At 42.4% G+C, this 57,671-nt stretch carries 56 protein-coding genes and 1 tRNA gene; 17 read left to right on the top strand and 40 right to left on the bottom strand.

Annotation, left to right across the window (positions count from 1 at the left end; translation table 11 throughout):
• Position 1 precedes the first annotated feature (1 nt).
• The 3 genes from AC3EBE_RS22185 (at position 2) to AC3EBE_RS22175 (ending at position 4,201) form a co-directional block, all read left to right on the top strand.
• The gene (locus tag AC3EBE_RS22185) at positions 2-1,264 is read left to right on the top strand and encodes an L-lactate MFS transporter (protein WP_488597194.1); all 1,263 of its coding nucleotides are present in this window, start codon (positions 2-4) and stop codon (positions 1,262-1,264) included.
• 78 nt (positions 1,265-1,342) lie between these two features.
• A complete protein-coding gene (locus AC3EBE_RS22180) occupies positions 1,343-1,702 on the top strand; it encodes a Na-translocating system protein MpsC family protein (protein ID WP_488597193.1) in 360 nt (119 codons plus the stop codon).
• A gap of 138 nt (positions 1,703-1,840) precedes the next feature.
• Positions 1,841-4,201: an FdhF/YdeP family oxidoreductase gene (locus tag AC3EBE_RS22175; RefSeq protein ID WP_488597192.1), complete on the top strand. Its 2,361-nt coding sequence runs from the start codon at positions 1,841-1,843 to the stop codon at positions 4,199-4,201.
• Between the two features lie 192 nt (positions 4,202-4,393).
• Here the strand turns inward: AC3EBE_RS22175 and AC3EBE_RS22170 are convergent, their stop codons facing one another.
• Positions 4,394-4,624, bottom strand: a complete 231-nt coding sequence (locus tag AC3EBE_RS22170) for a hypothetical protein (protein WP_488597191.1) — start codon at positions 4,622-4,624, stop codon at positions 4,394-4,396.
• A 211-nt stretch (positions 4,625-4,835) separates the two neighbouring features.
• On the opposite strand from AC3EBE_RS22170, the gene AC3EBE_RS22165 reads away from it, so the two are divergent.
• Positions 4,836-5,423, top strand: coding sequence for a hypothetical protein (locus AC3EBE_RS22165; RefSeq protein WP_488597190.1), 588 nt, complete (start codon positions 4,836-4,838; stop codon positions 5,421-5,423).
• A gap of 200 nt (positions 5,424-5,623) precedes the next feature.
• Here the strand turns inward: AC3EBE_RS22165 and AC3EBE_RS22160 are convergent, their stop codons facing one another.
• The 10 genes from AC3EBE_RS22160 to ystJ all read right to left on the bottom strand — a co-directional run bounded on the left by AC3EBE_RS22160 (position 5,624) and on the right by ystJ (position 18,905).
• Positions 5,624-7,408 (bottom strand): L-lactate permease, encoded by a 1,785-nt coding sequence (locus AC3EBE_RS22160; RefSeq protein WP_488597189.1) that lies wholly within the window; start codon positions 7,406-7,408, stop codon positions 5,624-5,626.
• A 395-nt stretch (positions 7,409-7,803) separates the two neighbouring features.
• Positions 7,804-8,586, bottom strand: coding sequence for an IclR family transcriptional regulator (locus AC3EBE_RS22155; protein WP_488597188.1), 783 nt, complete (start codon positions 8,584-8,586; stop codon positions 7,804-7,806).
• 55 nt (positions 8,587-8,641) lie between these two features.
• A complete protein-coding gene (locus tag AC3EBE_RS22150) occupies positions 8,642-9,424 on the bottom strand; it encodes a fumarylacetoacetate hydrolase family protein (protein WP_488597187.1) in 783 nt (260 codons plus the stop codon).
• Between the two features lie 142 nt (positions 9,425-9,566).
• The gene (locus tag AC3EBE_RS22145) at positions 9,567-11,747 is read right to left on the bottom strand and encodes a malate synthase G (protein WP_488597186.1); all 2,181 of its coding nucleotides are present in this window, start codon (positions 11,745-11,747) and stop codon (positions 9,567-9,569) included.
• Between the two features lie 162 nt (positions 11,748-11,909).
• On the bottom strand, positions 11,910-13,376 hold the full coding sequence (locus AC3EBE_RS22140; RefSeq protein WP_488597236.1) for an FAD-linked oxidase C-terminal domain-containing protein: 1,467 nt from the start codon (positions 13,374-13,376) through the stop codon (positions 11,910-11,912).
• On the bottom strand, positions 13,376-14,734 hold the full coding sequence (locus AC3EBE_RS22135) for a (Fe-S)-binding protein (protein ID WP_488597185.1): 1,359 nt from the start codon (positions 14,732-14,734) through the stop codon (positions 13,376-13,378). Before AC3EBE_RS22135 ends, AC3EBE_RS22140 begins: the two co-directional genes overlap by 1 nt.
• Before the next feature lie 2 nt (positions 14,735-14,736).
• The gene (locus AC3EBE_RS22130) at positions 14,737-16,062 is read right to left on the bottom strand and encodes an FAD-binding oxidoreductase (protein ID WP_488597184.1); all 1,326 of its coding nucleotides are present in this window, start codon (positions 16,060-16,062) and stop codon (positions 14,737-14,739) included.
• Positions 16,063-16,109: 47 nt separating this feature from the next.
• Positions 16,110-16,802, bottom strand: a complete 693-nt coding sequence (locus tag AC3EBE_RS22125; protein ID WP_488597183.1) for a FadR/GntR family transcriptional regulator — start codon at positions 16,800-16,802, stop codon at positions 16,110-16,112.
• Between the two features lie 389 nt (positions 16,803-17,191).
• Positions 17,192-17,614, bottom strand: a complete 423-nt coding sequence (locus tag AC3EBE_RS22120) for a hypothetical protein (protein WP_488597182.1) — start codon at positions 17,612-17,614, stop codon at positions 17,192-17,194.
• A gap of 85 nt (positions 17,615-17,699) precedes the next feature.
• The gene (gene ystJ, locus AC3EBE_RS22115; protein ID WP_488597235.1) at positions 17,700-18,905 is read right to left on the bottom strand and encodes an NADP-dependent malic enzyme; all 1,206 of its coding nucleotides are present in this window, start codon (positions 18,903-18,905) and stop codon (positions 17,700-17,702) included.
• Positions 18,906-19,249: 344 nt separating this feature from the next.
• Between ystJ and AC3EBE_RS22110 the strand changes: the two genes are divergently transcribed.
• Complete coding sequence (locus AC3EBE_RS22110) at positions 19,250-20,137, top strand: LysR family transcriptional regulator (protein ID WP_488597181.1); 888 nt, start codon at positions 19,250-19,252, stop codon at positions 20,135-20,137.
• Between the two features lie 226 nt (positions 20,138-20,363).
• On the opposite strand, the gene AC3EBE_RS22105 is transcribed toward AC3EBE_RS22110, so the two are convergent.
• The 4 genes from AC3EBE_RS22105 to AC3EBE_RS22090 all read right to left on the bottom strand — a co-directional run bounded on the left by AC3EBE_RS22105 (position 20,364) and on the right by AC3EBE_RS22090 (position 23,032).
• Complete coding sequence (locus tag AC3EBE_RS22105; RefSeq protein ID WP_488597234.1) at positions 20,364-21,491, bottom strand: DUF2515 domain-containing protein; 1,128 nt, start codon at positions 21,489-21,491, stop codon at positions 20,364-20,366.
• 245 nt (positions 21,492-21,736) lie between these two features.
• Positions 21,737-21,809: transfer RNA gene (locus tag AC3EBE_RS22100), tRNA-Val, on the bottom strand.
• Positions 21,810-21,930: 121 nt separating this feature from the next.
• Entirely contained in the window at positions 21,931-22,401 is a 471-nt protein-coding gene (locus tag AC3EBE_RS22095; protein ID WP_488597180.1) for a DinB family protein, read from the bottom strand.
• Complete coding sequence (locus AC3EBE_RS22090) at positions 22,379-23,032, bottom strand: NUDIX hydrolase (protein ID WP_488597179.1); 654 nt, start codon at positions 23,030-23,032, stop codon at positions 22,379-22,381. Before AC3EBE_RS22090 ends, AC3EBE_RS22095 begins: the two co-directional genes overlap by 23 nt.
• Positions 23,033-23,227: 195 nt before the next feature.
• On the opposite strand from AC3EBE_RS22090, the gene AC3EBE_RS22085 reads away from it, so the two are divergent.
• A complete protein-coding gene (locus AC3EBE_RS22085) occupies positions 23,228-23,449 on the top strand; it encodes a hypothetical protein (RefSeq protein ID WP_488597178.1) in 222 nt (73 codons plus the stop codon).
• A gap of 125 nt (positions 23,450-23,574) precedes the next feature.
• Here the strand turns inward: AC3EBE_RS22085 and AC3EBE_RS22080 are convergent, their stop codons facing one another.
• From AC3EBE_RS22080 to AC3EBE_RS22070, 3 genes are all read right to left on the bottom strand, one after another.
• Entirely contained in the window at positions 23,575-25,515 is a 1,941-nt protein-coding gene (locus AC3EBE_RS22080; protein ID WP_488597233.1) for a TRAP transporter permease, read from the bottom strand.
• 4 nt (positions 25,516-25,519) lie between these two features.
• Complete coding sequence (locus AC3EBE_RS22075; RefSeq protein ID WP_488597177.1) at positions 25,520-26,053, bottom strand: DUF1850 domain-containing protein; 534 nt, start codon at positions 26,051-26,053, stop codon at positions 25,520-25,522.
• A 178-nt stretch (positions 26,054-26,231) separates the two neighbouring features.
• A complete protein-coding gene (locus AC3EBE_RS22070; protein ID WP_488597176.1) occupies positions 26,232-27,227 on the bottom strand; it encodes a TAXI family TRAP transporter solute-binding subunit in 996 nt (331 codons plus the stop codon).
• 228 nt (positions 27,228-27,455) lie between these two features.
• On the opposite strand from AC3EBE_RS22070, the gene AC3EBE_RS22065 reads away from it, so the two are divergent.
• From AC3EBE_RS22065 to AC3EBE_RS22055, 3 genes are all read left to right on the top strand, one after another.
• Positions 27,456-28,169 (top strand): alpha/beta hydrolase, encoded by a 714-nt coding sequence (locus AC3EBE_RS22065; protein WP_488597175.1) that lies wholly within the window; start codon positions 27,456-27,458, stop codon positions 28,167-28,169.
• Between the two features lie 379 nt (positions 28,170-28,548).
• The gene (locus AC3EBE_RS22060; RefSeq protein ID WP_488597174.1) at positions 28,549-29,058 is read left to right on the top strand and encodes a YjcG family protein; all 510 of its coding nucleotides are present in this window, start codon (positions 28,549-28,551) and stop codon (positions 29,056-29,058) included.
• Positions 29,059-29,064: 6 nt separating this feature from the next.
• Entirely contained in the window at positions 29,065-29,487 is a 423-nt protein-coding gene (locus tag AC3EBE_RS22055; RefSeq protein WP_488597173.1) for a GNAT family N-acetyltransferase, read from the top strand.
• Positions 29,488-29,579: 92 nt separating this feature from the next.
• On the opposite strand, the gene AC3EBE_RS22050 is transcribed toward AC3EBE_RS22055, so the two are convergent.
• On the bottom strand, positions 29,580-29,909 hold the full coding sequence (locus tag AC3EBE_RS22050) for a hypothetical protein (protein ID WP_488597172.1): 330 nt from the start codon (positions 29,907-29,909) through the stop codon (positions 29,580-29,582).
• 162 nt (positions 29,910-30,071) lie between these two features.
• Between AC3EBE_RS22050 and AC3EBE_RS22045 the strand changes: the two genes are divergently transcribed.
• Positions 30,072-32,393, top strand: a complete 2,322-nt coding sequence (locus AC3EBE_RS22045) for a UvrD-helicase domain-containing protein (RefSeq protein ID WP_488597171.1) — start codon at positions 30,072-30,074, stop codon at positions 32,391-32,393.
• Between the two features lie 26 nt (positions 32,394-32,419).
• Here AC3EBE_RS22045 and spoVIF read toward each other — a convergent pair whose 3' ends face one another.
• The 8 genes from spoVIF to AC3EBE_RS22005 all read right to left on the bottom strand — a co-directional run bounded on the left by spoVIF (position 32,420) and on the right by AC3EBE_RS22005 (position 37,147).
• A complete protein-coding gene (gene spoVIF, locus AC3EBE_RS22040; RefSeq protein ID WP_475097080.1) occupies positions 32,420-32,674 on the bottom strand; it encodes a sporulation-specific transcription regulator SpoVIF in 255 nt (84 codons plus the stop codon).
• Positions 32,675-32,857: 183 nt separating this feature from the next.
• The gene (locus tag AC3EBE_RS22035) at positions 32,858-32,980 is read right to left on the bottom strand and encodes a YjcZ family sporulation protein (protein WP_488597170.1); all 123 of its coding nucleotides are present in this window, start codon (positions 32,978-32,980) and stop codon (positions 32,858-32,860) included.
• Between the two features lie 87 nt (positions 32,981-33,067).
• The gene (locus tag AC3EBE_RS22030) at positions 33,068-33,784 is read right to left on the bottom strand and encodes a DUF421 domain-containing protein (RefSeq protein ID WP_488597169.1); all 717 of its coding nucleotides are present in this window, start codon (positions 33,782-33,784) and stop codon (positions 33,068-33,070) included.
• Positions 33,785-33,819: 35 nt separating this feature from the next.
• Positions 33,820-34,176 carry a stage V sporulation protein AE gene (gene spoVAE / locus AC3EBE_RS22025; protein ID WP_488597168.1) on the bottom strand — a complete coding sequence of 119 codons (357 nt, stop codon included), beginning with the start codon at positions 34,174-34,176 and terminating at the stop codon, positions 33,820-33,822.
• A gap of 14 nt (positions 34,177-34,190) precedes the next feature.
• Positions 34,191-35,204: a stage V sporulation protein AD gene (gene spoVAD / locus AC3EBE_RS22020; protein WP_488597167.1), complete on the bottom strand. Its 1,014-nt coding sequence runs from the start codon at positions 35,202-35,204 to the stop codon at positions 34,191-34,193.
• Complete coding sequence (gene spoVAC / locus AC3EBE_RS22015) at positions 35,205-35,684, bottom strand: stage V sporulation protein AC (protein ID WP_488597166.1); 480 nt, start codon at positions 35,682-35,684, stop codon at positions 35,205-35,207. It lies immediately after the preceding gene.
• 15 nt (positions 35,685-35,699) lie between these two features.
• On the bottom strand, positions 35,700-36,185 hold the full coding sequence (locus AC3EBE_RS22010) for a YhcN/YlaJ family sporulation lipoprotein (RefSeq protein ID WP_488597165.1): 486 nt from the start codon (positions 36,183-36,185) through the stop codon (positions 35,700-35,702).
• 614 nt (positions 36,186-36,799) lie between these two features.
• Positions 36,800-37,147: a DUF1360 domain-containing protein gene (locus AC3EBE_RS22005; RefSeq protein ID WP_488597164.1), complete on the bottom strand. Its 348-nt coding sequence runs from the start codon at positions 37,145-37,147 to the stop codon at positions 36,800-36,802.
• A gap of 200 nt (positions 37,148-37,347) precedes the next feature.
• Here AC3EBE_RS22005 and AC3EBE_RS22000 point away from each other — a divergent pair, with 200 nt between their 5' ends.
• Positions 37,348-37,854, top strand: a complete 507-nt coding sequence (locus tag AC3EBE_RS22000) for a CotY/CotZ family spore coat protein (RefSeq protein ID WP_488597163.1) — start codon at positions 37,348-37,350, stop codon at positions 37,852-37,854.
• 50 nt (positions 37,855-37,904) lie between these two features.
• On the opposite strand, the gene AC3EBE_RS21995 is transcribed toward AC3EBE_RS22000, so the two are convergent.
• The 4 genes from AC3EBE_RS21995 to mgtE all read right to left on the bottom strand — a co-directional run bounded on the left by AC3EBE_RS21995 (position 37,905) and on the right by mgtE (position 42,641).
• Positions 37,905-38,396, bottom strand: a complete 492-nt coding sequence (locus tag AC3EBE_RS21995) for a CotO family spore coat protein (RefSeq protein ID WP_488597162.1) — start codon at positions 38,394-38,396, stop codon at positions 37,905-37,907.
• Positions 38,397-38,543: 147 nt separating this feature from the next.
• Entirely contained in the window at positions 38,544-39,311 is a 768-nt protein-coding gene (gene fabI / locus AC3EBE_RS21990) for an enoyl-ACP reductase FabI (RefSeq protein WP_488597161.1), read from the bottom strand.
• Between the two features lie 131 nt (positions 39,312-39,442).
• The gene (locus AC3EBE_RS21985) at positions 39,443-41,302 is read right to left on the bottom strand and encodes a monovalent cation:proton antiporter family protein (RefSeq protein ID WP_488597160.1); all 1,860 of its coding nucleotides are present in this window, start codon (positions 41,300-41,302) and stop codon (positions 39,443-39,445) included.
• A gap of 13 nt (positions 41,303-41,315) precedes the next feature.
• On the bottom strand, positions 41,316-42,641 hold the full coding sequence (gene mgtE / locus AC3EBE_RS21980) for a magnesium transporter (RefSeq protein ID WP_488597232.1): 1,326 nt from the start codon (positions 42,639-42,641) through the stop codon (positions 41,316-41,318).
• A gap of 504 nt (positions 42,642-43,145) precedes the next feature.
• On the opposite strand from mgtE, the gene prpE reads away from it, so the two are divergent.
• Positions 43,146-43,883, top strand: a complete 738-nt coding sequence (gene prpE, locus AC3EBE_RS21975; RefSeq protein WP_488597159.1) for a bis(5'-nucleosyl)-tetraphosphatase PrpE — start codon at positions 43,146-43,148, stop codon at positions 43,881-43,883.
• A 162-nt stretch (positions 43,884-44,045) separates the two neighbouring features.
• On the opposite strand, the gene AC3EBE_RS21970 is transcribed toward prpE, so the two are convergent.
• The 5 genes from AC3EBE_RS21970 to AC3EBE_RS21950 form a co-directional block, all read right to left on the bottom strand.
• A complete protein-coding gene (locus AC3EBE_RS21970; protein WP_488597158.1) occupies positions 44,046-45,053 on the bottom strand; it encodes a CAP domain-containing protein in 1,008 nt (335 codons plus the stop codon).
• Positions 45,054-45,194: 141 nt separating this feature from the next.
• A complete protein-coding gene (locus tag AC3EBE_RS21965) occupies positions 45,195-46,097 on the bottom strand; it encodes an RluA family pseudouridine synthase (protein WP_488597157.1) in 903 nt (300 codons plus the stop codon).
• Positions 46,098-46,141: 44 nt separating this feature from the next.
• Positions 46,142-46,942: an NAD kinase gene (locus tag AC3EBE_RS21960; protein ID WP_488597156.1), complete on the bottom strand. Its 801-nt coding sequence runs from the start codon at positions 46,940-46,942 to the stop codon at positions 46,142-46,144.
• A gap of 33 nt (positions 46,943-46,975) precedes the next feature.
• Positions 46,976-47,614 carry a GTP diphosphokinase gene (gene yjbM, locus AC3EBE_RS21955; RefSeq protein ID WP_488597155.1) on the bottom strand — a complete coding sequence of 213 codons (639 nt, stop codon included), beginning with the start codon at positions 47,612-47,614 and terminating at the stop codon, positions 46,976-46,978.
• 35 nt (positions 47,615-47,649) lie between these two features.
• A complete protein-coding gene (locus AC3EBE_RS21950) occupies positions 47,650-48,033 on the bottom strand; it encodes a UPF0738 family protein (RefSeq protein WP_488597154.1) in 384 nt (127 codons plus the stop codon).
• A gap of 120 nt (positions 48,034-48,153) precedes the next feature.
• Between AC3EBE_RS21950 and AC3EBE_RS21945 the strand changes: the two genes are divergently transcribed.
• The 5 genes from AC3EBE_RS21945 (at position 48,154) to AC3EBE_RS21925 (ending at position 51,424) form a co-directional block, all read left to right on the top strand.
• A complete protein-coding gene (locus tag AC3EBE_RS21945; RefSeq protein ID WP_488597153.1) occupies positions 48,154-48,738 on the top strand; it encodes a CYTH domain-containing protein in 585 nt (194 codons plus the stop codon).
• Between the two features lie 24 nt (positions 48,739-48,762).
• Entirely contained in the window at positions 48,763-49,407 is a 645-nt protein-coding gene (locus tag AC3EBE_RS21940) for a lytic transglycosylase domain-containing protein (RefSeq protein ID WP_488597152.1), read from the top strand.
• A 190-nt stretch (positions 49,408-49,597) separates the two neighbouring features.
• Positions 49,598-49,999 (top strand): globin domain-containing protein, encoded by a 402-nt coding sequence (locus tag AC3EBE_RS21935; protein ID WP_488597151.1) that lies wholly within the window; start codon positions 49,598-49,600, stop codon positions 49,997-49,999.
• Complete coding sequence (locus tag AC3EBE_RS21930; protein WP_488597150.1) at positions 49,996-50,883, top strand: ClpXP adapter SpxH family protein; 888 nt, start codon at positions 49,996-49,998, stop codon at positions 50,881-50,883. Before AC3EBE_RS21935 ends, AC3EBE_RS21930 begins: the two co-directional genes overlap by 4 nt.
• 364 nt (positions 50,884-51,247) lie before the next feature.
• A complete protein-coding gene (locus AC3EBE_RS21925) occupies positions 51,248-51,424 on the top strand; it encodes a hypothetical protein (RefSeq protein WP_488597149.1) in 177 nt (58 codons plus the stop codon).
• Positions 51,425-51,471: 47 nt separating this feature from the next.
• Here the strand turns inward: AC3EBE_RS21925 and pepF are convergent, their stop codons facing one another.
• The 4 genes from pepF to mecA form a co-directional block, all read right to left on the bottom strand.
• On the bottom strand, positions 51,472-53,289 hold the full coding sequence (pepF, locus tag AC3EBE_RS21920; protein ID WP_488597148.1) for an oligoendopeptidase F: 1,818 nt from the start codon (positions 53,287-53,289) through the stop codon (positions 51,472-51,474).
• A gap of 140 nt (positions 53,290-53,429) precedes the next feature.
• Positions 53,430-54,665 (bottom strand): competence protein CoiA, encoded by a 1,236-nt coding sequence (locus tag AC3EBE_RS21915; protein WP_488597147.1) that lies wholly within the window; start codon positions 54,663-54,665, stop codon positions 53,430-53,432.
• Between the two features lie 172 nt (positions 54,666-54,837).
• Positions 54,838-56,349: a cardiolipin synthase gene (gene cls / locus AC3EBE_RS21910; protein WP_488597146.1), complete on the bottom strand. Its 1,512-nt coding sequence runs from the start codon at positions 56,347-56,349 to the stop codon at positions 54,838-54,840.
• Positions 56,350-56,519: 170 nt separating this feature from the next.
• Complete coding sequence (gene mecA, locus AC3EBE_RS21905) at positions 56,520-57,188, bottom strand: adaptor protein MecA (protein ID WP_488597145.1); 669 nt, start codon at positions 57,186-57,188, stop codon at positions 56,520-56,522.
• Positions 57,189-57,671: the final 483 nt, after the last annotated feature.

Genomic DNA, 57,671 nt, shown 5'->3' with positions numbered 1-57,671 from the left:
GATGAAAAACACAAAAAACCGATGGCTAATAGCCGCATCGGCTGTGGGAATTCATATTTCCATAGGGTCGGTATATGCCTGGAGCAACTTCACGAATCCATTGATCGAGGAATTCGGCTGGACTTCAAAGCAAGTACAATTTACTTTTAGCCTTGCAATCCTGTTCCTGGGACTGTCGGCAGCATTTCTTGGACATTTCGTCGAGAAGCACGGCCCCAGAAAAGCAGGACTGCTGGCAGCAGTATTTTTTGGAGCAGGGATTTTAGGCTCTGGTTTGGCTGTTAATCTTGGTTCATTGCCATTATTGTATATTACATACGGGGTTTTAGGAGGCATTGGCCTTGGGGTAGGCTATATTGCTCCTGTATCGACTTTGGTAAAATGGTTTCCTGACAGGCGCGGTCTCGCAACTGGACTTGCGATCATGGGATTCGGCTTTGCTGCCGCAATTGCCAGCCCAATTATGGATACACTCATAAAGTCTGTTGGAACAGCAAATACATTTTATACTTTAGGCATTGCCTATTTCATTATCATGACGCTATCATCCCTATACCTTGAAAAACCGCCAGCTGATTGGGCACCAAAAGGCTTCAAGGAAAAAGCTCAATCTGGAAAAATAAAAATCAAACAGGATCTTGCCCAGCTTACTGCCAACGAAGCGATTAAAACCCCTAGATTTTACTACCTATGGGTCATGCTTTTCATCAACGTAACCTGCGGGATCGCGATCCTATCCGCAGCAAAGCCTTTAGCAGAAGAAAGTATTGGACTTACGACTGTAGAAGCAGCTGCGCTTGTAGGAGTTATGGGCCTATTTAATGGTTTCGGCCGCATCGCCTGGGCTTCAATATCTGACTACATCGGCCGTCCAAATACCTACACGATTTTCTTTGCGACTCAAATCATCCTATTTACGCTGCTGCCGCATACGAAGGAAGCTTTTCTTTTCCAGGTTATGCTGGCGATCGTTTACACCATGTACGGCGGAGGTTTCTCAGCAATTCCCGCTTTCATTGGGGATATTTTTGGGACAAAACAGCTTGGTGCAATTCACGGTTATATCCTGACTGCATGGGCAGCTGCAGGACTGGCTGGCCCGATGTTTGCTGCATGGATGAAGGACAGCACTGGCAGCTATGCAACCAGCTTAACCTTCTTTGCCGGACTATTCGTGGTCGCTCTTGCGGTATCAATTTTGATTCGCCGCGACATCCAGAAACTCCGCAAACAAAATGCCGCTGCTGAAAGAATGGCTGGATAATTCTTTTTTATTGCTGCTCCGTATGGTAAAATACCAATCATCTTATAACCTCTAAAGGATGGCAGGAGGATTCCGTGTATGAATAAATACGAGGCAGAGTTCAGCAATCTTGTCCGTTCCTTCCGCAAAAAGCATATGGGAAAAGGACCGAGTAAAATAACCACTACCTTCTGTAAAAAGTGGGCTATATGTGAAATGGAAGGAAACCTCTCACCCGTTGAGAAGTTCATCGCATCTGCCAATGAAGGAAAGCAGGCGCTTCGGGCAGCCAGAACTGAAATGGTAAAGGAAATGTACAGGAAGAATCCTCCGATGGAAATGGAAGAATTCCTGGGCTGCAAACTGGTTGAACTTTTTGTAGATATAGATATTGACCGTGATTTCGGGATGTCCATCTTTGTGTTTGAAGAAGATATCCAGGCAAAATTTTGTGAATAACATAGGTATGGCACTTGGCAGCGATCCTGCTAAAGACTAACCACCGTTAACACTTGGAGGACCTTCAAGCGAACGGTGGTTTTTTCTTTTTTATAGACTTAAAGATTTTCATGTAAATTTTCATTAGGAGTGTTTCACATGGGAAAAACAATGCATCCTGGACCACAAAAAAAAGCGGTTATGCCCGCCCCTAAACATTGGGTAAGTCCTATTCCTTTTGGATTGGGCAAGGTAAAACCGAAACATATAAGAGACACAGTAAAAACTCTTTGGAGCAACCGTGATAATATCGGCTATGCTGCAAATATTTTAACAAAAGGTGTTTGCGATGGCTGTGCACTTGGTGTTTCCGGCCTCAGTGACCAGACTTTGACTGGGCCGCATATCTGTACAACAAGGCTGAATGTACTGCGCTTAAATACAGCAGGCGCTGTTAAAGAAGAAATCCTTCACGCTGATATTGATGAACTGAGGAAATATGACAGCACCGAGCTGCGCAAACTGGGACGAATCCCCTATCCAATGATCCGCCGTAAAGGCGAAAGAAGATTTTCACGTCTTTCCTGGGACGAAGCTATGGATATAATTGCTGAAAAAATGAAACAGCTGGATCCTGAACAATATGCTTTTTACCTGACAAGCCGCGGAATTACAAATGAATCCTATTATGTAGCAGGTAAGGTTTCTCGGTTCCTTGGGACAAACAATATTGATAATGCAAGCCGAATCTGCCACTCTCCTTCCAAGACTGCATTGAAGCGTTCCATTGGCGTAGGTGCTTCCACGTCTAACTACTTGGACTGGATAGGCACGGATGTCCTGTTATTTTGGGGAAGCGTTGCGTCAAACAGTTCACCTGTATCGTCAAAATACATGCTTGAGGCTAAGAAAAACGGAACGAAAATCATTGTTGTAAATCCGTACAGAGAGCCTGCGATGGATGAATACTGGATTCCTTCAAATCCTGAATCTGCCCTCTTTGGCACTAAAATTGCTGATGATTTCTACCAGGTGAATATTGGCGGAGACATTGCATTCATGCATGGTATCATGAAGCATTGGTTCGAGATGGAAGAAAACAATTACGGTTCAGCAATCAACCACGCCTTTGTTTCAGAGCATGTTAACGGCTACGAAGAACTGAAGTCAAAAGTCCAGGAACAGACATGGGAAGATATCGTAACCTCATCTGGAATTACGAAAGAACGGATCATCGAATTGGCGGAGCTGCTTGCCAGCAGCAAAAATGCAGTTTATGCATGGGCTTTAGGTTTAACCATGCACTCTTTCGCAACCGATAATATTTCCCAGGTAGCGAACCTTGCTTTGCTCCGAGGACACCTCGGAAGAAAGCATGCCGGCCTTATGCCATTCCGCGGCCACTCCTCTGTCCAGGGAAGCGGTGAAATGGGAGCAGATCCATTCGTCCTTCCAGGCGGTGATTTCTATGGGGAAAACATCAGCCGCATCGAAGATATTTGGGGATTTGAGCTTCCGAAATGGCAGGGAGATATTGTTGGAGTAACCCTTGAAAACATCCTGCTTCCTGAAGATCATGAACGCAAGATCAAGATGTACTATCTTTCCGGGGGCAATTTCCTTGAAACTATGCCTGACCCGATTTTCATTGAAAAAGCTTTGTCTGAACTTGATATCCGAGTCCATCAGGATATCATTCTCAATACCTCCACTCTTGTTGATGCGAAAGAAGCTGTCATTGTCCTCCCAGCTAAAACCCGATATGAGCAGGAAGGCGGCGGGACATCTACATCGACTGAACGAATGGTTTACTTTAGTCCTGAAATTGAAGGAAATAAAAATCAGGTTGAAGAAGCGCGCGCTGAGTGGAAAATATATATCGATTTGGCTAAACGCGTTAAGCCTGAAACAGCTCATCTTGTTGATTTTAAAGATGCCCAGGAAATCCGCAGCGAGATTGCAAAAGCAAATCCCAACTATGACGGTATCCAGCATCTAAGCAAGGCTGGAGATGTGTTCCAATGGGGAGGAGCCTGGTTATGCGAGGATGGCATCTGCCCTACCCCGGATGGAAAAGGAAACCTTATTACAGTTGATATACCAGACCTTGGCAAAAAGGAAGGACAATTCATTGTCACCTCCCGCCGGGGCAAACAGTTTAACTCGATGGTTTATAACGAGGTCGATCCATTGAATGGTGCTGGTCGCTATGACGTGTTGATGAATGCAGAGGATGCACAGGATCTTAGCATTGCGGAAGGAGAAGGAATAGTACTTTATAATGGATTTGGAGTCTTCCAGGGAAGAGCAAAATTCGTTGATATTACTCGAGGCAATGTACAGGTCCATTTCCCGGAAGGAAACTTTCTGCTGCCTAGAGGCAGATATGAAAAATACGCAGGGATCCCTGATTATAATATTACCGTGACCCTTGAAAAGGCTGACAGGTTCAATGCACGCAAAGATGTCGAACATTACGAAAAACGTATCGAAGATGATGAACTTGATGCTCCAGCTTAACATCATAGAATGAAAAAGCTTGCAGATTTACGATCTGCAAGCTTTTTTTGTTATAGGCGGATGCAATTTTACTAAATCGTTATTCAATAGCCAATTTCACTGTCTTTCACTTTCCGGTCTTCAGTAACGGCTAATTTGTAAATAAGCCTTTTACTCGTCTTTATCTTACAATAGGTACATGTCTCTTATCGTTTAATAATAGCCAAAACCTGGGTAACCGAAACCTGGATATCCTACGCCTGGATAACCAAACCCTGGACCACAGCAGCCTGGAGGATAACCAAACCCTGGATATCCATAAAATGGGCGTGGGAAAAATAATGCACTCCCCAATAGTCCTCCCGCAAGCCCTCCCAGGAATGGCAAACCGAAGCCCAGGAACCTCTGGTTTCTTGCCATATGGGGATTTCTGTAATGATACATCGCGACCTACCTCCTTGATTTATATTTATATTCACTAATTTTATATGCTTTTACCTATCCTTCTGCTTGGGCTAATATTTCATAATCACTCGCTTTCAAATCGGTTACCGTGCGTAAAATTAACCTCTTCGCCTGCATATTTTCTGCAAAAATCTTTTGCCGGGCATTGGTTGTCCGCATTTCACATATGATGGTGAAGAGGAGGCTGCGTATGTTTACTTTTGAGCTTTATATCTTTCTTACTCTGGGAAGTGTCCTGGTAATTTCAATACTATTGACTAATAAATACAAGGCAAGGATGAACCACATGTCGGGAATGGTGATATCGATGTTCCAGGGAATGAATATTGGATTAACTTCCGGTATCTTTTTCGGAACACTTCATCAAGGCGACCTTTACTATTCCACATTGCTGGGTATCGTCATAGGTTCTTTAAGCGGCCTCTTATGCTGCTTCAGAATGGGAGTTAGTTCATCAGCTGAAGGATTCATGGCTGGCATTATGGGGGGAATGATGGGAGCTATGCTTGGGGAAATGATCGCTCCTGCCCAGTCACTCGTATTCATGAACATTTTCCTTACCCTCTCTGTTTGCTCGCTTTTACTTTATAAGATCTTGCCCGATAGCGCTGGTTCTTTTATTTCGGCTGCTGAAATCCTGAAAGCAGCGCTTCTAGTCCTCATGGTATCATCCTATCTTATCGGCGGAGCCCAATTGGGAAAACACTGGATTATAGATCTACATGGCAATTCCGGTATACAGAAACAGCATTATAATGAAAAACAACATAAACATTGATAATTACAAACCCTTCAACAAAAAGATCTCTTGATTATTTCAATTTTAAAAAATGTCACCAATGTAGGTGATTGGTAAGAGCTGAGGAGATATGGTCACCAAAGGGATGACAGATACACAAAAAGGCCCTATTCCGTTTTTGGGAATAGGGCCTTCTCTTTTTGTTTCTCTTTCCTTCTATATTATATACATATTTGTTTCTATTGTTTTACCACTGGCTGTGACTCTTGCAAAATCATACCTGATCTCCTGTTGTTTGTTGCAATGATGTACACAGCTGCAACAGCAATTGCAACAGCGATGTAGGAACCAATGTTAAAGATTCCTTTTTCTGAGTACCAGACAATAGAGTACCCCACAGATCCTGCAAGCAGCGCATAGTAGAAGAATGGGAATAGCGTTTTCCTTATAACAGCACCTTCTTTTCCTACCAATCCTACTACTGCAGATGCAGCTACAACGTTATGGACGCAAATCATATTTCCTGCAGCGCCCCCTACTGCCTGAAGGGCAACAATCCATGTTGGGTCGACACCGATTTGCGAGCCAACGTCATATTGGAATAGTGAGAACATCATGTTACTTACAGTATTACTGCCAGCAATAAATGCTCCGATACCGCCAATAAAGGTTGAAAACAGCGGCCAGTTATCTCCTGCTAATGCTGCTACCCCATTCGCAAGTTCAATCGGCATCTTGTCAAAGCCTGCGGCACCGCCACCAGTATTAAGGAAGACCTGAACCATAGGAACAGTAAAGATTAATGCTGTTGAAGCCGCAAGCATCGTCTTTCCAGACTGTGACCAGGCCCTTTTGTACGCGCTTCCATTCATTCCATGAATGAAGAACGTTAAGAGTGATACAAGAATGAAAATGGTGCCAGGTGAATACAAAGGCTGGAAGCTGGATGTAATTCCCGAGCCAAAAATATCTTCAAGTGCGACCACCTTTGATTTTAACCAGTCGGCGATTGGCAGCGAGTTTAACCTTGAAATAACCAGGAACACGCCGACCAGAACATATGGTGACCATGCACGTAACATAGTCATGCTGCCGCTTTTATGGGCGATGTCCTTGATCTCCAGCTGGCCAATCCAATCCGGATCCCACTTCGATTTTTCCTCGAAATCCCAGGTTTCCTCTTTTGGCGGCATAAGGAAGCCTTTTTTCGCTGCAAAGATGACAATGACCAATCCTGTCAATCCACCTATCATAGAAGGAAACTCAGGTCCAAGGAGATTCGCTACAATAATATAAGGGATTGTCATAGCAAAGGATGAGAAAAGTGCAAACTTCCAAATCTTTATGCCTTCAGAAAACGACTTATTTTTACCGAAATATCTCGTCATTAGAGAAACAACAAATAATGGCACAAGCGTTCCTGAAATCATGTGAAGCAAAGCAACCTTTACGGCAATAACATCTACTAATCCTAAAAAGTCATTGGAGATGCTTGTATCAGCAGATAAGCCGCTAAAAACTCCAACTAGCATAGGTGTACCGACCGCACCAAAGGATACAGGTGTACTTTGGATCACCATACCGGCTACTACCGCGGCCATTGCAGGGAATCCAAGGCCAACAAGCAGTGGGACAGCAACCGCTGCAGGTGTACCAAAGCCAGCAGAACCTTCAATAAAAGATCCAAACAACCAGGCTACAATGATTACCTGTATGCGCCTGTCTGCGGAGATATCAGTGAATCCCTGGCGAATCGTTTTGATTCCACCGCTTTCCTGCAATGTGTTCAGCAGCAGGATTGCTCCAAAAATAATGTACAAAAGTGTAGCAGCAACAATAAGTCCGTGTACCGAGGCGGCAGCCACATTAGCTCCTGGCACCTTCCAAACGAATAAAGCTAGGCCAATTGCAATTACGTAAGAAATTGGCATCGCTTTGCTTGCTGGCCATCTAAGCCCGACCAGGAATATTCCTACCGCGAGAATCGGCAGCAAAGATAAAAACGCTAGCATTCCAGTACTCACTAACAATCATCTCCCTTTTGTTTGGTAATAGAAAACGATGGTTCATTCTTGTTGCGTAATACGAAACTTGTTATATAACTATAGAATTTTTGTTATATAACACCTATTACTTATTATACAAACCTTCCAGTTAAAATATCAACAATTTTGCGAAAATTTTGATTATTATTCTATGAAAATAAACGATAATTACCTGGTCTGCTTTTCTATCATTTTTATGTTGCTATTTAAGGCTCCTCTTGGATTATAAGAAGTAAATATTAGTTCAACTTTTTTTACTCTGATGGTTCCAATGGCAGATTCCCAATATCCCCTATTTTGGCCTTTTGTCTCAAAAAAACAAACAAAAAAAATTTGCCCAAAATAATATTAAATTATTTGGGCAAATCTTTTTATCAAATCATTTGGTTTTGTTTGGTATAACCCAATCTGCTAGAGATAAGTTTTCCTGTGCGAAGGATTTCTTCTTTAAGCTGCTCCAGCCTTTCTGCACTCATTCTCATCGTAGGCCCTGAAATACTCACAGCCGCAGTCACATTTCCAGAATGGTCAAAAATCGGCACGGCGATACAGGTGATCCCATTTTCGTTTTCCTCCAGATCCAGTGCATACCCTTCCTGCTTCACCTTCACCAGCTCCTGAAAGAGTGTATCTTTATCTGTGATGGTTTTTTCTGTATGCATCGGCAGTCCTTTACGATCGACTATTTCATGGACTATACCTGATGGCTGATGAGCCATGATCGCCTTTCCAACAGATGTACAGTGCATAGGCGCCCGTTTTCCAACCTTGGAATGCATCCTGAGCGTTTCGTTCCCTTCCAGTTTTTCAATGTACACGACCTCTCCCTGGTCATATACAACTAGATGGATTACCTCGTTCGTTTCGTTTTCAAGCTCCTGGAGGAAAGGCCGGGCTTCCGTTCTTAAATCAATTGAATCGAGCAGCTTTGAGCTGATCTCCAGAAATTTATATCCAAGTTTATACCTGCCGGTCACTTCATCCTGTTCAATATAGCCATATTGGGCAAGCGTAGATAAAATCCGGTAGACAGAGCTTTTATTAATGTCGATCTGCTTAGCAATCTCGGTAACACCAAGTCCGCCTTTTTTCATTCCTACCAAATGGATGATATCAAGAGCGCGGCTGACCGATTTGACTACATTTTCTCTTTCCAAAACACTCACCTCATAATACAGCTGCTGCCTTCCAACTATTCTTTTAATCAGTTTATTAATAGCCGGCAGTCGTTTTTTCCTTTACTGTTGCAAAAACATTCTTAAGAGTTCCAATTTCGTCAATCTGGCACTCTATCACATCACCTTTACCAACCAGTTCTGCTCCAACAGGACTTCCTGTCAAAATAACATCCCCGGGCTTCAATGTCATTACCTTTGACAAATAAGAAATCATTTTTTTGACAGGAATGATCATCAGCTCGGCAGGACTATTTTGCTTCTCAGTCCCGTTGAGATGAGCCTTGACTCGCACATTTTCATGGTCAAGCTCTGTTTCAATCACAGGCCCCAATGGCGTGAATGTATCAAAAGACTTACCGACTGTCCAATGTCCATCCGGGTGGAAAAACTTCGGTGCGGTAACATCATTTCCGATGGTATAGCCAAAAACATAATCCAGCACTTCAGACTCAGGAACATTTTTCGCTTCCTTGCCGATTACAACAGCAAGCTCTGATTCGAACTTAACCTGTTCCGCTCCTTCTGGAATAATAATCTCTTCGTCGGTGCCGATCACCGATGATACAGGTTTAAAGAAAAACACAGGCACCTCAGGAAGTTCCGAAGGCAGGTCTTCTTTCCTGGCAACGAAGTTCGCCCCTATGCCAATGATCTGGTTAGGAACAAGCGGGGACAGCAAGGAAACCTCTTCAGCATCGAAAACCTTGCCTGTGTAATCCCAATCGCCAAAAATATCCCCCGAGATTTCCTGGATTGTTCCGTTTGTGACCACTCCTGATAAAACTTTATTGTCAGCTTTAAATCTAGCAAATTTCATGATTCTGCCCCTTTCGTCCTCAGCAATTTTTTTAGAGCTATTTATGTAAGCTCGGAATCTCAAAATAGATTAAACATCACTGCATATGTGCGTAAGGGCACCCTAAACTGAGTTAGAATGCCCCTTACAGCAATGTTAAGGATTAGTTTTTCACGGCAAACTTCGCTTTTGCTTCCTGGCGGCGGCGATGCAGGATTGGCTCAGTATAGCCATTCGGCTGATCATATCCAAGGAATACCAGATCACAGGCAGCCTGGAAGGCAACAGAATTGTCATAGTCGTCAGCCATTGGACGGTAATCCGGATCAAGCTCATTCTGCTTATCCACGACCTTGGCCATCCGCTGCAATGTCTCAAGCACCTGCTCTTTCGTGCAGATTCCATGGTGCAGCCAATTGGCCATATGCTGGCTGGAGATCCTTAGAGTAGCACGGTCTTCCATCAATCCTACATCATTGATATCAGGTACTTTGGAGCAGCCAATGCCCGACTCAACCCAGCGAACTACGTAGCCAAGAATTCCCTGTGCATTATTATCAAGCTCTTCCTGGATTTCCTCAGCTGTCCACTGTGGGTTTTCAGCAACAGGAATTTGCAGGATATCATCTCTGTAGTCTTTTGATCCATTTGCCAGTTCATTTTGTACTTCAAAGATGTCTACTTCATGGTAATGTAGGGCATGCAGGGTTGCAGCTGTTGGAGATGGCACCCATGCTGTGTTCGCTCCCGCTTTCAAGTGGCCGATTTTTTGTTCAAGCATCGGCCCCATTAAATCAGGCATTGCCCACATACCTTTTCCGATTTGGGCTTTGCCCTGGAAGCCAACACCCAATCCTGTTGTAACATTTGATTTTTCATAGCCCTGAAGCCATACAGATGCTTTCATATCATTCTTGCGGACCATTGGCCCTGCTTCCATGGAAGTGTGCATTTCATCTCCCGTACGGTCAAGGAATCCTGTATTAATAAATACTACCCTGTCTTTTACTTCACGGATACATGCTTTCAGATTAAGGCTTGTGCGGCGTTCCTCATCCATTACGCCAATTTTTAAAGTATGGCGCTCGAGTCCAACAAGATCTTCGACGCGATCGAACAATTCATTTGAAAAGGCTACTTCTCTGGAACCATGCATTTTTGGTTTAACAATATATACAGAACCCTTTGAGGAGTTTTGGTACTTAGTATTTCCAATCACAGAATGCTTGGCAATTAAGCTTGTAAAAACTGTATCAAGGATTCCTTCTGGTACCTCATTTCCCTGATCATCAAGGACAGCATTGCTGGTCATCAAATGTCCTACATTGCGGACAAACATGACCGAACGGCCATTCAGGCTGAATTCCTCACCATTTGGAGCAGTGTATTGACGGTCCGGGTTCATTGTTCTTGTCATGCTTCTTCCACCCTTATTGAAAGTGGCAGATAGGTTTCCTTTTTGCAATCCAAGCCAATTCCTGTAAACGACCACTTTATCCTCTGCATCTACTGCTGCTACTGAATCCTCGCAATCCATGATGGTTGTCAGAGCGGCTTCAAGCAGAATGTCCTTGACACCAGCTTTATCGGTCTTACCAATCGGATGGTTATGGTCGATCTGGATTTCAAAGTGCAGACGGTTATTTTTTAACAATACAGCCTGTGGCTCTTCTGCACTTCCCTGGTAGCCAGCCAATTTTCCTTCTTCTTGAAGACCTGTTGATTTGCCTCCAGCAAGAGTAACCGCCAGCTTTCCGTCAACAATCGCATATTTCTCAGCATCTTTATGGGATCCTTCAGCTAATGGAGCAGCTTTATCCAGAAAGTTTCTGCCATATGCAATGACTTTTTCTCCCCTTACCGGATTGTAGCCGAGTCCTTTTTCAGCTCCGTCTTCTTCACTAATTGCATCCGTTCCATAAAGAGCATCGTAAAGGCTTCCCCAACGGGCGTTTGCTGCGTTGATCGCATAGCGGGCATTGTTGACTGGAACCACAAGCTGCGGGCCTGCCTGATATGCGACTTCCGCATCGACATCTTCAGTAGTGATATTATAGTCTTCCGCCTCTGGTTCTAAATAGCCAATTCCTTCAAGGAAGGATTTATATTTTTCGAAATCGAAATTCCCGTTGTTTTCCCGGTGCCATTCATTCAATTTCACCTGGATCTCATCCCTGATTTCCAATAGTTCCTTGTTTTTTGGGGCAAGATCGTTAACAAGGCTGCCCAGCCCCGCCCAGAACTGCTCCTGATCGACTTCAGATCCTGGAAGGACTTCGGAATTAATAAATTCATAGAGTTCAGATGCTACCTGTAAATTACCCGTTTTTACATACTCTGCCATTGATTCATTTCCTCCTTTGAGATCACAAACGGGTGCGTAATACTTTTGTTTCTTATTACGCAACACCGTTTCTTATATTCCTTAAAAAAATCATACCATGCTTTTGAAAGCTTTTTCAAACATTTTAACTAAATTTTTTATCGTTTTTAACTATTCAGACAACTATAAAGATGAGGCTGCTGCGATTTCTTTTTTTACCTCTGCACAACGGCTAGGAGACGGGAATAATTTTCCGGCATTCAATAGATTTTTAGAATTAAATACTTGCCGTATTTCTGTCTGTGCCAGTATTTCCTCGTCCGTAAAAACAAAACGCATCTCTTCCCTTTTTTCGATACCAACCCCGTGCTCTCCGGTTATGGTGCCTCCAACATCCGCACACACCTTCAAACACAGGCTGCCTGCCTCGAGAGCTCTTTCCGTTTCCCCCGGCTTCCGGGCATCAAACAGAACCAGTGGATGGAGATTGCCGTCCCCTGCGTGAAAAATGTTAGCGATTCTGAGTCCAAACTCGTCACTGATTTCATTGATGCGTTTTAGTACTTCTGGCAGTCTGCTTCGAGGAATTACACCGTCCTGAACTAAATAGTCAGGTGAAATCGCTCCCATGGCACCGAAACCAGTTTTACGGTTTGCCCACCATCTTGCTCTTTCCTGTTCGCTTTGGGCCGCTTTTACCTCACGTACATTATTATTTTTGCAGACCTCAAGTATCTGGTTGATTTGCTCATCAATACCGGCTGCAATTCCATCCACTTCTATCAGCAGTACGGCCTCGATATCCTGTGGATGCCCGACCGGAAATGCTGCCGCCTCAACACCCTGAATGGCTGTTTTATCCATCATTTCAAGGGCTGCAGGCACAATTCCAGCTGAAATGATATCAGAAACAGCTTTGCTCCCATCGGCCACATTATCGAAATAGGCAAGCACTGTCTGCTTTCCTTCAGGATTTTTCAGTATCCTTACAGTTATTTTGGTTACAATCCCTAAAGTTCCTTCCGATCCTGTCAATAAACCCAGCAGGTCATACCCTGGCAGATCAGGGACTCCATTTTTTCCTATATCAATGATTTCCCCATTTGGCATAACGACCTCTAATCCGAGGATATGGTTGGTTGTTACCCCATATTTCAAACAGTGTGCCCCCCCAGCATTTTCAGCAACATTGCCGCCAATCGTGCAGCAATATTGACTTGATGGGTCTGGAGCATAGTAATACCCTTTATCGGAAATAGAGTTTGTCAGTTTAAGGTTGACAAATCCCGGCTCAACAACTGCACGCCTGTTTTCAAAATCTACGCTAAGCAGTTTTTTCATCCGGACCATGCTGATGATGACTTCTCCATTCAGCGGTATTGCTCCGCCGCTAAGCCCTGTTCCTGCGCCTCTTGCAAGAAATGGCAGATCATTCTCATGGCAATATTTAACGATTGCCGCCACTTCTTCCGTATTTTTTGGAAAAACAACTGCCTTTGGCAAATGCTTATGAATTGTAAAACCGTCACAATCATATGCCAGGAGGTCTTCCTTATCGTAAAGGATGGACTTTCTGACCGGGTCATACCCTACAATTCCGGCAAGATTCAAAATATGTTGGTCCTTCGATTGTATGCCTTTTTTAGCCATCATTTCCCCTCCTTCAGACTGTCTTCCTTTTGATATGCCCAGTCAAGCAGCTGGATTGTATGCACAACCTTCTGGTTCCTTCCATGCTTTTGTACTCCTACTGCCATCTGGAGCATACAGCCTGGATTTCCCATCGAAATCATTTCTACATCCTCCGGAACATTTTCCATCTTGCTGTCAAGGATGGCACCAGCCATATCCGGGTTTGTAATGTTATAAATCCCTGCACTTCCGCAGCAGCGGTCGGAATTCGGCATATGCACCATTTCTACTCCTGGAATATCAAGGAGAATATCACGCGGTTCCTGGCGTATACCCTGTCCGTGGGCAAGGTGGCAGGCATCATGGTAAGTCATCCTGACATTCATTTCTGCTTTTGGCTTTTCGTAACCGGTATCATGGAGGTATTTTGAGATGTCCTCAACCTTATTCGAGAACTCCACTGCTTTATCATGCCATTCTGGATCATCACGGAATAATTCATGATATTCCTTAAGCATGCTGCCGCATCCGGCTGCGTTGACTATTACCTTATCAGCATCCATGAATGCTTCAATGTTTTTCTTTGCAAGCTTCCTTCCTGTCTCCCTGTCTCCCGCATGTACATGGAGCGCGCCGCAGCATGTCTGATTCCGAGGAATGATGACATCGTTGCCGTTACGGGTCAAAACATTTATTGTTGCTTCATTGACATCGCTGAACATCACATCCATTACGCATCCAGTAAGCATCGCGACTTCATTCTTTGTTTCCGTCTTAGCTTTGATGACATCGACATCCTTATATTTTTTCCGCACTGGCTCATTCACTTCAGGCATAATGGCTTCCATTTCCACAAGGTGCTTCGGCATGATATTGATCAGCCCCGTCTTGCGGACTGCCTTCTGAATGCCGCTCTTTTGGTAAAATTTCAACAGGCTGCCTAATGAATTCAGGCGATTTTGGTGCGGGAATAATTCCTGAAGGAAAAGTTTATTCACTGCCCCTTTCCAGCCCGTCAATGGCATTGCCTGACGGATTTGGCCACGCGCTTCTTCAATTAAGCCGCCCACATTTACATCTGCCGGGCACGCAGTAGTACAGGCACGGCAGTCCAGGCATGCAAACACTGGATCCATGAACTGCTCATTCACTGTGAGCTTGCCTTCTGCAACAGACTTTATCAAATGGACCCTTCCGCGGGGAGAGTGCTGTTCCTGTCCGGTAAGCTCGTATGTCGGACATGATTCCAGGCACATTCCGCAATGGACGCAATCTGCCCATTTATTTTCATCAGGCGGATCACTCCAGAGGTAATTGCTTAAAGTATTAGGTGCACAAGCTGGTTCCTGCTTAAAATCCATTTCTCTTAAACTCACAATTATATCCCTCCCACAAAACGTCCTGGATTCAAGATTCGATTTGGATCCACTTTAGCTTTGACCCCGTCCAATAAAAATTGATAAGCCGGCTTTTCTCCCCATACTTTGACTTGCCTGCGCAAGGCTAGCGGCAAATGCTTCACAACTGCGTATCCATTCAGCTGGACTGCCTTCTCTCTTAATGTTTGGATAGCAGAGATAATATCTTGTTCTGCTCCTCTCAGCACCACCTGCGATATACCATGTCCAAGGCCGCCGTGTGCTTCAACAAGGAGGTTATGTGTGTCCTGAACTGTCTCACAGGCTTTCAGAATTTCAGTAACATCCATGTTCACTGTGCCAATTTTCAGTGCAGCTTCTATTTCATTCCCATCGACTGGTTCATTTGCGTTTGGAACATTCCCATAAAATTCTGCCCAAAAGGATTTTGCATCCTGCTCCTTTAGGACGCTAAGCTCTGTACCAGATGGCTGGATGTTCCGGACAAATTCCTCCTGATATTGAACTGAGCTTTCAACATCTTCAAAACTGATTGCCAGGGCAAAAACTTTCTCATTTATCAGTTTTCCAGAAAGGGCTGGATTCATCAATTCAAGGGCCACTGGCTCAACTATTGTATCGAGGATTTGAATGGCAAATGCTTTTACGGTTTCCATGCTGGCTCCTGGAAACTTAAGCAATAAAAGACTCTCTGCTTTTGTGATTGGACGGAGCTTCAGGGTGATTTCGGATACTACGCCAAGCGTCCCCATAGCTCCAATAAAAAGCTTGTTCATGTCATAGCCTGCGACATTTTTAACCACTTTACCCCCTGAACGGATGACCTTCCCGTCAGGATAAACTATCCTCAGGCCAATTACCGCATCTCGGGCAGATCCATAGCCAAGCCGCTTGGGACCGCTTTCATTTGAGGCGATTATGCCGCCGATTGTGGATTGGGCAGGCAGGAATGGATCAAGAGCAATCTTCTGATTGTATTCAAGCAAGTAATCCTGGATTTCATTAAAAGCGGTGCCTGGTTTGACCGTAAGAGTCATATCACCTGGAACATGTTCTACCATGCCTTTATAGTTTTCCAGGGATAAAAGGATATCTGCGTTTTCAGCTGTACCGCCATATCCCCTTTTAGTGCCGCTGCCAATAACATTAATCTTTTTGTTCGTATCATTCGCATATTTCAATAGACTGGCAATTTCCTCTTCGGAAGACGGGAACACAGTTACGGTTCCGCCATTGCCGAAGGGGTTTGCTTCGCTTCCTGATTCAAGAATACGAACATCAGGAAAAATAGATTTTATTTCCGATAATAGCCCGGTCGTAATCATTGCAGCCCTCCAACTGTTTCTGTTCAAGAAACAAAATGATTTGAACTTTATACATTTAAAACAGAATTTGTCTTTAGCAGTGTTTCTACATAATCCAAATGCTCCTGCATGATCTGTTTTGCCTGAGCAGGCTTTTGGTTAAGAATGCTTTGAAAGATTTGGCTGTGCTGTGAATTGATTTCTTTAAAAACCTTCTTGTCCTCTTCAATAAACTGATGAAAACCAATCATCGTCTTTTTCATGGAGGCTGAGATAAATTCGAGAAGCTGCACGAGCACCTCATTTCCAGCAGCTTTGGCTATTGCGAGATGGAAATTATAATCCGCTTCCCAGCTGTTATCACCGCTGTCATAAAGGAGGTCTTCCATATACTTCAAGTCCTTTTCGGACCTGTTTTCCGCAGCAATCTCTGCGATGCCAGGCTCCAGGAGCTTCCTGACTTGAAATAGCTGGCTGATGTCCTTGGAGCTTGGGAGCAGCAGATGGCTGTTCAAGATTTTCCCAGAGTCAAATTTGCAAATATATGTACCTTCTCCCTGCTTGACCGTTACAGCCCCTTTCCCTTTGAGGGTAGTAATGGCATCCCTGACAGCTGAACGGCCAACTCCGAACATATCGCAAAGTTCACGGACCGAAGGCAGCTTTTCACCGGGAAGGAAGGTACCTGCTTCGATCATGTTTTCGATTTGTTCTGTTACAGACTCAGAAACTTTTTTCGTAGAGATCTTTTCGATTTTCACTTATTCACCCCTTCCTTTTCAGATATCACATATCTGATAAGTGACATACTTTATTATATTTAAGCACCTAATCAAGCTAAAATCAAGAAATTGTGTGAAAATATAAAAAAATCAAATTAATCAGTTTTCTGATATAATATTTTTAAAACTATTATCTTGGAAGCTTAACTCTGGCAGCCCAACATCTGTACTTTATTTAACAAAAGTCTTATGCTAAAAAAATTTATAGATTAGAAGGAACGAACCCATACTCAGATTACATTTTTATTTCAATCCCGAAGGTCCAATTGGGAGCATCGAGAAGTATGTAGACAAAAATAAAAAAATACAAAACGGGATAGTGTGGCCCTATCCTGTTTTGTATTTCTTCGGTCATATCCATTAGACATTTATACGGCTCTGCGGGAATAGAGTCTATCTTTAAATAATGCCGGAAAGTCATTCATGATCATTTCACGTAAATCCTTAATTTTTTCATCTTCAATTTGGTACGTTTTAATTCTCAGCAATGAAGAATAAGAATTCCCTTTAAATATTGTGAGGTGCTTTTGAATTCGGCAGTCCTTTTCAACTAAATTGCCATCCTCTTTTTTATAGATCTTACATTCAGTTTCCTCATAGACCGCATACATATTTTCAATCAATTCACCGCGAAGCATTTCCTTTGTATAGACCACTTCATATATTTTCAACTCAATCATTCTCCTTACTTTTATTTTTTCTAAAGGCTTATGTTCCATCGAATGATTCAAGTAATGCTTCGCTGCTGAAATAATGTATAAGTCTGTAATCTCCTTATTCCAGCGTAACATTTTTTAGAATTGCTCTGTAAAACAAGGCTGTTACAGGGGTATGAACAACATTGGGATTCTACAGAGCCTTTAGAGTAAAAAATATTTATTCCACTAATTGAGTTTGAAAAGTTTCCTTACGTGCAACTCCAGTTTCCTGGGCAGCCTTCGCGACAGCCGCTCTCACTGCTGGCACGACCCTGCTGTCCAACGGGCCTGGAATAACATAATTCTCAGCCAATTCATCAGTATTGATCAAGCCTGCTATCGCTTTAACTGCTGCTTCCTTCATTTCATCATTAATATCGGTGGCTAATACATCTAACGCTCCTCTGAAAATCCCTGGAAAGGCAAGGACATTGTTCACCTGGTTCGGCAAATCAGAACGGCCGGTCCCTATTACTCTAGCACCTGCTGCCTTAGCGTCCTCCGGCATAATTTCCGGTACAGGGTTGGCCATAGCAAAAATGATTGAATCGTAAGCCATCGTTTTCACCATTTCCATAGTAAGTGCTCCTGCAGATGACACTCCAATAAAGACATCAGCCCCGGCAATCACATTTGATAACGATCCTTTAAGTTTATTTTTATTTGTGATCTTGGACACCGACTCCTTAAGCGGATTCATTCCCTCCTGCCTGCCTTCATAAATCGCTCCCTTTGTATCACACATGATTATGTCGTTCACACCCATTTTAAGCAGCAGTTTAATGATCGCGATTCCGGCAGCACCGGCACCATTGATGACCACTTTAATTTCATCAATTTTTTTATTAACAAGCTTTAAAGAATTTAATAAGCCTGCTGCAGTTACAATTGCCGTTCCATGCTGGTCATCATGGAAAACTGGTATATTCATTTCCTTTTTTAAACGTTCCTCGATATAAAAACAGTTCGGGGATGCAATATCCTCTAAATTGATTCCTCCAAAGGTAGGCTGCAGCAGCTTTACTGTTCTAATAATCTCTTCCGGGTCTTTGGTGTCCAGACAAATAGGTACGGCATCAATACCAGCGAATGCTTTAAACAGCGCAGCCTTCCCTTCCATTACTGGCATCGCTGCCTCAGGGCCAATATCTCCCAGTCCAAGTACGGATGTTCCGTCGGATACTACAGCAATTAAATTGCCTTTAATTGTATAATCATAGACTTGGTGAGGATGCGCGTGTATTTGCTTACATGGCTCTGCTACTCCCGGTGAATATGCCAGACTTAGATCTTTCATAGTGTTCAAAGGCATTTTCACTTCTACAGATAGCTTCCCTTTAAATTTCTCGTGAAGAAATAATGATTCTGTTTGCAAATTGCTCATCATAACCATCTCCTTTAAACTTTTTACTGCTTCAGATTGCTGTGTTTCTGAGGAAGGAAAAACGTAGAATGTTTTTTAAAAATTCCTCTCCGGCAATAAATAACTGAAAATCGTTAATTATCTGACTTTTTTTGCAATGTCAATATGAATTTAGTTCATTATATAATGGCATCACTTTATAAATAAAATACATATATTCTATATGCTTTATGCAATTTGTCTATAACGCTGCGAACTTATAGAAAAGTTTGGATACTTGAAGGTAGACTTAGAGATTCATTTTACTTTAAAATGTTAGAAAATTATAAAAAAATAAACCTTGAACTTTCAGGAGGGAATATTAATTGGACATACGGCATCTCGAATACTTTTCAGAGGTAGCTAAGCATTTAAGTTTTACAAAAGCATCACAGACGCTCCATGTATCTCAGCCATCAATCAGCAAAGCAATCAAGAACTTAGAAGGGGAATTAGGAGTTCCGTTATTCTACCGATCTTCGAAGCAGTTGGAATTAACGGATGCAGGAAAAGCTGTATTGATGAATGCCAAAATAGTATTGAATGCATTTAAAAACCTGACCCTGGAATTAACGGACCTGATGGAGCTTAATAGCGGGGAGATACGGATTGGAATTCCCCCTATAGTCGGCGCCGCATTTTTCTCCAAAATGATCAGTTATTTCAAGGAGAAATACCCGCTGATCAAAATTACCTTAACGGAAGTTGGCACGAAAAAAATTAAACAGGGGGTCGATGATGGTTCATTGGATATTGGGCTTATTTGCACATTGCCTGCTCAAGGCAGCAATTTCGAGATCATTAATGTGATTAAAGATCCTTTAAGGTTAATTGTTCATAGCGGGCACCCGTTAGCTTCAAAAAATACCGTGCATTTCTCTGACTTAAAAAATGAACCTTTTATTTTATACCGAAAAGACTTCACTCTTTATGATCTCATTATTAAGGAATGTTCAAAAAATGACTTCCAGCCGAATATTGTGTGTGAAAGTTCCCAGAAGGACTTCCTCCTAGGAATGGTCGAGGGAAAAATGGGGGTTGCGCTTTTGCCCAGCAAGATTTGCGAGAATCTCAACAACAAGGAAATTTCCGTCCTCCCCTTCGAAAGGTCAGCTGTCGATTTAGAACTAGGGCTTATCTGGAAAAAGGAAAAATACTTAAGCTTTGCTGTCCGTGAATTCATTTCAACTTCCCAACAGTACTTGGCAATCTGAAAATTCATTTACATAAGCTTGGTAAATTGAATTATAAGAAAGAGCTCAATAATTCAACAATAAAAAAGTCTGATACAGGCTGGTCCCTGGATCAGACTTTTTCTTATTTACAATGGATTTAGTATTTCATCAAACTGCTCTACCTGCTTAAATTGGTTTATTCGGCCGCTCTAGTCTTTTGATCATGCAGGTTGTACTTGCAGTAAGGTGACACAGTAATCCTTGCTTAATCGAGGATGGAAAATACCTTCTTCGCAAAGGCCGCAAGTTCCAGCCTCTCCAAGGTTTTACAATACTCTGCTTCTATTCTACCGTCTGGTGCTTGATCAGATTCCTTGATATAATCCAACACATTCATGTCAGTAAACCATTCTCCATCCTCAGCATCTTCATGGTCGATATCTTTCCATGCATTTTCAAGCAGTGGACTATATATTTTTCTTGCTCCCACCTTTAACCGGCAGGAGCTTAATTTAATTTGATAATTAAAACCTGGAATACCTTCATGGACATTATTGAAAATCTGCGGCCAATAATCCTTCCTTGAACCAGTGTGCGGGCGGCTCTTTGCCCATTCAACAACATCTGTTAAAATATCTGTTTTAAACAGGATGGCGTACAGTTTCTTCCCCAATAAAATTCGTTGATTCAATGATTCAAATTGATTCACTGTCTGGCCCGCCAGATTTAGGACACCTTTTTCTTTGTAAGGAAAAAGAATAAGATTAAATGACAACAAATCCTGCAATTCGAATTCTATTGTCTTAAAGACTTCTGTTTTATATTTATGATTTTGAATGATTCTCTTCTCAATGTAATTTTGTTCATTTATGATGAGTGCAGTTGTAAGAAGTGCTGAATCCTGGTTCCTCCAAAAAAAGCTCCACACGGTTTCCATAAAGATTGAGATATGAAAATATGGAAACAGATGATATAAGGGTTTCCCCCTTTTCAGGCTTTCCTCATAAAGCAGCAGCTGCGTGTAGGCATCCTGAAAAATCAGCCAATTCCCCCGTTCGATAAAGGAGAAAAAAGCTTCTTTTTGCTTTTTAGATAAGAGCCTGGATAAAAGTTCACCCTTCAAATCTGTCATGCTCCAGCCGCCATTCCGGGAGACCATATGAGCTAAAAATGCCCAGTGGATTTCTGGGTGCTCTTGGTAAAAATCCAAATAGGCCTTCGTTCTCGTGATATTGTTAGCATTCAATTCTTTCGTTTTCTGCTTGATTCGGCCTATAATCTCTATTTCTTCCTTTGAAGGTTTTTTTGATGTGCTTAATTTTTTCCTCCTTTGCAATTGGTCTTTAAGAATCTCTGCTTGAGTTTGCTCTCGTTTCTTCTTAAACAAAAAAATGGCCAAACCTCCTTTTATTGATTGGATTAATGGCAGTGACCAGCCTTCAGGTATTAACTCCTTCTCCGTGTTGTTCAAGTGTTTTCCTTGATAGTTTATTTAAGATTTTGCAGGTTGATGAGTATGTATTTAAGCTGGCTTCAAGAGGGAAAGGGGGAAATGAAAATGTGAAGGAAGATAATCTGCTTTTGGGCGCAAAAAAAAACGCGAGCCTCTATGGAAGAGATTCGCGCTTCTCAAAAGTATGATTCCTACTGGGTTCGAACCAGCGACCTCTACCCTGTCAAGGTAGCGCTCTCCCAGCTGAGCTAAGGAATCGTTTATTTAGTTTGTCCTCCATAGTGAGGACATTTATTAATATATACTAGAATTCTATCTAAGTCAATAAATAACTTTAACTTTTCTTATCATGTACCGTTACCAAAGGTTTGTTAGAGATCTAAAAAAGGTTTCGCCCGATAACATTCGCATTAACTGGCTTCTTGCCAATTTCCCTGGACCAGACCGAAATTTGCCCGATATGATGGATTTCATGAGCAATGACATGCCGCATGATCTCACCCCATGTGAAGGTCTCGATACTGCCATCAGATCCGGAAATTTTTAAGAGATTGCTTTCCATCTCATCATTCCAGGCAAGAACAAACACTTCAACCTCTGTTTTAAATTGCCTATCAAGCTGCATTACCTTTTCCAGAGATTTATATTTCTCAAAGTCCTCCTGAAAATCATCCTTGCCCTGCAGCAGGCGAATCCAGCTCCATTCCACATCAATTACATGAAACAGTGTTTGAAGAATCCCGCCTACTCCTCCTGTTCTTTTAAGGAGCAATTCTTCCCTTTCCACCTCTTCACACCAATTATACCAGTCGTTTCTTACCGCCCAATTATAGTGAAACATCTTTTGCATTCTGCGTCCCCCGTTCCAACTCCTTTATTGCCTTCATAACATTATTAATATATGAATCCTCATGTGGTACAAAGTTCTCTTTTTTCACTTCCAAAGTTATAAATTCCTTTTGACCATTTTCCATCACTTTAAATCCGAATGCATTAATTTCATTAATTTTGTTAAACCAGAGCTCCTCGAAGGCTTTTACACTAACTCTCACTATTCCAGACACTTCTTCTTTTTGCAGCTTGTATATTTCATCTGGCACATGCTGGTTATAAAGGTAAACATGGCATAATTCATTATCATTAAAGTTTGGGCTCTTGAGTGAATCCTTGATGATCCCCACAGAGAAAAGCTCCTCCATGGACAGTTCCACACCAAGCTCCTCCTTGAGTTCTCTTAATCCATCGAGGGAATTTTCATTAGCCAAAATATGTCCTGCAGCAGTAATATCCAATAAATTAGGATAATCCTTTTTATCGGCACTCCGGATTTGCAAAAAGATAAAATCCTCTCCGCCTATCCTTTCGGTAAACCAGCAATGGAACGTTTCATGCCAGTGGCCCATTTTATGTACTTCAGCTCTTGGTGCTGTTCCAATCTTCTTTCCCGATTCATCAAAGATTTTTAGCATTTCATTTTCCATCACAAAGCCTCCATTTTATTCGGTCACATAATTTAATAATTACAATTGTAACCCCGAAAACTGGTAAAAATGTTTTAAAAAGCCTGACAAAAAAATTATATCATTTTACCCAAAAAATAAAACGAACAATTGTTCTTATTTATTGAATACAAAACAAACGTTCGGGTATAATATAATAACAAAGGAGTGAATGAGATGAATCATCTTTTAACAAAATCACTTGAAAATCAACAGGCAGTAGAAATGATTTACCTGGCCGCAAATAACGAAATCACACATCGCAAAATTATAGTTAAGGAGCTGCACGGCAGTTATATCAAAGCATTTTGCTTCCTTCGAAATGATAATCGGCTTTTTAAAAAGGAAAATATTCTTTCTGTTATGCCTGAAAAAAGAAAGCTTCTGAGAACAAGCTAAACGAGTCCCCTACTGATCATTAAATGGCTGCACTACTGCTTAAACAGTTTCAAAAAAGTTTAGAGATTTTACATGCACGTTATAAGAGCAAAAAAAAGAAGCCCAAAAGGACTCCTTTTCCATTCTTAATTTGCCGGCTTCGGGTTTGCAGTATTTTTTTCTTTAATAAGAATCTGCAAAGCAATAAGCAGAACAAAGATACCTAAGCCTGCGATATCTGTGATACCTTCTGGGTAAATGAGCATGATTCCTCCAACTATACCCAGCACTCTTTCCCACCAGCTCAATTTCCGCAGCCAAAAGCCTATGATACCTGCACCAATCGCCATCATTCCAGATATTGCAGTGAAAATTACCCAAATTACGTAATACCATGTCGTATCGATCATCAGTAATTCAGGAGAGAGAACGAACATGTATGGAATAATGAAAGCCGCAATCGCCAGCTTCGCCGAGTTGACACCGGTCTTAATTGGCTCTCCACCGGATACCCCTGCAGCCGCGAATGCCGCTAAGGCTACTGGAGGTGTAATGTCGGCGATAATGCCAAAGTAAAATACAAATAAATGGGCTGACAAATCAGGTACACCGAGCAAAATGATCGCTGGCGCCGCAATTGTTGAAGTGATTACGTAGTTCGCTGTTGTTGGTGACCCCATCCCCAGTACAAGTGCAGCTACCATCGTCAGCATCAAGGTCGGAATGAGATAACCTCCTGACAGATCCAGCAGGCCGTTTGCCAGCTTAAGACCCAGTCCAGTCTTTGTTACTACCCCAACAATGATGCCAGCAGCAGCAGTCGCAGCTGCAACACCTAACGCAGTACGTGCACCATCAACTAATGCATCTATTGCATCCTTGAAGCCAATTCTTGTTTCCTTGCTGAACGCACTGACAACAATGGTTGAAAGAATGGACCATAATGCCGCACGCATGATACTCATTCCGCTGACCATCAGGAGAATGACAATCAGGATTGGCAGCAGCAAATAGATCTTTTTCAAGACTGCCTTCCTGTCTGGCATTTCTTCATCTTTCAGGCCGCGCAGACCAACTCTTTTCGCTTCGAAGTGCGTCATGATCCATATACCTGTGAAATAAAGCAGTGCAGGGATTGCTGCTGCCTTCGCGATATCCCAGTAAGTGATTCCTCCACCGATGAATTCAACCATCAGGAACGCGGCAGCGCCCATGATTGGCGGCATTAATTGGCCCCCGGTCGAAGCAGCGGCCTCAACAGCGCCAGCAAATTCCTTTCGATACCCCAGCTTTTTCATCATCGGGATGGTAAAGGAACCGGAAGTAACAACGTTTGCGACTGAACTTCCGCTGATTGTCCCCTGGAGGGCACTTGAGAAAATAGCAACCTTGGCAGGTCCGCCTGTCCTTTTTCCGGCAATCGATACAGCGAGATCATTGAAATATTGTCCTACACCAGTTTTTACAAGGAAGGCTCCAAATAACAGGAATAGGAAGATGAAGGTTGCTGAAACTCCAAGTGGGGTTCCCAGAATCCCCTCCGTGGTAAAGAACATTGTTTGGACAAGCGATTCAAAATCCAGTCCTCTATGCGCCAGGAATCCTGGCATATAAGGTCCATAAAGGGCATAGCCCATGAACAGTGCAGCAATCACCGTTATCGGGAGACCCACTGTTCTACGGGTTGCTTCCAATACTAACAGGATTGCTGCAAGCCCTACATAGAAATCCAGTGACGTCAATCTTCCAACACGATTGACAAGCTCGTCAATCATTAAGGGCCAATACGCGCCTACAACTATCGCGATAAGGGCCAATACCAAGTCATACCATGCTACTTTATTCTGGCCTAAGTTTTTTTTCCTTGCCGGGAATAAAAGGAAAATTAAAGCAAGTGCAAATCCTAAATGGATCGACCTTTGAAGCTGGGCTGTCAGTACACCAAAGATGGAGGTGTACAGTTGAAAGACCGAGAATGCAAGAAGCCCGAAGAAAACAACCCAGCCCATTGTACCGCCTAATTTTCTTGTCGCAGCTTCGGGATCATACTTTTCAAGAAGCTCCTGCTGTTTTTCCTGAGAAATCATTTCTTCATTTGTCGTCAAGGATATTCACTCCTTCCAATTGCTGAATTAAATTGATTTTTTGAACTTTTATCCTTACCCTTGTTCCAGGTTCGAATGCTTTTGATAAGGGGTAAGAGATTTCATTCTGGATGAATGTATGATTAGCTCTGACTTTGCCGACACGAAGGTCAAAAGACTGGAACTTCCTATCCATATTTTTAATGAAATACTTCCCATCCTTAACTTCAAATGACTCACCCTCATCAGGCTCTGAAGGCATGCCAATGGCAAAATCCTCATATTCCAGTTCATATTGGCGAATTTCATTTTCGTGGGTGATAGAATAGCTTTCAATAACATCAGATAAATGGATGGAATGTTTATATTTTATTTTGAAGGTGTCTCCTGCTTTGACAGGAACAAAGCAGCGCAGATCATTTTGTTCAGGCTGTATAAAAACAAGAGCCTGTTTATAAGGAATGTACACTAAGATAATTGCAAAAACAATTATGAGGAATAACAGCACGAAGAATTTGGTTCTTTTCTTTAAAAAATTCATAAAGACATGTCCCCGCCTGTCCAATATCTCCCATGGAGGAATGGTTCATTCTTACAGTAAAAAATAGACCGTTTGGAGCTCGGTCTATCCTGATGTGGCAAGCCGTAGTGTTTTTACTCAGTATAGCAATTGACCGGGCACAGCCACTTTATGGCTATGTCCGGTCATGTTAAATCTATTACTGTGCAGCCTTAACGCCTTTTTCATCAAAATACTTCTGTGCTCCAGGGTGTACATCGATTCCAACACCGTTAAGAGCGTTTTCAAGCATGATTTGTTTAGCTTTTGCATGAGTCACCTGGTCCAGATTTTCAAAAATTGCCTTAGTGATGTCATAGACAACTTCATCAGAAAGATCAGATTTTACAACAAGCATTGCCAAAACAGCAACAGTTGGCACTTCAGATCCTAACTTGTATGTGCCTGAAGGAACAACTTCCTTTGCATAGTATGGGTACTTCTTGATGAGCTCATCTGCCTTATCTGCATCAACAGGAACAATAACGACTTTTTCTGTTGCTGAAAGTTCTTCTACAGCAGCAGTCGGAGTACCTGCAGTAACGAATGCAGCATCGATTGTGCCATCCTTGATTCCTGTAACAGACTCATCAAAGCTCAAGTCTTGCTTTTTAATATCCTCAAGCTTCATGCCGTATACCTCAAGAATCTGTTCAGCGTTCGCTGCAGTACCAGATCCAGGGGCACCAATAGAAACTTTTTTGCCTTTTAGGTCTTCAACAGTTTTAATACCTGATTTTTCAGTTGTAACGATCTGGATTGTTTCTGGGTAAAGTGTACCGATTGCTTTGATATTGTCGATCTTGTTGCCATCAAACATCAGCTTTCCTTCTGTTGCATATGAAGCGATGTCCGTTTGGGTAAAGGCAATTTCACCTTTTTCGTCTTTAATGCTCTGCATATTTTCTGCAGATGCTCCCGTAGTTTCAGCATTAGTCTCGATGCCAGTAGCATCCTTAATAATCTTTGCAAATGATCCGCCCAACGGGAAGTATATACCGCCAGTCCCACCAGTAAGAATGCTCATGAATTTTGGTTTTTCTCCGGATTTGCTTTCTCCATCCTTCTTCTCATCCGCGCCGCCACCACAAGCTGCAAGTACCATGGAAAGAACGAGCATTAGTGCGGTGAACAAAAGAAACTTTCTTTTTTTCATCAGAATTCCCCCTTATTCATCTAGAATTGTTCACTATAATCTTACCATAGAAGTTCACGCAATTGTCAAACCTTATACTTGCTATCTCTCCAGAAAAGGAGTAACTTTCCCCGTTAATAATGGATTTGAGGAAAGCTTTTTATAAGTACATATGCTAAAATCGTGTTGTCAAGAAGAATAGTTGGCATACTGATTGGACTTGGAGGTTATTGTGAGATGGATTTCCCTATGGGTAAAATTCAAGAAGTGACATTAAACAGCAAGGAACTTGGAGAAGATATCACCATGCTGGTCTATTTGCCGGCAAATTACTCTCCATTATATAAATACTCATTGTTGATTGCTCAGGATGGCAGGGATTATTTCCAGCTGGGAAGACTAGGCCGCGTGGCTGACGAACTATTAGCCAAAAAGGAAATTGAAAACGTAATCATCGCAGGGATTCCTTATCAATCTGTGGAAGACAGGAGAAGGAAATACCATCCTGCAGGAGAACAGCATCAGGCCTATATCCGTTTTCTTGCGCATGAACTTGTTCCTTACCTGGACCGGGAATATCCAACATACCAAATGGGGATGGGACGGGCGTTGATTGGAGATTCACTTGCAGCAACTGTATCCTTGATGGCGGCAATTCAGTACCCGCATACTTTTGGCAAAGTGCTGCTTCAGTCTCCTTATGTAAATGATCAAGTAACCACTGCAGTCAAGGAATTCAGAGAAACTTCCCTGCTGAACATTTACCATACTGTCGGTGAAAAAGAAACAGCGGTAAAAACAACCTCGGCCAAGGAAAAAGATTTCCTGACTCCAAACAGGGAATTATCAACGATTTTCAAGGAAAAGGGATTCCCATACTTCTATGAGGAATTTGCCGGAGGCCATACCTGGACATATTGGCAGCCTGATTTAAAAAGAGCGATAAAATTGATGTTTTCATGATTTTAATAGAAGGCTCTGTTTAATCTGAAGGTTCATATTTAAACATTGTTGATTGCAGTGAAAGGCCAGCAGACTCTTTGGATTTAGCAGGGCTGTTGAGACCCCGCAGGAGCGAAGCGACGAGGAGGCTCACCGCACGCCCCAAGAAGAATTTGCCCTTGAAAAAACCGGCAGTTGGGCTTTTTGATAATTCTTCAGAGGAAAGCGATGCGCCTGGAACGGAAATCAAAAGCCATGTTTAACAGTCTAATAGAAAAAAATATAATAAATGCGTCTTTATATTATATATTTTGAAAATTTGTTATAATGAATGGCAAATCATTATACTGTTACTTTATTTAAAATATAAAGCCAAAAAATTTGAAATGGGGGTATTGAAATGAAATTTGGTATAGTAATTTTCCCATCAAAGAAAATCCAGGATTACGCGAATTCACTCAGAAGAAGGTATGACCCGCATTACGCATTGATCCCGCCGCATTTAACCTTGAAAGACGCATTTGAGGCAACCGAGGAAGAAATCAAGGAAATTGCCGACAAGATTTATACGATTGCGAGAAATTTCGGCCCTGTAGATATCAAGATCACTAAAATAGGCTCATTTAAGCCAACTAATAATGTGATTTATCTAAAGGTTGAATCTCCAGAGGAATTGGAGAAGCTTCATAATGAGCTTAATAGTGCATTCGAAGGAAATCAGGAATATAATTTCGTCCCTCATATCACAATTGGCCAAAAAATGTCAGATGATGAGCATTCGGATGTTTATGGATCATTAAGGATGTCCAGTGTGGATTTTGAAGATACTGCTGACCGCATCCATTTGCTTTATCAGCTTGAAAATGGCTCATGGACAGTATATGAAACATTTCGCCTAGGAAAGGAATAATCATACGTGGAAGTTAAAGTCGTAACGAATGAACAAGAACTGGCAGATGCATTTGATGTCCGCCGTACAGTTTTTGTGAATGAACAAAATGTACCCGAAGAAGAAGAAATCGACCAGCATGAATCAGAAGCAGTACACTTCGTTTTGTATCAGGACGGCACTCCTGCAGGAGCGGGAAGATTCCGTGTCCTCGAAGGAATTGGCAAGGTCGAACGCATTTGCGTCCTGAAGGATTATCGGAAAATCGGTGCGGGCGTTGAAGTCATGAACAAAATCGAGGACTATGCGAAGTCCCAGGGCATAACAACATTAAAACTGAATGCCCAGACTCATGCCATTCCTTTTTACAGCAAACTTGGTTATGAAACCATTTCAGAGGAATTCCTGGATGCTGGCATCCCTCATAAGACAATGAAGAAAACCATATAACCAACAAATCCCCCTTTTTACGAAAGGGGGATTTGTTATGGAAGTATGTAAGTGGTTTATAAGTGATTAAACAAAAAAGTACCACCGCAGAGTTAAATTGACTCGCTGTAGTACTTCCCTTTGCCTGTAAGTTCAGCATATGTCTTGCTGACCAAAGCAGGATTCACTCTTTTTTTGTAAATTCGATCTGTCCGCCCAAAATTGAACTCTGCGGCAGCTTTTTGCATACGTGCCACTGGCTGCTGTTCTTCTCCATTGGCCGTTTTTGCTACTGGCTCGTGATGTTCCTGGCCTTTTTGGACAGGGTCTTCCTTGCGGATTCTTGGAACCCTGACAATTTGAAATGGATCGTAATCCAATCCAACTTCACGTTCTGCGTATTGCATATATTGATAATTCGTTACCGGAAGAATGTATCCCATTTTCATATCCCCCATGAACTGTAGTTTTTGTTTCTCTTACTATACCCTTCTATCGATTTTCCCCTTTTCTGTCCGTCGCAAACTACTTTTTTACCTTTTGTTAAAAATCTTATTCTGTTAAGATAAAGATTGTGCTATTTTTGGAAAGAGATGAGGAAAATTATGAAAACTGCCAGGTATAATCAACAGCTCATCAGCCTTGAAAAATATAACCGCGAGGATTACCAAAAGCTTTATGATGATGGAAAAAAAGGCATGCTTACTTGTTCTGTTTGTGGTGAGCCAGTACGCCTTTATCTTGGTATCATGGAAAAGCCTCATTTTTACCATCTGTTATCGAAGAAGGGCGATTGCAAGGAACAGGAATTCCACTCCTCTCCCAAGGAATCCTCTGCAGAAGAGACAGAATACATTGAGCAGAATGGGTTTAGAATCCCAAAATCACGGCCAATTGCAACTGCAGCAGAAAATGCCGAACAATTTGTCGCTCCCAGGGAACTTAAGATCCCCACTCCTTTTAAACCGAAGCCTCCAGTAAAGCCTGGAGCTGAATTAGATTATTTACAGCAGCTGAAGAATGCCGGCATTCAATTTGACGGAAACCAGGAAGAAGCCATTTTAAATACAGAAGGACCTTTGATGATTCTGGCTGGGGCCGGCAGCGGTAAAACCAGGGTTTTGACGGCCAGGACTGCCTTCATGCTGGAGGAAAAGAAGATAGAGCCTGGCTCGGTCATGCTGGTGACATTTACCGCAAAGGCTGCCAGTGAAATGAAAAACAGGATCATTACCTATCCCGGAATGTCTGCAGCCAGGGTCAACAAGCTCGTAGCTGGTACATTCCACAGCATCTTTTATCGCATCCTCTGCTTTCATGACCGCGAAAAATGGTCTTCTGACAAGCTTATGAAAAAGGATTGGCAGCGTGAACAGCTGCTAAAGGAGGCTGGAAGAAAGCTGCAGCTGGATGAAAAGGAATTTGCATATGACCTGGCTCTGCAGCAAATCGGTTTATGGAAAAATACAATGGTCATGCCAGATGAAGTGAAACCGGAAACTCCATGGGAAGAGAAAGTGGCACTTCTTTATAAAGACTATGAATCTTCAAAAAAGCAGCAAAGGCTTTTTGACTTTGACGATATGCTCTTGGGCTGTTACCAGATGTTCAAGGACAACCCTCAGATTCTTGAAAACTACCAGAATCGTTTTAGGTATTTTTTAATTGATGAATTCCAGGATATTAATAAAGTACAGTATGAATTAGTGAAAATGCTCTCCAGCAATACAGGGAATGTTTGTGCAGTTGGAGATGATGACCAGTCAATCTATTCATTTCGCGGAAGTGACCCAGCGTATTTATTTAAATTTCGGGATGAGTTTAAAAATGCGAAGCTGATCATACTTAACCAAAATTATCGTTCTCCTCACGAAATAGTCGAGACAGCAAACACGGTCATTTCAGCTAATCTCCTCCGCCATGAAAAGGAAATGAGGGCTCAATTTTCAGGAGAATGCCCGCCTGTTCTCTTCCATCCTTACGATGAGGAAGAAGAGGCAACAATGATTGTAACTGATATCCAGGAACGGATTGCACAAGGCGCCCGTCCAGGTGACTTCGCCATCCTATTCCGTACTAACGCCGGCAGCCGGGCTGTATTCGAAAGATTGGCAAATTCTAGCCTTCCTTTCCGTGTGGACCAGGATATTGAGTCCTTCTATGAACGGTTTATGGTAAAGGGGATCCTTTCATTTCTGCGATTAAGTTTAAACCCTGATCATCCTGAAGCAGTGAGGAATATATTGCCTTCTCTTTTTATGAAGCAATCCATCTATCGTGATCTTCAGGCTAACAGTATTTTAAATGATTGTTCAATGCTTGAGGCATTGGCTCATGTAAAGACTGGATTCGCCTTCCAGGAAAACAAACTAAAAAAGCTCGGCCCGATAGTCTCCTCGCTCGCCACACTTACACCTCTAACGGCAATTGAGGTCATTGAAAAGGATTTAGGCTATCAGGACTTCATCAAAAAACGCGGCAATGAGGGCAACCAGCTCGAAAAAGGATCAGATGATATCCGCGATTTGAAAGTCGCTGCCCGGAATTTCAAAACGGTGGCTGAATTTATTGAGCATGCTGACCATATGACGGCCATGAATGCAGAAATAAAGCGGAGCAGCAAAAGTGCCTCTGATGCAGTGACACTGAGCACCATCCATCGTGCCAAAGGGCTGGAATACGAAAATGTCTATATAATCGGGACAGTGGATGGCAGCATCCCGCATGATTTTGCCCTTGAATCATACCGAAATGGGGATTCACAGCCTATGGAGGAGGAACGGAGGCTGTTGTATGTTGCGGTGACTCGTGCACAAAAGAATCTTTTGATTTCAGTACCGCAAAAAAGGCGAGGCAGGAAAGCCAGCCCTTCAAGATTCCTGACGAATTTAAAAAGAAAAATGCCAAACCAGGACCTGGGAGTATAATCCAGGTCCTGGTTTTCTAAGAAAAGTTATTTTTTATTGATCATTTTGGAAATTTGCCCAAAATCAAGCTGCTTCCCATCTTTAACGATTGATTCAACAATTTTGTCTTCCATATCCTTATTAACCGGCTTATTGGCAATTTGGGATACGCGGCGAATCACGCCTCTAACTGTCTTTTCATCTTTAAAATTCGCATTCTGCAATGAGTTCGCAAGCTCAAATACATCCTTCATATTGACGCCTGTCTTCTTTTCTATGTTCTTAAAGAAATTGTTATCCATATCAAGTCATGCCTCCTTCTTTAACTACTCTATAGTATGAAGGAAGCCGAAAATGGTGAAGAATTCATGGGCGCTTTTTTGGGCAGCCCTTTTAAAAGGAAGCTGCACCACTGAAAACTTTATTATGTGAGGATCCCAAGAAGAAGGAGCCGTTTGATCACAAACGGCTCCTTTCCTTTTTCATCAGCTGTAGAAGCTTGCACCAACAATAATCAACAAGATGAACAACACAACGATCAATACGAAAGTAGAACCATTATAGGCGCCGCCATAACCGTAGCCATACCCATATCCGCAACCGAACATACCTCTTCACCTCGCTTTTTAATTGACTCATGATCAATATATGCGAGATGCAGATTTTGGTTTGGGCGAGCTGTTATATTTCGACTCTTACACTTTTTCGAAGTCCGGAATTTGCCGGATTATGTATTCGTCATATTCATCGACCATGATGTAGCCATACTGGTCCATTTCTGCATAAAACACTTCCGTGGGATCATGGCCGCCTTCCTTAATTTCATTGAGTAACATTTCCTCAGTATAGTTCAGTTTTCGGAGGTTCTCTTTAACAATTCTCCCATCCATGATCACTGGTGCTGGCAGTGATTCCTCCTTGCTTTGCCCTGCCACATCCTCGTACTTCAGTGGCTGTTTCGCTTTTTTTAGAAGAACGCTCAATTCCCCGTTCGAATCGAGCGATGCAAATTCGACATCCGCCACCCGAAAAACATTTTTCTTGCGAAGCTGCTCAAGCAATTCATCGAGGCTGTATTTTTCTTTCCTTAGATTTTTCTCAATCAAGTTTCCTTGCTCTATAAATGTAGTCGACTTCCCTTCGACAATTGACCGAAATGCCCGGGAGCGCAAGGAAATAACCGAGATAGCTAAAGGAACGAATGACCATACAAGCATGCTGGCAACCCCGTCCCTTAAGCTCAAGTCCGGATCCATCGACAAAGTTCCGGCTATGTCCCCTACTGTAATGCCGACAATGTACTCGAAAAAAGACAGACTCGATAGCTGTTTTTTCCCAAGGAGCTTAGTAATTATGAACAAACCAATGATCAGCATGATTGAGCGGATCACTGTCCTTAAGATATCGTCCATCTTGATCCATCCTCAACTCAGGTTGTGTCACCGAGTTATCCCTTTGGCTTAAAAATCAATGCTCCAATAAATCCAAAAATCACAGCAGCCGAAATACCGGAGCTGGTGATTTCGAACATTCCTGTCAGAACACCGACCAATCCATGCTGATCCGCTTCCTGCAGGGCGCCATGAACAAGTGAATTTCCAAAACTTGTAATTGGAATTGTAGCCCCTGCGCCTGCAAAATCAATCAGCGGCTCATATAAACCGAACCCATCAAGCACTGCGCCAATGACAACCAGCAGGCTCATTGTATGTCCTGGGGTAAGTTTAGCTACGTCAAAAAGCAACTGACCGAATACGCAAATCAGCCCCCCAATAACAAAGGCCCAAAAAAACATTGGTAGCAAGGTGATTCCTCCTTCTAATTCATCTCGATTGATACTGCGTGAGCAATACACGGGATGCTTTCATTCTGCTGAAATGATAACGGTGACAATAATGCTCCAGTTGCTATAACGAGAATCCGGTTGTAGACACCCTTCTGCATCTGGTTCAAAAGGTGCCCATATAGTACGGAAGCCGAGCAGCCGGCCCCGCTGCCACCGGATTGAACAGGCTGGTCGTCTTTATAAATAAGCAAGCCGCAATCCTGAAATTTATCCCTTTCAATATCCAGGCCGGATTTTTGCAAGAGTTCATACGTTGTCTCCTGGCCGATCCTCCCTAAATCCCCTGTGACAATCAGGTCATAATACGATGGCTCTATCTGCAGATCTTTGAAATGGGCTACAATCGTATCAGCCGCTGCCGGTGCCATCGCTCCGCCCATATTGAAAGGATCAGTCAGCCCCATATCAATGACCTTCCCGATTGTTGCCGAAGTTGTGACGGGCTTTCCGCTTTTATCTGGGTTATCGGTTACCACTGCCGCACCTGCCCCGGTTACAGTCCATTGTGCTGTCGGAGGCTTTTGGCCACCGTATTCCGTTGGATAACGGAATTGTTTCTCGACTGCTGAATTATGGCTTGATGCTCCTGTGATTGTCTTTTTAGCACCCTGGTAATTGACAATGAAGCTTGCAAGCGCAAGACCTTCCATTGATGTGGAGCACGCCCCGAACAGCCCGAAATATGGAATCTGCATCGTCCTGGCTGCGAAGCTTGAAGGGGTAATCTGATTGATCAAGTCTCCCGCAAGCATGAAATGCATATCCTCTTTCGCCATGTTTACCTTTTGCAGCGCAGCATTAATTGCTTCTTCCAGCAGATGACGGTGGGCTTTTTCATAAGATTCTTGTCCCATCCACAGGTCATCGTGCAGGATATCAAAATCAGCCGCCAGCTTCCCTTCTGCTTCGAAAGGGCCTCCTGAAGCCGCCCAGGATTCAATTACAGGGCGGTTCGTAAACTGCCAAGATTGTCTGCCTTTCAGCATCTACAGCACCCCCATCATTGTTAAAAGCGTTTTGACCAGAGCAACAACAAAGGCCGAGAATACCCCGAACAAAATGACAGTTCCGGCAAGCTTGAACATATTTCCGCCAACTCCAAGAACAAAGCCTTCCGTACGGTGCTCAATCGCAGCTGATATGACTGAGTTTCCAAAGCCTGTAACAGGTACAGCACTTCCTGCTCCTGCAAATTGGCCAATATGATCATAGATTCCAAAGCCCGTTAATAGCATCGATATAAAAATCATCGTAGCTACAGTTGGATTCCCTGCTGTTTGTTCAGTGAAATTGAAGAAATAAATATAGAAGTAAGTGATAGCCTGGCCAATCACACAGATGATGCCGCCGACAAAAAAGGCTTTAATGCAATTTTTCAGTACCGGCCTTTTTATTTCATGCTTTTGCTCGAGCTGCTGGTACTGCTGCTGCTGTGGTGTGAGCTTTTGCTTCTTCTTATTCCCCATTCCGCCAATTCCTCCTTATGTCATTTCCTTTTTCAACGAAATAATCTTTTGCAGCTGTTTTTCCGCTTTATCCTCGGGATATGCAGGATCCTTCATTCTCTCGCGCAGTTCCACAGCCTCTATGAAGATTTTAAAATCACTTGAAACGATGAAGTTCTCACCTGGGTAATTCTTCTCCAATTTCTTATTGATTTCTTTTTCGATCCTCTTCATGCCAAACCGCTTTAGATGCTTGACCTTATAGGCAACCAAAATATCTTTCTTCCCCTTAATGACAGCGACATCATATATCTCATCGAGTGCGGCTATATCCTTTTTGACTTTCTCGGCAAGCTTGATATCTTTGATATCGAGATCATTTGTCGCACCTGGATCTGGGTTCACAGATTGAATCATTGAAGCGCGGCTTTCTGGAGAGGTTTTTCCCATGGAACAGCCAGTCATGACCGCGGCCAGAATAAAGAAAACCACCAATGCTTTTCCTGCCTGAAACATTTTCATCTTATCCCTTCCTATTGTCAGCTTTTTGATAAAATTATTTTCCACGTTGGCAAGATAAATTATGAATTATTTATAGAGGGGATTGTTTCCATGTTCTGTAAAACGCATTTTTATGACGATGTTTTTTAGTGGGTTCCGACTATCAATCCTAAAATAGAATCGCTATTGGCAAATATTTTTCGATTTTAGCGGAAATAAGAGATCCATTCTGGGTCATTGTTAACTTCTTTCTCCAGTTTTCAGGAAAAAATGACTCCCCATCTGGCTCATTGGTGATCACTTTCTAAGGGTTTAACCTGGTTCCACGCTGACCAAATTAATCCAAGAAATGCCTAATTAGTGACATGAAAATAAGCCGTCATCGAATTCTCAAGCACAAAAAAAGCCTGGCCGGATGGCAGGCTTAGTTTCTATGCTTGCTTCTTCTTTTTTCCGCAGCCACAGCCCTTTTTTCGCCTTCGGCGCGGGTTTGTTGCTTTTTCATTGCTGTTTTCATTAGACTGGTTATCTGTGCTCCGCTTCTCTTCCAACAATCTTACCCCCTTTTTTCAGAGAGTCCATACACCATTTTATGTTCACTGTCGTTTTTTGTTCTGGACGGACTAATCAGATTGCTAATCTTCTTTACTGGCCCATTTCTGGACCAATGATGCAGCGCCTGCTATCGCAAGTATGGCTATAACCGGCATGGCAAAGCGAGGGACTAGTTCGTATGCACTGTAAACGACAACCGTCGTCCAGAACCCGGTACACCAATGGCAGCTCAATAGCTCGCCGATCCAGTACCTTACACCCGTTCCTTTTACCTCAATATATGTTTCATTGCTGCCATCCTCCATTTCTTCGACAATGGTTTCATGGAATGGCGCTCTTATGAATTCAGTGATCGTATCGTAAACAATTAGCCGGGTTAATCGAAAACTCGCGAAAACGAGCAGGAATAAATCTAGCCAGCTGTCCATGCATTCCACCTCTATTACTTATAGATACATTTCAGCATATGCATAGCTATGGCCTATGTATGGGCATGAGCCTGTCCGCTCCTGTCATTAATTTTTGCAGTAATCCCTTCTAAAATTAGACAAACACCCACACCATTAGACGGGCGATTCATATTCTATTAAGGACAATAGGTCAAATCAATCAAAGGAGATGAATTTGAATGACTTGTGGAAAAAGAAAATTTGACACAGATAGCTGTGTAGCGGATATCCTTAAAAGAGTAGCAGATGCTCAAGATGAAGTAGATAATGATGGTGATTGTGATGTCAGCTGCAATAAATCCATCCAGGACCTGCTGGCAGGAGCAACTACACCTAACAACTTTGATACTATTCCGCTAATCCTGTATTGCGGCTGTGATCCATTCCTTGGTACTGGTGTCCGGTTGATACGAAGGGAGAACAGTTCACAAGTGCTTCAGTGCATTGAATCATTCTTCTTCCGAGTGACATCGGTTGATGATAATTGCGCTAAGCTTGAATTGCTTTCTACAGGAACAACTGAACTGTGCAAATGGTCAGAACCATGCGAGCAAATCAACACTGGAACAACAACTTTCTTCAGAACAGGTATCTGTATCACTGTTGACCTCAACTGCTTCTGCGCAGTAGTGTGTCTGGATCCGGTGTCTACAACATTGCTTCCTACAAATACTCCAGCAAAATAATTGGAAGCAGGGGCTGCCGAGATGGTAGCCCTCTCTTTTTTTTGACATTTTTACAGACCGCGTATTTTTATGTCAATGATTTCCTTTACTGGTATCAGTACTGGCTTCCGTTTCCCTTTGGGGATAACCCTGATCTGGTCCTCTTCATTTGAAACAAAATAACCTACAATCTTATCTTCAACCGTCACGAAACTGTATTGGATTTTGACAATGGAAACAGGGAATTGTTCCAGATATTCGATTTTTTCCATGATTGATAATTCATTAAAGGGTTTTTTCTTCTTCCCCTCTTCAACTTCCTTCGAAGTGTCACTCTCTTCAAGAACATTGCTGATCTCTTGTTCTTCCACCTTTTCCAGTTCGACCGCTACAGAGCTTTCCTGCTTATTTTGTTCCTCTGCGGGTGCATTTTCAATTTCAGTTTCATTTCCATGTACTCTGTCATTAAAGTGGTACTTCTCCTGCATGCTTGCTGACAACTCTGGATAGTCAGGCTGATGAATGTATAAGAGAGGTTTCTCCCGCTTTTTTCTTCTGGCCATTTCCAAACCTCCTGCTCAGTTCACTCTCTACTTATGTGTATGCAGGACAAATACCCAGGGTTAATACTTTTTGGAGAATGCCAGCGAAGGGATAGCAAAAACCCGCTTGAATCAATTCAAGCGGGTTTAATTACATTAATTAGTTTTCTAAAGAATATGGAATCCAGAGTCAACGTGAATGTTTTCTCCCGTAATGCCTCGGGACAGATCACTGAACAAGAATAGAGCTGTGTCGCCTACCTCTTCTGGCGTCGTGTTCCTGCGCAATGGAGCTTTTTCCTCAATTTCTTTAAGGATTGAGTTGAAGTCGCTGACACCTTTTGCTGAAAGTGTGCGGATTGGCCCTGCTGAGATTGAATTCACACGGATATTGTTTTTTCCAAGGTCAGCTGCAAGGTAGCGGACACTTGCATCAAGGGATGCTTTTGCAACACCCATTACGTTATAGTTAGGGATTGCGCGCTCTCCGCCCAGGTAAGTAAGCGTTACAATGCTTCCGCCTTCAGTCATCAGTTCTTTGGCTTCCTTCGCAACAGCTGTCAGTGAATATGCACTGATATTGTGGGCCAGTAAAAAGCCATCGCGGGTAACGTTCATATAGTCCCCTTGAAGTTCTTCCTTGTTTGCAAAAGCGATACAGTGAGCAACGCCATAAATTGTTCCGGCCGCTTCCTTGATATCCTTAAAGCATTTTGTGATATCTTCATCACTCGTTACATCACATGGAAGGACTAAATAATTTTTATCAAGCGATTCTGCCAGTTCACGGACACTCTTTTCCATACGCTCTCCAGCATAAGTGAAAATTAAATTTGCTCCTGCATTATGGAGAGATTGAGCAATTCCCCATGCAATGCTGCGTTTATTGGCTACACCCATTACTACATATGTTTTACCATTTAATGAAAGACTCATTCGTAGAAATCCCCCTGTTAATACAAGTTATTAGTACCTAGTGCTAATTCTACACTATTAAGTTTCATTTGAAAAGGAAAACCCGCCTGAAAGGCGGGTAAGCTTCTTCTATATACCTCCGGATAAGATGGTTAACACCAAAAACAAAATTCCAATTCACGTTTTAACTCATCTACATATTCTTTCGAACCAGTGACAATCAGACGGTCATTGAGCATCAATTCTGTATCGCCATGGGGAACGATTGAATCATTTCCGCGTAATATCCGTACAAAGATGACATCGCCAGTGAATGGGAATCTCCTGATGCTCATGCCATCAAAATGATCATTAAGCATCCGGATTTCGTGCAGCGAATTTTCCTGGTTGGTCAAGATGCTCATAACACCTGGCGATTCGATCATTGCACGCAGCAGCGATTCTGTTGAACGCAGGACAGAAAAGATTTCAATTCCTTCTTCCTGAGCTTTTTCGGCCAGGTCAGGGCTTTCAATCCTCGCAATCACACGTTCAATCCCTTTTTCCTTGGCACTTACTGCAATTGTAGCATTAAGATCAGCATCTCCGGTTGAAATGACGATAATATCAGCATCATAGACGTTTTGCTTTTCCAGTGTCTCGATTTCATAATTATCCACTTCGATAATGTCAAACACTGAATCAGCAAACTGTTTACCGTCCTTCTCTTGTTTCTTATGGTATAAAACCGTTTGATACAGGGATGATCCCAAATCCCTTGATACAGGAAGGGTCATTTGGTTAGCACCAATGAATGCCACTTTTACCTTCTTCTCTTCAGCAGTTGCCTGCGGGAACAGCTTCTTGAACATGATTGGAGTGATGACACTCGATATTACTGCAACCAGAATCAAGGTTCCGCTCATCTGGGGAGTGATCATTTCCATTCGTTCACCAATTGTTGCAGCAGCAATGACCAGGGACAAAGTAGATGTCAACAGGAAGCCTGCTGCGAAAACTGTCTTGGTATCATACCATCTTTTCAATAGATAAACTGGCAGGATCTTTGATATGAACAAGCCTATTAAAAGCAATGGAATAAGAAGCAGAAGTTTCTTTTCACTCAGCATGGACCAAACGTCAAGATCGACTCCCACCATTACAAAGAATATTGGAATTAAAAAACCATAACCGAAAGAGTCAAGCTTATGGACCATTTCCTGGTCAGGAGCTAAAAGTGAAACTAAAACCCCTGCTAAGAATGCTCCAAGGATATTCTCCGCCCCAACTGTTTCAGATATGGCAACGAGCAGAATGATCAGGGCGAAAACTGCCCTGGTGCCTATCTGTGTAGTCCCTGTAGACAAAGCATTGATGAACGAGCGGTTTTTAAACCTTTTACCGATAAAATAAAGGGCAACGCCAGCGGCAAAAAGGACAAGCAGCAGCCATGTATTCCCTTCTCCTCCATCATAAATCGATACAAACACAGCCAGCAGTATCATTGTTGCCAAATCGGCAATGACCGCGATCAGCAGGATAATCTGTCCGATATTCGTCTTCATCAAGTGGGCGTCCTTCAATGTCGGCACAACGACTCCAAGTGAGATAGTCGAGATGATCAAAGTCATCAAAAACACATTTTCGATAAAGCCTGCAAGAACAAATAAATAAGAAAGACCGAGGGATGCAATGAAAATGCCAACAAATATGATGGATGAAACCATAAACGTATTGGGTTCATTCTTTCCATTTGGCAATGATTTTTTCTTGCTGCCTCCTGAGAAAGCAGTAAAGTCAATCTCCAAACCGCTCAGGAACATCAAGAACAGGAATCCCAGCGTAGAAAGCGTTCCGAGCCAGGCGTCCTCATGTACTATGTTGAAGCCGCTTTTTCCTATGATCAAACCCATAATGATTTCAGCGACTACAACAGGTATAAAACTCAATTTCAAGCGATGAAGCAAAATAGGTGTTATAAAGGCAACTATGATTACGATTACGAGAGAGGTAATCGAAGCATGTTGTTCCATCCCCATCCCTCCTTTATTTAGTAAGATAACTCATAAAAGCAGTAGCGATTCCAAAATAAATTAAAATACTGATAATATCATTTATAGTAGTAATGAAAGGGCCAGATGCTACTGCCGGGTCGATTTTCAGCCGATGCATCAGCAACGGAACTAAAGAACCAGCCAAAGTTGCTATGATTAAGGTAATAAAAATGGAGATTCCGACAAGTGCACCAAGGAACAAATCTCCCTGCCAGAAAAAAACGACGAAAGTTACGAGAATGCCGCAGATGAATCCGGTGATTAGGCCGGTGCCTGCTTCCCTGAGAATGATGCTCCATTTGCTCTCCTTTTCCAGGTCACCAGTCGCAATGCCTCTGACGGCTACCGCGAGGGCTTGTGTGCCCGTGTTTCCTGCCATGCCCGCTATCAGCGGAATGAAGACTGCGAGAATTGCTACTTTATTTAGTGTCTCCTCAAATCTGCCAATCAGGCTTGCGGTGAACATTCCAAGGAAGAGCAGGATAATAAGCCAGGGAAGGCGCTTCTTAGCAGCGGAAAAAGGATTACGGTCAACCGAATCCAAATCGGCAATACCAGCAAGCTTCGAATAGTCATCAGATGCCTCCTCTTCCATTACATCAATAATGTCATCGACGGTAATGATGCCCAGAAGATGTTTTTGAAAATCGACTACTGGCAATGCAAGGAAATTATAGTCTCTCATCATACGTGCTACTTCCTCCTGGTCCTCCCCGACTGATACAGAGACAACACGCTCATTCATGATTTCAAGTATCATGGTATCGTCATCGGCGACGATTAAGTCACGAAGAGATATGACACCAGCTAAACGTTTTTCTTCATCAATCACAAACAAGTAATAAATCGTTTCAGCCTGAGGAGCCTCGTTCTTTAAAATATGCATCGCTGATCTGACCGTCTGATTAGCAGCAATTGCAATGAATTCAGTTGTCATAATACTTCCGGCAGTGTATTCTTCATAATGAAGCAGGTCTTTGATTTCCTGCGCCGCTTCTTCATCCATGATTGTCAAGTAGCTAGCGACCTGATCCTTATCGAGCTCATTCAAAACATCAACCGCATCATCAGCATACATGTTTGATAGCATGTCAGCGGCATAATTCGGGTTCATTTGGGCAAGGACGTCCTTGAAATCCTCTTCATCCGCTTCCAGATTCTCAAACAGCTCAGCCATTTCTTCAGGTGACAGGAAATTATAAACCTTTGCCCTTGTATCATCATTTAATTCACTAAAAAATTCCGCCTGGTCATATGGATGAAGCTCCAAAAACTCCGCACGGAAATCATCAATTTTATCAGAGTAAAGTGCTTCCATCAGCAGCTCTCTGTTAATCTGCTGCTTTGCTGATGAATCTTTTCTTTCTTCAGCCATTCACCTTACCCCCTTTCCACTTCAGTACATTTCATTATACTAGCATTTCTTGTCTTCTTTGTCTTTTATCGGCACTTTTTCCTTTTTAGGACCTATTTCTCGTTACTTTTCGATTGGATTCTTTGCTTCTGAAGTGCATTGAGAGACCTGCTCATTACACTTTTCGAATCCATTTTTAGCTTTTGAATTGCCTTGAAAGCATCACTTTACTTTAAACATAGGATTCCTGCTTCTGAATGGTGTATAAATCCAGCAAAATTTTAAAATGGTTACGTGTTATTCTATTCCTTGCAAAAGATAATTTGTAATTATAACATTCCCTTTAAATAAGACTTTCTTGAAAAGAATTTAATGTCTAAATATTCATCTTTCCTGCTGAAAACCGGAATAATAAAAATGCCCATTCGCTTTTATAGAGATCGTAAATAATTAAATGAGGAGATGCTTATGAAATTAGATATTATCGGGGACATCCATGGTTGTTATAGCGAGTTTAAAGAACTTACACTAAATTTAGGTTACGCGTGGAAAGCTGGTATTCCAGTCAATCCTGAAGGAAGGAAGCTTGCATTTGTCGGTGATTTGACTGACAGAGGGCCAGAATCCTTGAAAACGGCGGAATTAGTCTGGAAGCTTGTGATTGAACAGGATCTTGCATATTATGTACCCGGTAACCATTGCAACAAACTCTACCGTTATCTTCTTGGCAATAAAGTTCAAATAACACATGGCCTGGAAACAACTGTCTCAGAGTTTTCAGCTCTAGGTTCCAAGGAACAAAGTACCTTTCGGGAGAAGTTCAAGCAGCTTTACGACTCATCTCCACTATATCATGTTCTAGATAACGGAAAACTCGTCATTGCGCACGCAGGTATCCGTGAAGATTACATAGGCGAAAATAATTCCAAGGTCAAGACCTTTGTTCTTTATGGCGATATTACCGGCCAGTCTAATCCAGATGGAACACCAGTCCGACGGGATTGGGCGAAAAAATATTCAGGCAAAGCGACAATCGTTTATGGCCATACTCCGGTAAAGGAACCCCGCATCATTAATAATACTTATAACATTGATACCGGAGCAGTGTTCGGCGGATCTTTGACAGCACTAAGGTATCCCGAGATGGAACTCATATCAATACCATCCACCATGCCTTATGTAGCAGAGAAATTCCGCGAGATTTAGGGTTGAATGGTCCTTTTCACATGAAGTTCGTGAGATAAATATCAACAATGTGTTATTGGTTCCCTCCAGCCTCGGTTTTTCTTCCTGCAGGGCAGCTATAGGTTCCGGCATAATGACAAAAAGCTAACCATCCCAAAAAAAATGGTTAGCTTTTTATTTGTGTTATTTCCCGATAAACATTTGTGTCCAATAGTTGCCCTGGCCGGTATGACCGACGCCGATATGTGTGTAATTAGGACTCAGGATATTCTTCCGGTGTCCTTCACTATTCATCCAGGCATTTACAACTTCTTCAGCACTTTGCTGGCCCATTGCAATATTTTCCCCAGCAGACTGGTAGCTCACTCCAAAGTCCCTCATCATATCAAATGGTGATCCATATGTCGGGCTCGTGTGTGAAAAATAATTCTTGGCCAGCATATCATCAGACTTTGCCTGAGCAACATTACTCAATGCTGTATCAGGCTGAAGGTTAGAAAGACCATTTTTCCTCCGCTGTTCATTTGTCAGGTCAATCACTTTTGATTCAAATGCACTGATTTCAGTTCCAGATGGAGTTTGCCCAGCTTTTTGCTGAGGGGCAGCCTCCTGATTTGGTGCTGTCCCTTGATCTGGTGCTGTCCCCTGGTTTGGCGCGGGAGCTGCACCTCCGTTAGCTGTCTCTCCTTGACCTGGTTGCAAATTACCTTCCTCTATCGGTGCCTGTAATGGGCCTTGATTTGGTGCTGCTGGAGCTGGCTGCATTCCATTACGAGGCTGCAGTAAAGCCTGGTCTCCCATTTGCGGCTGGCGAGCCCCCTGAAAGTCTCCATAAGTAAGTCTTCCCTGTCTGTTCATTTCAGTATGAGGAAAGTCCGCACTTGGAGTTTCGGTACTGTATGAATTCGGGTCAATCGTCAAAAATCCATCCGGCATTTGCAGAATTTCACTCGTTCCGCTTTCCCCGTTTCGTGCAGTCCTTTTAACTGTGCCAGCTTTACTGCTGCCATTTTGTTGCCTTAATTCCTTTGTATCATTGTCCCAGTATCCTGTTCCATAATCATTGTTAAGGGTCGTCATTCTGTTGTCCCTTAGATCAAGTGCTTCATCGTTATTGTTATTGCAAGCTGCCAGTCCTAAAAGCATGACAGCAGAAACAGCAGCTATTTTACCTTGCTTATAAATGTTCAAGTTTCTTTTCCTCCCTGATAATTCATTTATTACTTCCTTATGATTTGAAAAATCAGCGGAAATATATAATGAAATATCTGAGAAAAACCTGGAATGAAAAAGCATCAATACTTTTCCTAAAACGAAAAAAGGCAAACCTCATTATGGTTTACCTTTTGTTAATAATTGCTCCATATCATTTGGAAGCTCTGCCGTGAATTCCATTTCTTCATGCAAAAAGGGATGAAAAAACCGGATCTTCCTGCAGTGTAATGCCTGCCTTGAAATCAGTTCATGATTTCCTCCATATAAAGTATCACCTAACAGCGGATGGCCGATATGCGACATATGTACTCTTATCTGATGAGTGCGGCCTGTCAATAGCCGCAGTTGTATATGGGAAAAACCTGAACAGCTGCCGAGTACAGTATAAATAGTGCAGGCGTATTGTCCTGAGGGATCAACAGTCCGTTCGATTATGCTGTCTGCTTTTCTTGCAATCGGTTCCTCCACTTTTCCTTCATCCAGGTCAAAAATCCCCTCTGCAAAGGCTTCATATGTGCGTTTTACATCACCAGCCCGCTGCTGTTTACTGAAGAGATGATGAACATGGCTATGCTTGGCAATCAGAACAAGACCAGATGTATCCCGGTCAAGCCTTGTGACAATATGAGTCGTTGCTGCAATCCCATTTTGCTGATAATGGCCAATAACTGCACTGGCCAGACTCCCGTAAGGATGCTCGCGAGAAGGAATGGTATTCATGGCGGCAGGTTTGTTCACAACGAGTATATAGTCATCCTCATAGACAATTGTAAGTGGTATATTTTCAGCTTTCATGCCTTCAGAAGGAAACTCTTCAGGAAACATGACTGTGACAGCATCACCCGGCTGAATGATATAACGGACGTTTTTTTCCTGGTCATTAACCGAGATATAACCGCCCTTGAATTTGATATCTGTTAGTGCGGATTTGGAAATTTCCTTTTCCTTAAGGAAGTCCCTCAGCAGTTTGCCTTTATCAGCAGCTTCAGCTGTCCACTCCAGACTGAATTGTTTCGCCATATCAGCTGCTCCTGTCTTAATGTTCTTCATTCAGTTTACATTTTTTAGTCACTGTCCGAAATAAATGAATCACTGACACGCTTCCAGAATGGGAAAGGCCTGAATCTTGCAAAGCGGATTTTTTCGTCCGCAACCCGGAACTGAATTGACTTCACGTCTTTATGAAGCAGTGTCAGATGGTCCACCGTCACCTGGAAATCAGGCCTGTTAACCGGCTTGAGCGTGCATGTATGATGGTCGGGCAGGATCAGCGGAGAACCGACTGTCCTGAATACCCGGTTATTGATCGAGGCCATCTCTGCAACCTGGATTGCTCTTAATGAAGGGTGAAGAATCGCCCCGCCCAATGCTTTATTGTACGCTGTGCTCCCTGACGGTGTTGAAACACACAAACCATCACCACGGAAGCGCTCAAAGTGCTGCCCTCGAATTTCCACGTCCATAACCAGTGTGCCTTCCACTGATTTTACCGTCGATTCATTCAGCGCCAGGTATCTGGTCTCCCTTCCGCCATGCTGGTACCTGATAATTACCTCAAGCAGGGGATATTCAATCACCTGGTATGGTGTTTTTGCTATGGCGATCACAAGCTTCTCAATTTCCTCAGGAACCCAGTCTGCGTAGAATCCCAGATGCCCGGTATGTACTCCGATAAATGCTGTCTTATCCAGTCTGCTGCTGTATCGGTGAAATGCATATAAGAGCGTTCCATCCCCGCCGACAGAAATGCAGATATCTGGCTGGTCTTCATCATAAACGAGATCGAAATCCAAAAGGTATGTCCTCATCTTGTGCATTAATGTGTTTGACCGGGAATCCCCTTTTGAAGTTATTGCGAATTTCATGTGTTCTTACACCCCCGCCTGTCGATAGTGAATCTATTTCTTTCCATCCTGCTGCATTTCTTTTTTTCGCGTAAAAAAAGCTTGTGCCTCCTGGATTTCGCCCCTGATCGTCGACATTTCCTCATCAAGGCGGAAGGCTGCCTCAGCCGCCCTTTGCAGCCTGATCTTAATATCCTCAGGGAACATACCTTTATATTTATAATTCAATGAATGTTCCACTGTAGCCCAGAAGTTCATGGCAAGTGTACGTATTTGTATTTCAGCAAGGATATTTCTTTCTCCTCTGATGGTCTGGACTGGATAACGTATCACAACATGATAAGATCGGTAGCCGCTTGCTTTTTTATGGGAGATATAATCCCTCTCCTCAACAATTTCAAAATCATTCCGGCTTCTTAATAACTCGACAACCGTTTTGATGTCATCCACGAACTGGCACATGATCCTCAAGCCTGCAATATCCTGCATTTCAGTATCAAGTTTATCCAGCGATATTCCCTTTTGATTCGCTTTATCAAGGATGCTTGCAATAGGCTTTACCCTTCCTGTGACAAATTCAATCGGGGAATGATCGGAGTGCAATTCGTACTGGCTTCTGATGCCCTTGAGCTTGATTTTTAATTCTTCGACTGCATGTTTATAAGGTTCTAAAAATTGATCCCAGTGTTTCACTTTAAGTCACCTCAACCGGTTCTATTCACGAAAGCCTATGCGGTGGGCGCAGTAAAAACTTGTTCCACTTTCGCGACCATTTCCTCTCCATAATTGCTATTCCCTTTTATATTCGATATCAAGTATTCCATTTCCTCGAAAAAGCCTTCTAGTTTCAGCTTTGTATCATCAGAGGCTGTAAGGTAAGCTGCTGCTCCCGCTGCCAGGCCATCCTGGACAGCAGGCCATGTATTTTCCGGGATTGAGATGTATTGATAGCTCCCTTCATTTTCCACAATATAAATAAAAGCGAGCTGGTCAGAATCCACTAGCATTTGGCCTGTTGCTGACAGACCTGCAATGTCTGCTGCTGATTCTGATAAAAGCAGCAGTTCCTTATTTTCATTTTTTGCTTCGGTAATAAATATTCTTTGGCTCATTATTTCAACCTCCATAATCTTTATTATTTTATCATATAGAGGCAATTTCTACTAAAGATTGAAGCGGACCCTGTTTAACGAGATAATAAGGACAGAAATTTCCAAAGGGAGCGGACAAATATGAGCCAGAATATCGAAATTGAATTCAAGAATATCCTTACGAAAGAGGAATTCCTTAAAATAACGAGTCACTTTAAACTCGAGAACAGCATGTTCAAGACCCAGGTCAATCACTATTTTGATACTCCTTCCTTTACTCTTAAGGACTGCGGTTCGGCACTAAGGATCAGGGAAAAAGGCGAAAATTTTGAGATGACATTGAAACAGCCTGCCAATCTGGGGCTGCTTGAGACCAATCAACAGCTTACAGCTAAAGAGGCTGAAGAAATACTTGCTTCCGGACAAATTCCTGATGGTGAAGTGAAAGATGCTGTATCCGCTTTGATAAAGGATGTCGAACTCCTTCAGTATTTCGGATCGCTGACCACTGACAGAGCTGAATTTTCATACGAAGGCGGACTTCTAGTACTAGACCATAGTTACTATTTAAATACAGAAGATTATGAGATAGAATATGAGGTAACGGATGAAGCTGAAGGCTTGAAGATTTTCAGCGAACTGCTTGCTGAACTTAACATTCCAGCCCGAACGACCGATAATAAAATCAAACGATTTTATATGCGTAAATCAGGCTCTTTTAAATAATAGAACTTAACAGGGGATTCAGCCATGAACATAGATCAGTTAAAAGTCTCGCTTGAATTGCAAGCACTTCAGAAATTGAACAGCAGTCCTGCATCTCAATCTGGCAGCAGCCCTTTTCAGGAAATGCTGGCAACTCTTATGACAGAACAAACAGATGCACTTGGAGCAACAGCCACCCGTCTTGAAGAATTCTTCGGGGGGACACAGGAAGCAGTTCAATCATTCAGCCTTGGCAATCTCGGTGCCAGTCCTGCACTTCCGCCGATTCAGCTGACAAAGCTGGCAACTCGGGATTCGGGCTTTGATGATATTGTTGACCAGGCTGCTGCTGCCTTCAGCCTGCCTGCAAAATTGATTAAATCTGTCATTCAAAAGGAATCCAACTTTAATCCAAATGCCGTCAGCTCTGCTGGCGCTTCCGGCTTGATGCAGCTAATGCCTGCTACTGCCAGGGGTCTTGGAGTGAAGAATGTTTTTGACCCGGCCGAAAATATTTTTGCCGGAGCGAAATATCTACGCCAAATGATGGACAAATACGGCGATAATATTGAGCTTGCGCTGGCAGCTTATAACGCCGGGCCAGGTAACGTCGACAAGTACGGAGGGATTCCACCCTTCAAGGAAACACAAAATTACGTAACCAAAATAACCAATATGTTTTATGGATGATATTTCCATACTTTTCAGCCGTCTGCCAGTGGTAACAGACGGCCTTTTTGTGTACATTAGTAAAGCAATCAGTGTAATTATCTGTTCACAAGCCTATTTGTTTGAGATATAAATTTAGCATTGCTAAAATAAATAACATAACTATCAAAGCTAATGAAATTCAAAATTTTTTTTAAAGGAGTTATCACATATGGTTGAGAATAAGACCTTACCATTCGAAGCCATTGGCGAAGGAACACTTCACCGGCTGGTCGATGCTTTCTACCGCCGGGTAGGAGAGCATCCTGATCTTGCTCCTATATTCCCTGATGACCTAACGGAAACTGCACGAAAACAAAAGCAGTTCCTGACTCAATATCTAGGTGGACCGCCTTTGTATACAAGCGAACATGGACACCCAATGCTCCGGGCGAGGCATCTGCCTTTCGAAGTTACCCCTGTCCGTGCAAAGGCATGGCTCTCATGCATGTCAGAAGCAATGGATGAAGTTGGTTTGGAAGGTCCTATCAGGGAGGATTTTTATGCACGCTTATACCTGACAGCCCAGCACATGGTCAACACACCTGATGACGCGACTGGTGAGAACCCATGAAACTCAACAGAGAGAACCTTTTGAGTTACGACCCTTCAGAGTTTTGTCATGGCATGGATAAGAAGCCTATCGAAATATATATGTTCGTTGATCCATTATGTCCGGAATGCTGGGCGCTTGAACCGATAATCAAAAAGCTGCAGATCGAATACGGAAGCTATTTCTCCATCCGCCATATCTTAAGCGGCAGGCTTGCCACCTTAAATATGAGCAGAAAGAAAAAGTATGAAACGATCGCAGAGCTTTGGGAAAAAACAGCAAGCAGAACGGGAATGTCCTGTGATGGAAGCCTCTGGTTTGAAAATCCGGTTTCCTCGCCATACCTTGCTTCCATAGCCATTAAATCCGCAGAGCTCCAAGGAAAAAAGAAGGGCATCAGATTTTTGCGAAAGCTCCAGGAGGTTCTGTTTCTGGAGAAACAAAATGTATCCAACTTCGAAGTCTTAAAAGGCTGTGCCCGCCATGTGGGTTTGGATGTTGAGGAATTTGTGACTGACATTCATTCAGAAACAGCTGCAAAAGCGTTCCAATGTGACCTGAAAATCACGAATGAAATGGATGTCCAGGAAATCCCGACCCTCGTCTTCTTTAATTCGAATATCGAGGAGGAAGGCATAAAAATCACAGGTCTGTATCCTTATGAAGTGTACGTTCAGATTCTAGAAGAAATGCTTCCAGAAAAACCTGAACCGGCAAAGCCGCCTGCTTTAGAGGCTTTTATGAAACAATACAAAATGGTTGCCTCGAAGGAAGTTGCTGTCGTATACGATATGACAGTATCCCAGGCAGAACGGGAAATGAAGAAGCTCCTCCTAAAACAAAAGGTCGAACAAATCCCCGCAAAATACGGGATGTTCTGGAGATATCAGGAACAAGAAGGATAGCCGTGCATGGATTATGCACGGTTATTTTGTTTGCTAATGGATTTTTCCACCAGGTCCTAAATACGAGGACCTTATATGATATATCCCAGGTTTATTCACAAGCGATAAACAGGAAAAGGCCCTGCAGCTCTCCAACTGCAGGACCTTTTCTATTTTATACGAACAAAGGGGATGGGAGAAATCTTTCACGGTCAAACAAAGGGGTAATGTTTGCTAGTGATCAACTTCACGCTATTAATATAACATACCCCAATTCCTATCTCAATATACTTGTGTCTTATTTCACAATATTGTCAAATCCTATACATAATCAGGGCCCAGCTGCATAAATATTTAACAATTATCCTATTGTCCGGAGGAAAACATGATGTCTAAGTTTGCTGTTTTGCTTTTGATTTTGTTCTTCCTGTTTTCGTTTGTTCTTCATATTGGCGGGCTGATGCATCTCATTCCTTTATACCTTACTTCCCCCATTCTTTTTATATCGCTGTTCTTATTTTTGGTCTATGCGAATAACAGGAAAAGCTTTAAAGGTTTCTAAGCAACGTAAAAACCGGCCCAATGCCATATCGGGCCGGTTTCCTTATATTAAGAAAGCATTTTTTCCATTTCATCCAGCTTTTCTTCGAATACTTTAAGAGCTTCTTCGATTGGTTTTGGGCTAGTCATATCTACTCCAGCTTTTTTCAGGACTTCGATTGGGTAATCGGAGCTTCCCGCTTTCAGGAAATCGACATAGCGGTCCACAGCTGGCTGGCCTTCCTCAAGGATCTGCTTGCTCAACGCTGTTGCAGCACTGAAGCCGGTAGCATACTGGTAGACATAGTAGTTGTAATAGAAATGCGGGATCCTTGACCACTCAAGGCCGATTTCTTCATCAATATCAATATCTTCTTCACCGAAATACTTCTTATTCAGTTCATAGTAATCTTTTGTGAGAGAGTCTGCAGTCAGCGCTTCATTATTCTGTGCTTTTTGATGGATCAGATGCTCGAATTCAGCAAACATCGTTTGTCTGAAAACTGTTCCCCTGAAGCCCTCCAGATAATGATTCAGAAGGTAAAGACGCTTCTGTTCATCATCGATTGTTTTTAGCATATAGTCATTCAGCAATGCTTCATTGCAAGTTGATGCTACTTCAGCAACAAAGATTGAATAGTTTCCATATGGATATGGCTGTGTCTTCCTTGTGTAATAGCTGTGGACGGAATGACCAAACTCGTGTGCCAGTGTAAAGAGGTTATTCACATTGTCCTGCCAGTTCATCAGGATATATGGGTTTGTGCCATATGAGCCGGAAGAATAGGCACCGCTGCGTTTCCCTTTGTTTTCATGCACATCCACCCAGCGATTTTCAAAGCCTTCCTTAAGCACATTATTATATTCCTCACCCAGAGGAGCAAGACCTTTCAGAACATATTCCTTCGCCTCTGAATATGGAATTTCCATTTTCACATTTTTCACGAGCGGAGTGTAGAGGTCATACATATGCAGTTTTTCAAGGCCAAGAACCTTGCGGCGCAATTTGACATACCTGTGTAGAAGATGCAGGTTGGCATTTACCGTATTGACAAGATTTTCATAGACACTTTCAGGTATATTGTTCGCGGAAAGAGCAGCATGTCTTGCTGAATCATATTTGCGTACTCTGGCATTGAAATTATCCTTCTTGATATTGCCGCTTAGTGTACTTGCGAATGTATTCCTGAAGCTGCCATATGTCTTGTAAACAGCCTTGAAGGCATCTTCGCGAACCCTGCGGTCACTGCTTTCAAGAAAACGGATATAACGTCCGTGCGTAATTTCGACCTCTTCCCCATTCTCATCCTTGATTGATGGAAATTCGAGGTCGGCATTATTAAGCATACCGAATGTGTTGGATGGCGAGCTCATGACTTCCGATGCTTCTGCCAATAGAGCCTCCTGCTCAGCTGACAGTACGTGCGGGCGCTGGAGGTTGATTTCTTCCAGGGCATGCTCATATAGCTTTAATTCAGGTTTTTCTTCCAGGAAGCCTTTGATTTTTTCCTCATCGACAGCAAGGATTTCAGGCACGATAAACGCTAAAGAACTGCCTGCCTGGGAATATAAATTCTTGATCCGGTCATCCAGCCCCTGGTAAAAAGAATTCGCAGTATCCTGGTCATACCTCATATGGGCATATGTATACAACCGTCCAAGTCTCTCAAGCAGCTTATCCTGTAATTGAAGTGCATTGTAAAGCTGTTCTGCACTTTCGCCCAACTTTCCTTGATATTGCTGGATGCTGGGAATCAGGCTCTTCACTTCAGTAAATTCTTTTTCCCAAACATCATCACTCGCAAAAATATCCTCAAGTCTCCATGTATCTTCCACGGCTACTTCTTGTCTTGATGGCAATTTTTTAACTGTAGATTCATTCGACATATTGGTCCTCCTTACGACATTTCGTTATACGAAAAACTTTTCTAATATCATAAATTCGCTATGGATTTCTCTTTTCCTCCTATTTAGCGAAAATATGATATAAAGTTTTTCAAGATCTATATACCCACTTCTTAACCACATTATTTTACGCAGGTACTAACCTTTTCATGTTCGTTTCTAAAAAATGATTCAATAATTTTTCCATGATCCTTATAAAATAAGGACACCGCTGTCTGTTGTTCGTCAAAAGTAGCAGAAATCTTCCATTCTCGGTTAAGTTTATAATCCTGAGGAGATATTTTCACAATGATAGCAAACATCTTTAAAAGAGAAATATATTCATCGACCGCATCTTTAAAATCTCCCCGTCCAGCCAGAGGCAGATTCCGAAGCTGGATTTTTCCGCAATAAACCCGCTTTTCAATTGCTTTGTAAATATACTTCTTGTTAAAAACTTGGCCATTTCCCAGCTTCATAAAAATGTCCAAATAGAGATACGTCTGCCAGATGAGCGGCGGCGTTTCAATGAATTGAGCTGATGGCACAGGGATTCCAATAAATGGTGGAAGGTGAAGGATATGCATGCGGTTTCGGTATAATTCCTGAAGAAAATCATTTTGCATCGATCCTGGGTACTGAACATAACGGGATTGATACTTGAGCAGTTCTTTTCGCCATTGTTTTAAAATAGGAGTGTGTTGTTCATTGGAGGGAGAAATGACTTCTTTTAGAGTTGATTTTTGAATTGATTTGACTTCTATCCCGGTCAATGCTTTTCTGGATGTTACAGGGACAGCATGCTGAAGATTTATAAACTGGCCGGAAATCGGACAATAAGCAGTGAGGAACCAATGCAATCCTGGCCTTCTCATAAATAGATAAAGATAGTTGCTTAGTGAGACAGTATGTTGGCCTGAACGCCGTATTAAAGATTCTGCCGCAATCCAAATCGGAATATATCCATTTGCCTTATAGGTTTCAGTCCTCTTGATAAAAACTTCCTCAGGTATGACAGAACATTGGAATTCCAGTGCATACCTCTTCCCTTCATAATGAAACACTACGTCTGGTGTTTGCCTGGCAGCTGGGTCATATTTCTCCAATTCAGCATTGATTCCTTGTTTGATCAGCCAATTGTAGAGCTGGAGTTTACCTGATAGATGATACTCAGATTCACGATCATATTCATGCTCACAGGTGCTGCCTGGCTGGTGGGAGAAATGCCAAATCTTCTTGCTGCCAAGCTTCATGATCACCTCCTCATTGCACTGCTGGCAATAAAACTTTTCTTTCGACCTCATTGCAGTCAATTCTTTTTTATCCCACTGCTGGGCGAGGGACAGTCTTATTCCATTTGCCCTTTTTGCTACTAGCACTATTTATGCGCCTCCTTCCCCTATAAATCATTCGGCAAAGGAATCTCCTTCCCTCTCGAGAAAAGTGAACTTTAGATGAACATTGCTGGACATGGAAACTAAAACAGGAAATAGAATTTCGTTTCTGAAACTGTGTTATAAAAAAATAAATAAACCCGGAAATAATCCGGGTTCAAAGCATCGGGGATAATAATCTGGATGTGGATTCAAGCAGTCTGTAACCAATATGCCTTTTACTGAAATCATCCATTTGGATTTCAATTGAATCAAGCATATCATGTTCAAATTCCTTAACCAGCATTTCGGTACTCGCTGTTTTATAAAGGAATGCATTGACTTCAAAATTGAGATGGAAGCTTCTCATATCCATATTGGATGTGCCAATCGAAGCCAGCTGGCCATCAACGATAACAATTTTGCTATGCATGAAGCCCTTCTTGTATTCGTAAATTTTCACACCTGCCTCTAATAGTTCCGGAAAATAAGAACGGGAGGCATAGAATACAATTTTTTTATCCGGACGCTGCGGCACCAGCAGCCGGACGTCAAGCCCGCTCAACGCCGCGACCTTTATCGCCGAGAATATATCTTCATCTGGTATGAAGTAAGGTGAGGCGATCCAGACTGACTTGTCGGCTGATGATATCATCGAGAAGAAAATATTCTTGATGACACTCCATTCATTGTCAGGCCCCCCGGCGATCATTTGGACCCCGCCATGGGTATTTTCCTCAAGGGCTGGCGATAAATACTCTGGCGTCAAAAGGCTATTATTTGTCATGTAGAACCAGTCCTGCAGGAAAATGAGCTGCAGGCTTCGCACCGCTTCTCCCTTAGCCATCAGATGGGTATCACGCCAAAATCCAAAACTCTTGTCCCTGCCAAGATATTCATCACCGATATTCAGTCCGCCAACAAACCCAACCGAACCATCGATGACAATAATCTTGCGGTGATTCCGGAAATTGAATTTACTATTCAAGAACGGCAGCCTTACTGGTCCGAATTCAACCATTTCGACACCAGCACCAATCAAATCGCGGACATATTTTTTCGAAAGCTTCCAGGAGCCAACTGAGTCATAAAGAAAACGAACCTTCACTCCTTGTTTTGCTTTTGCCATTAATACCTCTTTAATCTCTTCACCAATAGCGTCATTCCTGACAATGTAATATTCCATATGGATATGATGGGTGGCTTTTTTCAGGTGATCAAGTATATGGCTGAAGGTCTCATCTCCATTTGTAAGTACTTTTGTGGAGGTTGCGAATGATATCGGGCTGTTGCCAAGCTTTTGGGCAAGAGTGAATAATCTGCGGTGATCCTCCTCCATCTCAAGCATTCTTCTTTCATTGACCCGTTCTGCTCCACCCTCGACTTTCAAAAAGGTTTGTTTGTCGAGAAAATATTTCTTACGGAACATTTTTTCTTTACGATAATTACGGCCGAACAGCAGATAAAAAATGAACCCGACAAGCGGGAAGCCGCCAAGCACGACGAGCCAGGTCAATGTTTGGGACGGATGGCGGTTTTCAAGGAAGATGACAAAGCTTATAAAAATTACGGTAAGGGACATAAAAATACTGATGTAACCCAGATATGAAGCGTCTAGTTTTTCGTAAAAAAGATAGTACACACCAGCTAGCAGTAAGATAAAAAAAGAAATGCGGACTGTGTTTCTCATGGTATTCACCTAACTTCTATCTCTAATTCCCCGATTTAAACATGCAGGATTTACGGGGACCAATAATCATACGTTTTGGATTTAAGAATGGATTCAAAAATTTACGCCTTAATATAGTATCGTACAATATGACCAAAAAAACCGATTTCATCACTGAAATCGGTTCCTGGTCAGCTAAAATGCTTCCTTATCACACTAAATACATCTTCACCAATAATCTTTTTGCCGTATTCTTCAAGACGGTGAATCGTAATGCTTGATTCCAGGCCGTATTCGAGAAGAACACTTAATATATTGTCTATTTCCTCTTCATCTTCAAAGTCCTGCTCGGGAAATTCAATGTATAAATAATACTTGTCAGACAGGCTGTACAAGCTTGTCGTGATTTTGTCTAATCCAGGTCTTTTAGACAGGGCGATGATATCCTCAAGGTCTTTGAAGTGCAGCATGAATTCAAGGTCATCCTCAAAAGCTGGCTCATCATCCATCCCTTTGGAATTGAACTGATGATCAAGCAATTCTTCTATGCGTTCATCAACTGGAAGATCTTTTAGCTTATCATTTGGAAGAGGAAGCTCAAATTTCGTTCCTTCCTTGGAAAGCTGGGCTTTTGTCACCAGCACTTCCAGACCTTTTTCAAGGGCCTGAACCTGAATCCACAATGGACCTTCAACACCAAATTCTTCTTCGGCATGGACTTCATCCATCATCTCCCAAAAAAGTTCTTCACTGCGGTCGCGGTTATACCAGATTTCTTCACGGTCGAATCCCCGCTCCTCAATGTCCATATAAGAAATATAAAACTTAACCGTATTTTCATTAATACGTTCGATTTCCATTTGCTTTCTCTCCCTTCCAGGCAAAGATTTGAAGGGACTAAATACCCCCAAAAGCTGTTGGTCTTTTTCTTTTACCCTTAATAAATAAGTCTAAATCACCTTGTTTTTATACAGGGAAGGTAAATAGAAATTTCAATCTTGTACTTTTATTTTATGTTATAATAAGCCAATTTGGAAATAAAATATACACCCATTTTTAGAAAAGGCTCATACAAAATAAAATGAAAGTATTCTTTACATTTTATCAGAAATGTGTTAACAATTCAATTCCACTGCCTGTCCAGGAACCGGTTAATAATAAGGAATTTTTTAATTTGTTGGCTATGTTAAACAAGGCTGTTGATTTCCTTTCCAGGCGCTTCGCTTTCCTCTGAAAAATTATGAAAAAGCCCAATTGCCGGCTTTTTTCAAGAGCAAATTTTTCTTGGGGCGTGCGGTGAGCCTCCTCGTTGCTTCACTCCTGCGGGGAAAAATGGTCCCTTC

Source organism: Mesobacillus sp., assembly GCF_057785455.1.
Note: the sequence above shows the minus strand (reverse complement) of the source record. Positions and strands in the feature narration are given on the sequence as shown.

Coding starts and splice junctions, on each gene's coding strand:
- AC3EBE_RS22185 (WP_488597194.1), top strand. CDS start 2: ATGAAAAACACAAAAAACCGATGGCTAATAGCCGCATCGGCTGTGGGA.
- AC3EBE_RS22180 (WP_488597193.1), top strand. CDS start 1,343: ATGAATAAATACGAGGCAGAGTTCAGCAATCTTGTCCGTTCCTTCCGC.
- AC3EBE_RS22175 (WP_488597192.1), top strand. CDS start 1,841: ATGGGAAAAACAATGCATCCTGGACCACAAAAAAAAGCGGTTATGCCC.
- AC3EBE_RS22170 (WP_488597191.1), bottom strand. CDS start 4,624: ATGTATCATTACAGAAATCCCCATATGGCAAGAAACCAGAGGTTCCTG.
- AC3EBE_RS22165 (WP_488597190.1), top strand. CDS start 4,836: ATGTTTACTTTTGAGCTTTATATCTTTCTTACTCTGGGAAGTGTCCTG.
- AC3EBE_RS22150 (WP_488597187.1), bottom strand. CDS start 9,424: ATGAAATTTGCTAGATTTAAAGCTGACAATAAAGTTTTATCAGGAGTG.
- AC3EBE_RS22145 (WP_488597186.1), bottom strand. CDS start 11,747: ATGGCAGAGTATGTAAAAACGGGTAATTTACAGGTAGCATCTGAACTC.
- AC3EBE_RS22140 (WP_488597236.1), bottom strand. CDS start 13,376: ATGGCTAAAAAAGGCATACAATCGAAGGACCAACATATTTTGAATCTT.
- AC3EBE_RS22130 (WP_488597184.1), bottom strand. CDS start 16,062: ATGATTACGACCGGGCTATTATCGGAAATAAAATCTATTTTTCCTGAT.
- AC3EBE_RS22120 (WP_488597182.1), bottom strand. CDS start 17,614: ATGTTACGCTGGAATAAGGAGATTACAGACTTATACATTATTTCAGCA.
- ystJ (WP_488597235.1), bottom strand. CDS start 18,905: ATGAGCAATTTGCAAACAGAATCATTATTTCTTCACGAGAAATTTAAA.
- AC3EBE_RS22095 (WP_488597180.1), bottom strand. CDS start 22,401: ATGCAAAAGATGTTTCACTATAATTGGGCGGTAAGAAACGACTGGTAT.
- AC3EBE_RS22090 (WP_488597179.1), bottom strand. CDS start 23,032: ATGGAAAATGAAATGCTAAAAATCTTTGATGAATCGGGAAAGAAGATT.
- AC3EBE_RS22085 (WP_488597178.1), top strand. CDS start 23,228: ATGAATCATCTTTTAACAAAATCACTTGAAAATCAACAGGCAGTAGAA.
- AC3EBE_RS22080 (WP_488597233.1), bottom strand. CDS start 25,515: ATGATTTCTCAGGAAAAACAGCAGGAGCTTCTTGAAAAGTATGATCCC.
- AC3EBE_RS22075 (WP_488597177.1), bottom strand. CDS start 26,053: ATGAATTTTTTAAAGAAAAGAACCAAATTCTTCGTGCTGTTATTCCTC.
- AC3EBE_RS22070 (WP_488597176.1), bottom strand. CDS start 27,227: ATGAAAAAAAGAAAGTTTCTTTTGTTCACCGCACTAATGCTCGTTCTT.
- AC3EBE_RS22065 (WP_488597175.1), top strand. CDS start 27,456: ATGGGTAAAATTCAAGAAGTGACATTAAACAGCAAGGAACTTGGAGAA.
- AC3EBE_RS22060 (WP_488597174.1), top strand. CDS start 28,549: ATGAAATTTGGTATAGTAATTTTCCCATCAAAGAAAATCCAGGATTAC.
- AC3EBE_RS22050 (WP_488597172.1), bottom strand. CDS start 29,909: ATGGGATACATTCTTCCGGTAACGAATTATCAATATATGCAATACGCA.
- AC3EBE_RS22045 (WP_488597171.1), top strand. CDS start 30,072: ATGAAAACTGCCAGGTATAATCAACAGCTCATCAGCCTTGAAAAATAT.
- spoVIF (WP_475097080.1), bottom strand. CDS start 32,674: ATGGATAACAATTTCTTTAAGAACATAGAAAAGAAGACAGGCGTCAAT.
- AC3EBE_RS22035 (WP_488597170.1), bottom strand. CDS start 32,980: ATGTTCGGTTGCGGATATGGGTATGGCTACGGTTATGGCGGCGCCTAT.
- AC3EBE_RS22030 (WP_488597169.1), bottom strand. CDS start 33,784: ATGGACGATATCTTAAGGACAGTGATCCGCTCAATCATGCTGATCATT.
- spoVAD (WP_488597167.1), bottom strand. CDS start 35,204: ATGCTGAAAGGCAGACAATCTTGGCAGTTTACGAACCGCCCTGTAATT.
- spoVAC (WP_488597166.1), bottom strand. CDS start 35,684: ATGGGGAATAAGAAGAAGCAAAAGCTCACACCACAGCAGCAGCAGTAC.
- AC3EBE_RS22010 (WP_488597165.1), bottom strand. CDS start 36,185: ATGAAAATGTTTCAGGCAGGAAAAGCATTGGTGGTTTTCTTTATTCTG.
- AC3EBE_RS22005 (WP_488597164.1), bottom strand. CDS start 37,147: ATGGACAGCTGGCTAGATTTATTCCTGCTCGTTTTCGCGAGTTTTCGA.
- AC3EBE_RS22000 (WP_488597163.1), top strand. CDS start 37,348: ATGACTTGTGGAAAAAGAAAATTTGACACAGATAGCTGTGTAGCGGAT.
- AC3EBE_RS21995 (WP_488597162.1), bottom strand. CDS start 38,396: ATGGCCAGAAGAAAAAAGCGGGAGAAACCTCTCTTATACATTCATCAG.
- fabI (WP_488597161.1), bottom strand. CDS start 39,311: ATGAGTCTTTCATTAAATGGTAAAACATATGTAGTAATGGGTGTAGCC.
- AC3EBE_RS21985 (WP_488597160.1), bottom strand. CDS start 41,302: ATGGAACAACATGCTTCGATTACCTCTCTCGTAATCGTAATCATAGTT.
- mgtE (WP_488597232.1), bottom strand. CDS start 42,641: ATGGAAGCACTTTACTCTGATAAAATTGATGATTTCCGTGCGGAGTTT.
- prpE (WP_488597159.1), top strand. CDS start 43,146: ATGAAATTAGATATTATCGGGGACATCCATGGTTGTTATAGCGAGTTT.
- AC3EBE_RS21965 (WP_488597157.1), bottom strand. CDS start 46,097: ATGGCGAAACAATTCAGTCTGGAGTGGACAGCTGAAGCTGCTGATAAA.
- AC3EBE_RS21960 (WP_488597156.1), bottom strand. CDS start 46,942: ATGAAATTCGCAATAACTTCAAAAGGGGATTCCCGGTCAAACACATTA.
- AC3EBE_RS21950 (WP_488597154.1), bottom strand. CDS start 48,033: ATGAGCCAAAGAATATTTATTACCGAAGCAAAAAATGAAAATAAGGAA.
- AC3EBE_RS21945 (WP_488597153.1), top strand. CDS start 48,154: ATGAGCCAGAATATCGAAATTGAATTCAAGAATATCCTTACGAAAGAG.
- AC3EBE_RS21940 (WP_488597152.1), top strand. CDS start 48,763: ATGAACATAGATCAGTTAAAAGTCTCGCTTGAATTGCAAGCACTTCAG.
- AC3EBE_RS21935 (WP_488597151.1), top strand. CDS start 49,598: ATGGTTGAGAATAAGACCTTACCATTCGAAGCCATTGGCGAAGGAACA.
- AC3EBE_RS21930 (WP_488597150.1), top strand. CDS start 49,996: ATGAAACTCAACAGAGAGAACCTTTTGAGTTACGACCCTTCAGAGTTT.
- AC3EBE_RS21925 (WP_488597149.1), top strand. CDS start 51,248: ATGATGTCTAAGTTTGCTGTTTTGCTTTTGATTTTGTTCTTCCTGTTT.
- pepF (WP_488597148.1), bottom strand. CDS start 53,289: ATGTCGAATGAATCTACAGTTAAAAAATTGCCATCAAGACAAGAAGTA.
- cls (WP_488597146.1), bottom strand. CDS start 56,349: ATGAGAAACACAGTCCGCATTTCTTTTTTTATCTTACTGCTAGCTGGT.
- mecA (WP_488597145.1), bottom strand. CDS start 57,188: ATGGAAATCGAACGTATTAATGAAAATACGGTTAAGTTTTATATTTCT.